Source organism: Nitrospiraceae bacterium, assembly GCA_019637075.1.
Taxonomy (GTDB): Bacteria; Nitrospirota; Nitrospiria; order Nitrospirales; family Nitrospiraceae; genus JAHBWI01.
This window is the reverse complement of the sequence record JAHBWI010000002.1, coordinates 1-57,671: the sequence shown is the minus strand read 5'-3', so window position 1 is coordinate 57,671 and position 57,671 is coordinate 1. Positions and strand designations below refer to the sequence as shown.

50 protein-coding genes, 2 tRNA genes and 1 pseudogene (1 of these 53 running past the window's edge) are annotated in these 57,671 nt (G+C 60.4%); 36 read left to right on the top strand and 17 right to left on the bottom strand.

Annotation, left to right across the window (positions count from 1 at the left end):
- Positions 1–719, bottom strand: partial view of a penicillin-binding protein activator gene (locus KF814_04550; GenBank protein MBX3235399.1) — the 5' end (the start) only. It extends 1,288 nt beyond the left edge of the window; only the first 719 of its 2,007 coding nucleotides appear in the window; the start codon lies at positions 717–719; its stop codon lies beyond the left edge, outside the window.
- Between the two features lie 225 nt (positions 720–944).
- Between KF814_04550 and xerD the strand changes: the two genes are divergently transcribed.
- The 17 genes from xerD to KF814_04465 all read left to right on the top strand — a co-directional run bounded on the left by xerD (position 945) and on the right by KF814_04465 (position 16,788).
- A complete protein-coding gene (gene xerD, locus KF814_04545) occupies positions 945–1,937 on the top strand; it encodes a site-specific tyrosine recombinase XerD (protein ID MBX3235398.1) in 993 nt (330 codons plus the stop codon).
- A 109-nt stretch (positions 1,938–2,046) separates the two neighbouring features.
- Positions 2,047–2,122: transfer RNA gene (locus KF814_04540), tRNA-Val, on the top strand.
- A 134-nt stretch (positions 2,123–2,256) separates the two neighbouring features.
- A tRNA-Asp gene (locus tag KF814_04535) sits at positions 2,257–2,335 on the top strand.
- A gap of 72 nt (positions 2,336–2,407) precedes the next feature.
- Positions 2,408–3,127, top strand: coding sequence for a MotA/TolQ/ExbB proton channel family protein (locus KF814_04530; GenBank protein MBX3235397.1), 720 nt, complete (start codon positions 2,408–2,410; stop codon positions 3,125–3,127).
- Positions 3,124–3,576: a biopolymer transporter ExbD gene (locus KF814_04525; protein MBX3235396.1), complete on the top strand. Its 453-nt coding sequence runs from the start codon at positions 3,124–3,126 to the stop codon at positions 3,574–3,576. The genes KF814_04530 and KF814_04525 overlap by 4 nt, the downstream gene beginning before the upstream one ends.
- Before the next feature lie 38 nt (positions 3,577–3,614).
- On the top strand, positions 3,615–4,856 hold the full coding sequence (locus KF814_04520) for a TonB family protein (GenBank protein ID MBX3235395.1): 1,242 nt from the start codon (positions 3,615–3,617) through the stop codon (positions 4,854–4,856).
- Positions 4,853–6,184 (top strand): Tol-Pal system beta propeller repeat protein TolB, encoded by a 1,332-nt coding sequence (gene tolB / locus KF814_04515; protein MBX3235394.1) that lies wholly within the window; start codon positions 4,853–4,855, stop codon positions 6,182–6,184. Before KF814_04520 ends, tolB begins: the two co-directional genes overlap by 4 nt.
- A gap of 67 nt (positions 6,185–6,251) precedes the next feature.
- The gene (gene pal, locus KF814_04510) at positions 6,252–7,004 is read left to right on the top strand and encodes a peptidoglycan-associated lipoprotein Pal (protein ID MBX3235393.1); all 753 of its coding nucleotides are present in this window, start codon (positions 6,252–6,254) and stop codon (positions 7,002–7,004) included.
- Positions 7,005–7,066: 62 nt separating this feature from the next.
- A complete protein-coding gene (ybgF, locus tag KF814_04505) occupies positions 7,067–8,728 on the top strand; it encodes a tol-pal system protein YbgF (GenBank protein ID MBX3235392.1) in 1,662 nt (553 codons plus the stop codon).
- Positions 8,729–8,730: 2 nt separating this feature from the next.
- The gene (ybgF, locus tag KF814_04500; protein MBX3235391.1) at positions 8,731–9,510 is read left to right on the top strand and encodes a tol-pal system protein YbgF; all 780 of its coding nucleotides are present in this window, start codon (positions 8,731–8,733) and stop codon (positions 9,508–9,510) included.
- 72 nt (positions 9,511–9,582) lie between these two features.
- Entirely contained in the window at positions 9,583–11,361 is a 1,779-nt protein-coding gene (gene mutL / locus KF814_04495) for a DNA mismatch repair endonuclease MutL (protein ID MBX3235390.1), read from the top strand.
- A gap of 15 nt (positions 11,362–11,376) precedes the next feature.
- Positions 11,377–12,408: a tRNA (adenosine(37)-N6)-dimethylallyltransferase MiaA gene (miaA, locus tag KF814_04490; GenBank protein MBX3235389.1), complete on the top strand. Its 1,032-nt coding sequence runs from the start codon at positions 11,377–11,379 to the stop codon at positions 12,406–12,408.
- Positions 12,405–13,304: an S-methyl-5'-thioadenosine phosphorylase gene (gene mtnP / locus KF814_04485; protein MBX3235388.1), complete on the top strand. Its 900-nt coding sequence runs from the start codon at positions 12,405–12,407 to the stop codon at positions 13,302–13,304. Before miaA ends, mtnP begins: the two co-directional genes overlap by 4 nt.
- Before the next feature lie 3 nt (positions 13,305–13,307).
- A complete protein-coding gene (locus tag KF814_04480; GenBank protein MBX3235387.1) occupies positions 13,308–14,222 on the top strand; it encodes a sugar kinase in 915 nt (304 codons plus the stop codon).
- 13 nt (positions 14,223–14,235) lie between these two features.
- Complete coding sequence (locus tag KF814_04475) at positions 14,236–14,925, top strand: tetratricopeptide repeat protein (protein ID MBX3235386.1); 690 nt, start codon at positions 14,236–14,238, stop codon at positions 14,923–14,925.
- Positions 14,926–14,935: 10 nt separating this feature from the next.
- Positions 14,936–15,874 (top strand): helix-turn-helix domain-containing protein, encoded by a 939-nt coding sequence (locus tag KF814_04470; GenBank protein MBX3235385.1) that lies wholly within the window; start codon positions 14,936–14,938, stop codon positions 15,872–15,874.
- Positions 15,875–16,335: 461 nt separating this feature from the next.
- Positions 16,336–16,788, top strand: a complete 453-nt coding sequence (locus KF814_04465; GenBank protein MBX3235384.1) for a cytochrome c — start codon at positions 16,336–16,338, stop codon at positions 16,786–16,788.
- 131 nt (positions 16,789–16,919) lie between these two features.
- On the opposite strand, the gene KF814_04460 is transcribed toward KF814_04465, so the two are convergent.
- The gene (locus KF814_04460) at positions 16,920–18,785 is read right to left on the bottom strand and encodes a hypothetical protein (GenBank protein ID MBX3235383.1); all 1,866 of its coding nucleotides are present in this window, start codon (positions 18,783–18,785) and stop codon (positions 16,920–16,922) included.
- 46 nt (positions 18,786–18,831) lie between these two features.
- Between KF814_04460 and KF814_04455 the strand changes: the two genes are divergently transcribed.
- Positions 18,832–20,652, top strand: a complete 1,821-nt coding sequence (locus tag KF814_04455) for a hypothetical protein (GenBank protein ID MBX3235382.1) — start codon at positions 18,832–18,834, stop codon at positions 20,650–20,652.
- Positions 20,653–20,662: 10 nt separating this feature from the next.
- Positions 20,663–22,180, top strand: a complete 1,518-nt coding sequence (locus tag KF814_04450) for a hypothetical protein (GenBank protein ID MBX3235381.1) — start codon at positions 20,663–20,665, stop codon at positions 22,178–22,180.
- Between the two features lie 12 nt (positions 22,181–22,192).
- Here the strand turns inward: KF814_04450 and KF814_04445 are convergent, their stop codons facing one another.
- Entirely contained in the window at positions 22,193–23,032 is an 840-nt protein-coding gene (locus tag KF814_04445; GenBank protein ID MBX3235380.1) for a glycosyltransferase family 2 protein, read from the bottom strand.
- A 167-nt stretch (positions 23,033–23,199) separates the two neighbouring features.
- Between KF814_04445 and KF814_04440 the strand changes: the two genes are divergently transcribed.
- The 12 genes and pseudogenes from KF814_04440 to KF814_04385 all read left to right on the top strand — a co-directional run bounded on the left by KF814_04440 (position 23,200) and on the right by KF814_04385 (position 33,577).
- Positions 23,200–23,967 (top strand): hypothetical protein, encoded by a 768-nt coding sequence (locus KF814_04440; GenBank protein ID MBX3235379.1) that lies wholly within the window; start codon positions 23,200–23,202, stop codon positions 23,965–23,967.
- Positions 23,968–24,223: 256 nt separating this feature from the next.
- Positions 24,224–25,663 (top strand): annotated as a pseudogene (locus KF814_04435) (Do family serine endopeptidase).
- 80 nt (positions 25,664–25,743) lie between these two features.
- Complete coding sequence (gene tatC / locus KF814_04430; GenBank protein MBX3235378.1) at positions 25,744–26,694, top strand: twin-arginine translocase subunit TatC; 951 nt, start codon at positions 25,744–25,746, stop codon at positions 26,692–26,694.
- A 57-nt stretch (positions 26,695–26,751) separates the two neighbouring features.
- Positions 26,752–27,705 carry an Mrp/NBP35 family ATP-binding protein gene (locus KF814_04425; protein ID MBX3235377.1) on the top strand — a complete coding sequence of 318 codons (954 nt, stop codon included), beginning with the start codon at positions 26,752–26,754 and terminating at the stop codon, positions 27,703–27,705.
- Between the two features lie 13 nt (positions 27,706–27,718).
- A complete protein-coding gene (locus KF814_04420) occupies positions 27,719–29,017 on the top strand; it encodes a molybdopterin molybdotransferase MoeA (protein ID MBX3235376.1) in 1,299 nt (432 codons plus the stop codon).
- 18 nt (positions 29,018–29,035) lie between these two features.
- Positions 29,036–29,545 carry a molybdopterin-guanine dinucleotide biosynthesis protein B gene (gene mobB, locus KF814_04415; protein ID MBX3235375.1) on the top strand — a complete coding sequence of 170 codons (510 nt, stop codon included), beginning with the start codon at positions 29,036–29,038 and terminating at the stop codon, positions 29,543–29,545.
- Positions 29,538–30,242, top strand: coding sequence for a NapC/NirT family cytochrome c (locus tag KF814_04410; GenBank protein ID MBX3235374.1), 705 nt, complete (start codon positions 29,538–29,540; stop codon positions 30,240–30,242). Before mobB ends, KF814_04410 begins: the two co-directional genes overlap by 8 nt.
- Before the next feature lie 21 nt (positions 30,243–30,263).
- Positions 30,264–30,992 (top strand): ABC transporter ATP-binding protein, encoded by a 729-nt coding sequence (locus tag KF814_04405; GenBank protein MBX3235373.1) that lies wholly within the window; start codon positions 30,264–30,266, stop codon positions 30,990–30,992.
- Positions 30,993–31,028: 36 nt separating this feature from the next.
- A complete protein-coding gene (locus KF814_04400; GenBank protein MBX3235372.1) occupies positions 31,029–31,430 on the top strand; it encodes a hypothetical protein in 402 nt (133 codons plus the stop codon).
- A gap of 7 nt (positions 31,431–31,437) precedes the next feature.
- On the top strand, positions 31,438–32,229 hold the full coding sequence (locus KF814_04395) for an ABC transporter permease (protein MBX3235371.1): 792 nt from the start codon (positions 31,438–31,440) through the stop codon (positions 32,227–32,229).
- A 34-nt stretch (positions 32,230–32,263) separates the two neighbouring features.
- Positions 32,264–32,938, top strand: coding sequence for a 2OG-Fe(II) oxygenase (locus KF814_04390; protein MBX3235370.1), 675 nt, complete (start codon positions 32,264–32,266; stop codon positions 32,936–32,938).
- Positions 32,939–33,223: 285 nt separating this feature from the next.
- Entirely contained in the window at positions 33,224–33,577 is a 354-nt protein-coding gene (locus tag KF814_04385; protein ID MBX3235369.1) for an RNA-binding protein, read from the top strand.
- 175 nt (positions 33,578–33,752) lie between these two features.
- On the opposite strand, the gene KF814_04380 is transcribed toward KF814_04385, so the two are convergent.
- The 12 genes from KF814_04380 to KF814_04325 form a co-directional block, all read right to left on the bottom strand.
- Entirely contained in the window at positions 33,753–34,172 is a 420-nt protein-coding gene (locus KF814_04380; GenBank protein MBX3235368.1) for a hypothetical protein, read from the bottom strand.
- A 239-nt stretch (positions 34,173–34,411) separates the two neighbouring features.
- Positions 34,412–35,794 (bottom strand): MFS transporter, encoded by a 1,383-nt coding sequence (locus tag KF814_04375; protein ID MBX3235367.1) that lies wholly within the window; start codon positions 35,792–35,794, stop codon positions 34,412–34,414.
- A 5-nt stretch (positions 35,795–35,799) separates the two neighbouring features.
- Positions 35,800–36,537, bottom strand: coding sequence for a hypothetical protein (locus tag KF814_04370; protein MBX3235366.1), 738 nt, complete (start codon positions 36,535–36,537; stop codon positions 35,800–35,802).
- Positions 36,538–36,660: 123 nt separating this feature from the next.
- Positions 36,661–37,554, bottom strand: a complete 894-nt coding sequence (locus KF814_04365) for a tetratricopeptide repeat protein (GenBank protein MBX3235365.1) — start codon at positions 37,552–37,554, stop codon at positions 36,661–36,663.
- Between the two features lie 169 nt (positions 37,555–37,723).
- Entirely contained in the window at positions 37,724–39,229 is a 1,506-nt protein-coding gene (locus tag KF814_04360; protein MBX3235364.1) for an efflux transporter outer membrane subunit, read from the bottom strand.
- Positions 39,229–40,227: an efflux RND transporter periplasmic adaptor subunit gene (locus KF814_04355; GenBank protein ID MBX3235363.1), complete on the bottom strand. Its 999-nt coding sequence runs from the start codon at positions 40,225–40,227 to the stop codon at positions 39,229–39,231. The genes KF814_04360 and KF814_04355 overlap by 1 nt, the downstream gene beginning before the upstream one ends.
- On the bottom strand, positions 40,224–40,976 hold the full coding sequence (locus KF814_04350) for an ABC transporter ATP-binding protein (GenBank protein ID MBX3235362.1): 753 nt from the start codon (positions 40,974–40,976) through the stop codon (positions 40,224–40,226). The genes KF814_04355 and KF814_04350 overlap by 4 nt, the downstream gene beginning before the upstream one ends.
- A 5-nt stretch (positions 40,977–40,981) precedes the next feature.
- Positions 40,982–42,112 carry an FtsX-like permease family protein gene (locus tag KF814_04345; GenBank protein MBX3235361.1) on the bottom strand — a complete coding sequence of 377 codons (1,131 nt, stop codon included), beginning with the start codon at positions 42,110–42,112 and terminating at the stop codon, positions 40,982–40,984.
- Positions 42,109–42,516, bottom strand: coding sequence for a hypothetical protein (locus tag KF814_04340; GenBank protein MBX3235360.1), 408 nt, complete (start codon positions 42,514–42,516; stop codon positions 42,109–42,111). Before KF814_04340 ends, KF814_04345 begins: the two co-directional genes overlap by 4 nt.
- A 188-nt stretch (positions 42,517–42,704) precedes the next feature.
- Positions 42,705–43,460 carry a hypothetical protein gene (locus KF814_04335; GenBank protein MBX3235359.1) on the bottom strand — a complete coding sequence of 252 codons (756 nt, stop codon included), beginning with the start codon at positions 43,458–43,460 and terminating at the stop codon, positions 42,705–42,707.
- Between the two features lie 96 nt (positions 43,461–43,556).
- The gene (locus KF814_04330) at positions 43,557–45,602 is read right to left on the bottom strand and encodes a sigma 54-interacting transcriptional regulator (GenBank protein ID MBX3235358.1); all 2,046 of its coding nucleotides are present in this window, start codon (positions 45,600–45,602) and stop codon (positions 43,557–43,559) included.
- Between the two features lie 59 nt (positions 45,603–45,661).
- Positions 45,662–47,113, bottom strand: a complete 1,452-nt coding sequence (locus KF814_04325; GenBank protein MBX3235357.1) for an NFACT family protein — start codon at positions 47,111–47,113, stop codon at positions 45,662–45,664.
- 305 nt (positions 47,114–47,418) lie between these two features.
- On the opposite strand from KF814_04325, the gene KF814_04320 reads away from it, so the two are divergent.
- The 3 genes from KF814_04320 (at position 47,419) to KF814_04310 (ending at position 50,390) form a co-directional block, all read left to right on the top strand.
- On the top strand, positions 47,419–47,646 hold the full coding sequence (locus KF814_04320) for a hypothetical protein (protein ID MBX3235356.1): 228 nt from the start codon (positions 47,419–47,421) through the stop codon (positions 47,644–47,646).
- A 364-nt stretch (positions 47,647–48,010) separates the two neighbouring features.
- Positions 48,011–48,700 carry a hypothetical protein gene (locus tag KF814_04315; GenBank protein MBX3235355.1) on the top strand — a complete coding sequence of 230 codons (690 nt, stop codon included), beginning with the start codon at positions 48,011–48,013 and terminating at the stop codon, positions 48,698–48,700.
- Positions 48,701–48,818: 118 nt separating this feature from the next.
- Positions 48,819–50,390: a hypothetical protein gene (locus KF814_04310; protein ID MBX3235354.1), complete on the top strand. Its 1,572-nt coding sequence runs from the start codon at positions 48,819–48,821 to the stop codon at positions 50,388–50,390.
- Positions 50,391–50,444: 54 nt separating this feature from the next.
- Here KF814_04310 and KF814_04305 read toward each other — a convergent pair whose 3' ends face one another.
- Positions 50,445–51,563 (bottom strand): hypothetical protein, encoded by a 1,119-nt coding sequence (locus tag KF814_04305; protein MBX3235353.1) that lies wholly within the window; start codon positions 51,561–51,563, stop codon positions 50,445–50,447.
- A gap of 4 nt (positions 51,564–51,567) precedes the next feature.
- Positions 51,568–53,382, bottom strand: coding sequence for an APC family permease (locus tag KF814_04300; protein MBX3235352.1), 1,815 nt, complete (start codon positions 53,380–53,382; stop codon positions 51,568–51,570).
- 153 nt (positions 53,383–53,535) lie between these two features.
- Here KF814_04300 and KF814_04295 point away from each other — a divergent pair, with 153 nt between their 5' ends.
- Both KF814_04295 and KF814_04290 read left to right on the top strand, forming a co-directional pair.
- Positions 53,536–55,641, top strand: coding sequence for a CHASE3 domain-containing protein (locus KF814_04295; protein MBX3235351.1), 2,106 nt, complete (start codon positions 53,536–53,538; stop codon positions 55,639–55,641).
- 18 nt (positions 55,642–55,659) lie between these two features.
- On the top strand, positions 55,660–57,120 hold the full coding sequence (locus KF814_04290; GenBank protein ID MBX3235350.1) for a sigma-54-dependent Fis family transcriptional regulator: 1,461 nt from the start codon (positions 55,660–55,662) through the stop codon (positions 57,118–57,120).
- Positions 57,121–57,671: the final 551 nt, after the last annotated feature.

Sequence of the window (57,671 nt, the reverse complement as noted above, 5' to 3'; positions counted from 1 at the left end):
AGATCTCCCGGAAACGACTTTGGGTAGGCGTCACGCACGCGAAGCAAGGCGGGCTTGTCAAGGGTCTCGTTTACCAGATCGCGAATCCGGGCTTCCGCCTCGCGCGGTTGATCGTCCGGTTCGGCGTTCATTTCTTCGAGCCAGGCCTGGATGGCCCGCGGATAGTCCTTCTTCTGCACCTGGAATTCGCCGGTCAGCCGCAAAGCCTCGCGTTTCGTGTTGGCGTCGGTGGTCAGGCTTTTGACTTCCGCAAGAAGAGGCAGGGCCAAGTCAAGGTTGCCTGCCTTCGCGTGGGTCTTTGCCAACAGCAGCTTCGTGCGATCGATCAACTCTGAGGAGGGGAATTCCCCCATGAGCTGATTGAGGTACCTGGTGCTTTCGGAGTATTCCCGCATGCCGAACATGGCGGCGGCCATCAGGAGATAAGCGTCGTCCAGCAGTTCCGCCGGGGGATTGGATTCGATGAACTGTCGCAGGATCGTTGCTGCGGCTTCCGGCTGTTCCGAGTCGATCAGCCGTTTGGCTTGATCCAGCGTGGCTTGCCCTGCGGCCGTTGGGGACTTGGGTTGGGATGGCTTCGCCGGGGCTGAGGATTTGGAGCCCGACGATTTGGCGGCGACCGCGTGGTCGATCCCTACCGAGGGCATCAGGAAGAGCCCCACGAATACGAGGGTGTACGCACGGGTGGCCTGAACGCGGGATCCGGTCGGGAACAACATGAAGTGGTGTCGAACTCTTGCCCTGCGGACGGTTTCGGTTACGGTGCTTGTGGGAATTGTACCGTCGGATTGTCGCAACCACCTCACTATAGGAAACAGGTGCGGGGGTGTCAAGGTAAGTTGCTGATGGCGCGTTGTGTTGTCGGAACTGCTTGGCTATAGTGCCGGTATGATGGCCTCATCAGATCGGATACGCTTCGATACGCGCCACGTCGAAGGAGCCTGGTGAAACGATCCAAAGGCGGAGCTGCGGGCCAGGGCGACCCGTTGCCGTTGGCGCCGCAGGTTGAGCGGCATTGGGATCATCTTCGCATCGGGTGCGGCCTGTCGCGCAACACGCTGGCTGCTTATCGCCGAGACCTCGAAAAATTTCAACGCTTCCTGTTCGGGCGGGGCATCGCGACGGTTGAGGATTGTTCGCCGCAGGTGCTGGCCGGTTTCCTGGATGAGCTGCATCGGCAGGGGTTGGCGCCGGCGTCGCGTGCTCGCGCGTTGGCCGCAGTGCGGAGTCTATTTCGTTTCCTCAAACAGGACGGCGTCATTGCGACGAATCCTACGGTGAGTGTGCGCAGCGTCTCCCGTGCTCGGCGATTGCCGAAGACCCTGAATCAGGACGAGGTGACGCGCTTGCTCGATCTGCCATCCCGTCCATCGCCGGAAGATCTGCGCGATCAAACGATGGTGGAGGTGCTCTACGCCTCCGGTTTGCGCGTGTCGGAATTGGTCGCGCTGCGGATCGATCAGTGCAATCTCGAGGTGGGCTATTTGGGTATCACCGGAAAAGGCGACAAACAGCGGGTCGTGCCGATCGGCGAAACGGCGCAGCGGCTAGTGCGCCGCTACCTCGCGGAGGCGCGTCCGGCACTGCTGAAGCGACGGATGTCTCCGCATGTGTTTGTGACCAGGCGCGGAACACCGCTTACGCGCCAGGGCTTTTGGAAACTGCTCCGCGCGCGTGCGCAGCGGGCCGGCATTTCGATACTGCCGTCACCGCACATGCTCCGCCATTCATTCGCGACGCATTTGCTGGAACGCGGGGCGGATCTTCGTTCAGTTCAGGCGATGCTGGGGCACAGCAACATCGTGACGACGCAGATCTACACGCATGTGGAACCGGCGCGGTTGAAAAAAGTACACACGGCGTATCATCCGCGTCACAGCGCAAGAGCAGTTTTGCCCACACCACCGCCGGCACCAGCCGTTTCACGCCGGAAGTGAGCGCTACGAAAAAAACTCGAACATTTGCAAGAACAATGCACGATTCTATGTTGACATGGATTTATGGAGTTGGTAGCATCCCAAAGATTTGTGGAGTTTGAAGAAAATCGGGCGGATAGCTCAATTGGGAGAGCGCTGCCCTTACAAGGCAGAGGTCACAGGTTCGATCCCTGTTCCGCCTACCAAGCGAAATACACGGAATTCTCTGTAACCCATTGCCTTATCCATTTGTTGTGATGTACAACAGCAACCTCTACCGTATTTAGTCAGTTGGACTTTTGCGGGTAAGAATCTTCTTCCGCTACTTTTAGACTTGCGTGGGGCCGTCGTTCAGCTTGGTTTAGGACGCCAGATTGTCAATCTGGAGGTCGCGGGTTCAAATCCCGTCGGCCCCGCCATTTCCCCAACGTTTGGTACAATCCATGCTATCGTTTTCCGGCGACGTCATGTGACGGGAAAGGTCTAGGCTGATGTTCCAATCTGGAGTCACGGGACTAGTTGGATCGCTGGGCGCGGTATCGAAAATCGTGCTGGTGCTGCTGTTCGTGGCGTCGGTTATTTCCTGGGGCGTGATCTTTCTGAAGTGGAAAAGTTTCCGGGCCGCCGATCGTGAGGATCAGCGGTTTTTCAGCGCGTTCACGAAGATTCGGGACTTAGACGAATTGTACCGCCAATCGAAGCGGGCGGAAGGCAGCCCCAGCGCACAGGTCTTTCAAGGCATCATGGATCGGGTCGCAGCGCCGATCGCGGGCGACGGTGTCGCCGTGCATCCCGGAGCCCCGGGAAAAGAACCAACTCAGGCGATCGATCGTCAGTACTTGGATAAAACGGTCGGCTACTTGGTACAGAACCAGATCTCGCAGCTCGAGTCCTACCTGCCGGTGCTGGCCACGACGGGAAACATCACCCCGTTCATCGGACTGCTGGGAACGGTACTTGGCATCATCGATTCGTTTCGTGAAATCGGGCTCCAGGGGACGGCCAGTATCGCAGCCGTTGCGCCCGGCGTCTCCGAGGCACTGGTTGCGACCGCAGCCGGCTTATTCACCGCGATTCCGGCGGTCATCGCCTACAACTATTTCTTGACCCGTATCCGCAAAACCGTGTTTCGCATCGAATCCTTCACCGTTGAGGCGATGCGGTCGCTGCAGACCCGTCCCAAAACCACGACGGTCGGTGTGCAAGGATGATGTCGGAAACGCGCCATCGGCGGTTCATGGCGGAGATCAATGTGATCCCGTTGGTGGACGTCGTCCTCGTGCTGTTGGTGATTTTCATGGTCACCGCGCCGATGTTGTATCGCGGCATGGACATCAATCTGCCGAAATCCGCGACCAATACGATTAAGCCTGAAGCACGGGCCGTTTTGTCGATTGAGCGGGATCAGCGATTGTATTTGGATAAGGATCAAGTCAGCCCGATTCAGCTTGAACGGAAGTTGCGCGCGCTGAAGGATCAAAATCCGGAGGTGTCGCTGTTTCTGCGTGCCGACCGCGACGTGCCCTACGGGATCGTCGTCCAGGTTATGGACAGCGTGAAGAAGGCGGGGATAGAGAAGCTCGGCATGGTGACCGAGCCCACGGCTTCGGAACGTGTGACCGAGTCGTTCCCGGCTCCGGCTTCCCCGCGCAAGAAATAACGCCAGCGCGTTCCGTTCTTGCGAACGTTGTAACGTTAATGACATCCCAGACCCTCCCAAGACAGGCCTCCCTCTTTTTGCTGGGTGATCTGGTCGAAGCCGGTACACGCCAGCTGCGGAAGACCGTCGTGATCTCCTTGGTGGTGCATCTCTGCCTGCTGGCGGTGATCATGGGGATGAAGCTCTTTAAGAAGGTTGAGCGACCGCTTTCGGCGATGCAGGTCTCGTTAGTAACCTTGCCGACTTCGGAAGCCAAGGATGAGCCCAAGGTTGAGAAGGCGGTTCCACGTCCGACGCCTCAACCGAAACCGGTGCAGTCGACGCCGATTCCGGTCCCCCCCAAGCCGGTGCAGACGCCGCCTCCGCCGGCCCCGGCCCCTCCGCGTCCGGCTCCCGTGCAGGCCAAACCGGCTCCCCCGGCTCCGCAGCCGGTTCCGGTCGCTCCGCCGGCTCCGGTAGCACCTCCGCCTCCGACATTGGCGGCGCCACAGTCGATTCAAAGTCCGGTTAAGGCGCCGGCGGCTGCGCCTGTGGCCCATCGCTCCGAAGCGTTGCGGGACCTGATGAAAGATGTGGAACTGCCTCCGAATGCGCCTCAATATGGCGATTTGGCCCCCATGAAGGCCGCGGACGCGAAAAAGGCCGCTCAGCCGAAACTGGAGCGGTCTCCGGAGCGGAACGAATTCGATGATGTCATTAAGAAGCTGAAGGTGCCGGAGATGCCGGCCGAAGCGCCGCGCGAGCCGCCGAAAATCAGTCCGGCTCCGCCGAAGCCGCAGCAAAAGTCGTTGTCCGAAGAAATGAATCGGGATCTGGATCGCGAGTTGGAGGATCTAAAGAAGTTTCAGCCGCCTCCCATGAAACCGGCCGAGCCGGTACGCGAGGTGAAGCCGATGTTCTCGGAGCCTCGACCGGTCGCTCCTCCGCCTATGACGGCGAGTGCGGCGCGTACGAAGCCCGATACGAAGATGCGGGTTCCGGGCGTGGCAGGGTCTAATCAATACTTGGCGCGTGTGCAGGCACGGATCAGTAGCCTGTGGACGGCGCCTCCCGTTGATTTGTCCGGGAAAGCACTCACCGTGGTGGTGCGGTTCCGGCTCGAGCGGGACGGCCGAGTGAGCAGCGTGGTGATCGAACAATCGTCGGGGAATGAGTACTATGATCTCTCGGCCCATCGAGCGATTCAGAGTGCGGTGCCGCTGCCGCCGTTTCCACCGGATTTGACGGATTCTTATTTTGACGCCCATTTTACTTTTGCCGTAGGCGAGGCTGCAGGATGAATCGACTGATCGGGGGACTGTGCATTGCACTCTGTCTGTTTGCCGGGGCGGGGGTCTTTGGCATTCTCGACTCCAGGGCAACGGATGTGTTTCTGGAAGCGACACGCCCGGATTTCCAGAAGATACCGATCGGTGTCTTCGGATTTCAAAACGGCGGCGGCCCGGAATGGTTGGGCGGCCGGATCGAAGAAGTTCTGAAGGCCGATCTTAAGCGGTCCCTTGTATTTTCGTTGGTCGATTTGCCTTCCATCGGGGTGAAGACCCGCGAAGTGACGGCGGCGGACAAGGCCGTCTTCAAACAGGCGGCCGACGGCGGGGTGTCTGTGCTGGTGTGGGGCAAGTCCGGTCCGAAGAACGGCGACAAGGATAACGACCTGCTCATGGACGGCTACGTCTATGACAGCGGGAGCGCTGAGATCGTCGGCGGAAAGCGGTACGTGGGTTCAACCAACGTGGTGCGGCTGATGGCCCACCGGTTTGCGGATGAATTGGTGTTTCGGTACACCGGTGAGCCGGGGATTGCACGGACCAAGATCGTCTATGTCGCCGAGCACGGCAATGCCCGCGAATTGTACGTGATGGATTACGACGGCTATGAACCGAAGCAAATTACCGCCGACGGTTTTCTGAATCTGATGCCGCGCTGGTCACCCGATCGCCGGTTCATCGTGTTTACGGCTTATCGGAGCCGCAACACACAGGACATCGACATCTTGGAATTGGCGACCGGCAAGCGCTGGACCCTGGTCTCGCTCAGCGGGTTGAATATCACGCCGGCGTTGTCTCCGGATGGAAATTTCTTGGCCTTCGCGACCAGCCAGGACGGCAATTCGGAAATTTACAAGCTCGATACGCGTAGCAAAGACATGCAGCGGCTCACGGTCAATCCCGGCGGCGATCTCTCGCCGACCTGGTCGCCGACCGGGCGGGAGTTGGCCTTTACCTCCGATCGTGGCGGAGGGCCGCAGGTGTTTGTGATGAGCTCCGACGGATCCAACGTTCGGCGCTTAACCTATGAAGGAGATTACAACGCGGCGCCGGCTTGGTCTCCGCGGGGCAACTGGATCGCGTATGTCTGCCGCACTGCACAACGCACCTACAAGTTGTGTATGGTGACGCCCGACGGGCAGAAGCGGGTGCAGATAACAACGGGCAACGGGATCGATGATTCCCCCTCCTGGTCTCCCGACGGTCGTCACCTTACCTTCAGTTCGACCGTGGACGGCAAGAGCCACATCTATATGGTCAATACCGATGGCACCGATTTGGAACGAATTACGTTCGGGGGCACCCATAACAGCGCGCCATCGTGGTCCCCGGCGTTGTGAGGCATAGCAACGGCATTCGGGTTTTGTCGACAGATCATCAACCTTTCACCTAGCGAGGAGACGAGATATGAGGATACGGGTAGGGACCATAGGCCTGACAGCCGTCGCAGCGATGCTGTTGATCAGCCAGTCGGGTTGCTCGAAGAAGTCGATCCAGTCCGGCGGCGACGCGCAATCGTCGGAGCGTGGAATGGCCAAGTCCGGCACCACCATGCCGCCGACCATGCCGACTCAGCCGAGCACGCCGAGCCAGCCCAGCACGGGCGGGACATTCCCGGACTTGTCGTTGGCGAGCAAGGCGGAAGAACCCGAGACCGGTGGCCTCCGCGGCTTTGATTCGGTTGCGGGCGGAAAGTCTCCGGCCGAGGAGCGGTTGGGTGGCGGTGGAACGATGTTGGCGAAGGTCGAGCCGTCCGAGAGCACGGCCCGCCAGATCGAGGAGATTCGTCGAGAGCAGGCGAAGGAACAGGCCGCGTCGGCGGATGCCGGACTGCAGGATGTCTTTTTCGGCTACGACAGCTGGACCATTACCGAAGACGCCAAGCAAGCCTTAGTCAGGGATGCCCAGTGGATTAAGGGCAATCCCAGTGCCCTGGTGAAGATTGAAGGGCACTGCGACGAGCGTGGGACGCTGGCCTACAACCTTGTGTTGGGAGAGAAGCGCGCCAAGGCTGTGCGGAACTACCTGGTGGAACTCGGTATCGGCGCCAACCGGTTGGCCGTGGTGTCCTATGGAAAGGAACGGCCGTTCTGCAACGACCACAACGAGAGCTGTTACCAGCAGAATCGTCGTGGACACGTGGTGGTCCGGTCGAAATAATTTTGCCGTGGCGCATACTTGTGACATGATTCTCCGGTACCACGATGTCTAAAGGAGAGCGCATGTATGAGAGAAGTCGAGTCGAAGCCGACGGGGAGACCATGCCGGTGAACCAGATCGCGAGCCAGAACGGGCGACGGCCCGGTTGGTATCCCTTGATTTGCGGGTTGGGACTTTCCCTTCTCTCAGGTTGCGTTGCGCAGCAGGCGGATCTCAAGCAGACGGAACGGGAACTCCAGCGGAAGATCAAGCAATCGACCGAGGAGCTTGCCCAGACCAGGGCCCGACAGAGTCAGGAAATCGTGTCGTTGCGCGAGCAGGATATTCCGGCGTTGCGCGGCGATCTCGATAAAGCCGTCCACAAGGCGCAGACACTCGAGGTGCGGCAGGACGATCTGGTTGCCAAACTGGCCGCGCAGGACTCCAAGGTGGACCGGCGCCTCAGCGAGGGCGAGAAGCGGTCGGCGGAGGACAACAAGCGTCTCGGCTGGGTCGAGAAGCAGTTGGTCGACCAGGATGCGTTGTTGAAGAATGATCGGGAGCGTCACAAGGCCGAGATGGCCGCCGTGACGGCTCGATTGGACCAACTGACGTCGCACCTGGATGCCACACAAAAGAATATTCTCGACGCCGTCCAGAAGACGACCGGCGCCCTCGCGCAGAAAGTCGATGGGCGGTTCGAGGAACAACAGAAGGCCATCCACGCCGCCGAGGTCAAACAGCAGAACCTGGCGCAGATCGAATCACAGAATCGGTCCATTACGGACCAGGTGTCGAAGTTCAGCCAGGCATTGATCGATTTCAAGCAGGCGCTGGGAGGCCTCAGTGAACGTCTGGCGCAGCAGGATCAGGCGGTCAAGCACCTTGCCGCCACGGTGGAGCAGGAAAACAACGGCCTTGTGAAACGGACGGATGCCCTGGCCGCAAAGATCGAAGCTGACAACAAGGTGACGGCCGAACACTTGTCGGGCATGAATCGCAGTGTGACTTCCGTGGTGAAGGCACTGGAAGATGCCGGTGGCCGGCTTACCAGCCGCGGGGACGAACAGGAGCGGCGCTTTGAAGAGATGGGGCGGAATTTTGCCCATGTGCAGTCGCAAATTCTGACGCTGGACAAGAATCTGGAAAACCAGCATTCGTTTCTGAAGCAGGTCGAACAGCATTTGGCGGCGCAACGGGCCAGCGTGGCGCAACGGACCGAATCGGCCCCGGTGGTGGCCGAGGTCGCTCCGCTTCCGCCCACGCCGCCCGCGCCGGTCCCAGCCCCTGTCGCGGAACCAACGCCTCCCCCGGTACCCTCGAATAATTTGGTCGCCCGCAGCGAGCCTCGCATGTCTGCGTTGCCGGACCGTGAGGCGTACGAGCGTACCCTGACTCGCTTCAAGGAAGGGGATCTCGATGCGGCTCGCCAGGGTTTCGCCGAATTCATCACGCAGCATCCGAATTCCGAATTGGCGCCGAACGCGCGGTTTTGGCTTGGTGAGACCTATTATGGGAAGAAAGACTATACCCGTGCGATTGATGCGTACGATCAGGTTCAGCTGAACCATCCGGCCAGCGAAAAGGTCCCGGCAGCGTTGCTCAAGAAGGGCTACGCCTATCTGGCGTTGAAAGATCGCAAAAAGGCCGCCTCGGCCCTGAAGCAGGTCATTGATTTGTACCCGAAGACGCCGGAAGCCAATAAGGCGGTCGACAAGCTGAATCAATTAAAGGAGCTACATTAGCCATGAGTGCCCGAACATTCGTCCAGCTGTCGGCGGCGGGCTTGACCTGCAGTCTCCTGATCACCGGTTGTGCCAAGCACGCCGATTTTCTCGAGGTGCGTGATCAGGTTGCCACCATCGCGAAGACGCAGGATCAAGAGCAGAAGCGGTTCGAAGCGATCCAGCGGCGGGTGGAATCCCTGGAGCGGGTCCGTGAACCCGAAGGGGGCAAGATTCGGCTGGATGAAGCGATGACGCGGCTCCAGAAATTGGAAGCGCGACTCGGAAAGATCGAGGAAACCCAGATCGCCCAGGCAGCCCAGTTGAGGTCCGATCAGGTCCTCGCTGAATCGGCCCGCCAGGCACGCGTAGCCAAGCCGTCCGGACCTGCGCCGGAGGTGCCGACCATCGTCCCGGGCGTTCCCTCGATTACGCCGACCTCGGCCTTCAACTTGGCCTACAACGACTATCTCAACGGCAAGTATGATTTGGCCGTGAGCGGGTTCCAGCGCTTCATCAAAGATTTCCCGTCCACCTCTTTGACGCCGAACGCCCACTATTGGCTGGGCGAATCGTATTATGCCCAGAAAGATTACATTCGGGCGATTCAGTCCTTTGACCATGTGGTGAACGAATACCCCGGCAATGAGAAGGTTCCCGCTGCGCTGTTCAAACTGGGATTGTCGGCGGCCGAAACGGGCGACACGACCAAGTCGCGCAAGTATTTGAAGCGGGTTATCGAGGAATACTCGACCTCCGACGAAGCCAAGCTGGCAAAGGCGAAGATGGCCGAGATCCGATGATTTCGGTTCACTCGCCTGTCCCGTTCTCCCATCGTCCCGCCTCGGTCGACTCTGCAGGGAGCGTCTCCTCGTATGGGTGTGGTCAGTAGCTCCGGAAAGATTCAGGTTTTACCCGACGACGTCATCGGCCGTATCGCCGCCGGAGAGGTCGTTGAGCGCCCCGCCGCCGTCGTCAAAGAATTGATCGAGAACAGTCTGGACGCCGGCAGCAGCACGATCACGGTCGAGATCAAAGACGGCGGGCTCGGCTTGATTCGTGTGACGGATGACGGCGAGGGGATGAGCCGGTCCGATGCGATGTTGGCGTTTCAACGCCACGCCACGAGCAAGCTTCGGTCTGATGCAGAGTTGACCGCCGTCCGGACCATGGGTTTTCGCGGGGAAGCGCTGCCGAGCATTGCCGCCGTCTCGAAGGTACGAGTGCTGACGCTGGCGCAGGGCGCGTCGATTGGCACGCAATTGTGGCTGGCCGACGGCGAAACCGTCCGGGTTGAAGATGCCGCCGCGATTCCTGGTACCAGCATCGAAGTCGCCGAACTGTTCTTTAATACGCCGGCCCGCCGCAAGTTCCTCAAATCCACCACGACGGAATTTTCCCATATCAGCCATGCCATCCAATTGGCGGCGTTGGCCTGGCCGCAGGTGCACTTCCGCCTGCTGCATAACGGCTATGAAGTGTTCAACCTGCCCGGCGTATCGTCGTCGCGCGACCGAGTGCTGCAGGTCTACCGTGGGGCTTTCGGAGAGGGTGCTTTAGGGATCGAGGCCGAGCGGAACGGCGTGACCGTCCGGGGGTTCATCATTGATCCGGTGCGGGCCCGTGCGTCACGCACGCCGCAGGACCTCTTCGTGAATCGCCGACCGATCAAGAACAGCACGGTGTCCCACGCGGTCAGCGACGGGTACAGCTCCTTTCTTGCCAAGGGGCAGAATCCGCTGTTCGTGCTCTTCTTGGACCTCGATCCGTCCCGTGTCGATGTCAATGTCCATCCCACGAAGCGGGAAGTGCGGTTTGCGGACCCCGAGCTGATTCACCAAGCCGTTCGATCTGCCGTCCGACAGGTACTCGGACGCGTCCAGATTGCCTCGTCGCTTGCCGGCGCAGTGACCCAAGAGGAGCGGCCATCGTCGTCGCATGCCTTGTGGAGCGGCGCGTTGCCCTCTTCGTTCCGGCCGGCTGAAGCCGATCCCGACTCGGGGGCCGCACCAGCTCCTCCTGAGGTGCAGACCTCTTTTGTGCAGGAAGCCGGAGCTGCGTACAGACCCGGTGACACCCCGGACGTCGTGCCCTTGGGACAAATGGGACGTACCTATCTCATCGCGCAGGTGGGAAATGAGTTGGCCGTCGTCGATCAGCATACGGCCCATGAGCGTGTGCTCTTCGAACGGCTGTGGCGCGCATGGCAGGGGAAAACGCTTCCCTCCCAACCGCTGTTATTGCCTGAGCCTCTCGAACTACCCGTGCAGAAGGCGCTCCTGTTGCAGCAACATTTGGGCGAGTTGGAACGGTTGGGGCTGGGTATCGAGCCCTTCGGGACCTCGTCCTTTCTGATCCGCAGTTTGCCGATCCTGCTGGGACATGCCGATACGGCCTCGCTCGTGCAGGATTTGATCGAAGATCTCGAGCGATGGGAGACGGTTTCCTCGCTGGAGGAAAAGGTTCGCCCGGTGCTCGCCTCCTTGGCTTGCCACGGCGCGGTGCGGGCGGGGCGCTCCATGGCCTTGCCGGAGATCAAGCAATTGGTGCAAGACTGGGGTGCCGAAGGCTGGATCATGACCTGCCCCCACGGCCGCCGCGTGGCCTTCCGGCTTTCGGCCGAAGAGATGGGCCGTCTCTTCGATCGGCCGTAACCGAGCAGGTGCGGCATGGTACCGTGCTCCGATTCCCTCCTCTCGATGCGGCCCTTGATCGTCGTGGTCGGGCCGACCGCCGTCGGCAAGAGTGAAATCGCCCTGAGCCTGGCTGCAGCGCTGGACACGGAAATTTTGACCGCGGATTCCCGCCAAGTCTACCGCGGGATGGATATTGCCACGGACAAACCGCCTCTGGCCCTGCGACGCGGTATCGCTCATCGACTGATTGATCTGGTAGAGCCTGATGAACCATTCAACGCGGGTGACTACCGGGCGCAGGCTCAGCAAGAGATCGTGCGTCTCTATGCGGCTGGGCGAGTGCCTCTTGTCGTCGGGGGGACCGGCCTCTACGTGAGGACGTTGGTTCGAGGTTTGTGTGACGCGCCGCGGGCCAACCCTGCCTATCGGGACGAGTTAGTACGGGCTGCGCGCGAGGCCGACAAGGGGTTTCTTCACCGGCGACTGAGTCAGATCGATCCCGAGTCGGCGGCACGGCTGCATCCGAACGATGAAGTCAAAATCATTCGCGCGCTGGAAGTTCATCACGTCGCGGGACGGCGGTTGTCCGACCTGCATCGGGAGCATGCATTCGCCGATCACTCGTTTTCCGTCCTGATGCTTGGCCTCATGCGTGACCGTGAGGAACTGTATCGTCGAATCGACGAGCGGGTGGACGGCATGTTCGCGCGGGGGCTGATTGCGGAAACGGAATCGCTTCTTGCCAAAGGCTACGGGCGGGCGTTGGGTTCGATGAAGGGGTTGGGCTATCGGCAAGTCTGCGGGTATCTGGCCGGGGAGTATGACCGCGCCGAGGCGCTGCGTCTGCTGAAGCGCGATACCCGGCATTTCGCCAAGCGTCAGCTCACTTGGTTTCGGAGCGAGCCGGCCTTGCGCTGGTATCAGATCGGCGACCACGAGGATCCCGAGACGGTGGCAGCGCGGGTGCTGCGCGACATTCGAGCATTTCTTGCGGGATTAGAATCGCAATCGGAGGCGGCTCGCCCCGGTGCGTCGGCCCAGGAAGGAGTGAAGGACGGGGCATGATACGAACAAGCAAACAGGCACGCGCCGCGATCGGCATCATCGGCGGCAGCGGGCTCTATGACATTGAAGGGCTTCAGCATGTGCGGGAGGTAAAAGTGCGGACCCCGTTTGGGAATCCCTCGGACGCACTGATACTCGGGACGCTGGCCGGGGCACGGGTCGCGTTTCTCTCCCGACACGGACGAGGGCATCGAATCAATCCGAGCGGCATCAACTATCGAGCGAATATCTACGCGCTCAAGTCGTTGGGCGTGACCAAAGTGATTTCCATCAGCGCCGTCGGGAGCATGAAAGAATCGATCAGACCGGGCGACATCGTGCTGCCGGATCAGTTCATCGATCTCACGAAACGACGCCTGTCCACGTTTTTCGACGAAGGAATTGTGGCGCATGTGGGCTTCGGCGACCCGGTCTGTGCCCCGTTGGCGTCGGCGCTGGAGACCGCCGTAGGGAAGCTCGACGCGCGGTTCCACGTGGGCGGCACGTATGTGTGCATGGAAGGGCCGCAGTTCTCGACGAAGGCGGAGTCGCGCCTGTATCGGCAATGGGGAGTCGACGTGATCGGGATGACCAACATGCCTGAAGCCAAACTGGCCCGCGAAGCCGAACTCTGTTATGCCACGGTGGCATTGGCGACGGATTATGACTGTTGGCACGAAACCGAAGAAGCCGTGACGGTTGAAGCAATCTTGGCTACACTGCATAAGAATGTGGCGCTGGCCAAGCAGGTGTTGAGAACGGTCGTCCCTACCTTGGTGCCGGATCAGCCTTGCGCATGCAACCAGGCTCTGCGCGACGCCATCGTGACCGCGCCGGATCGGATGTCGGCTGAGGCGAAGCGTCGGTTGGGCTTGTTGATCGCGCCATACGTGTCTGCGCGGAAAGGAAAACGGTGAGTCATGGGAAAGCTGTTGGTTGTGGGTTCGGTGGCATTGGATACGGTGAAGACGCCGTTCGGCGAAGCGGAAGAAGTGTTGGGCGGATCGGCGACGTACTTTTCGACCGCAGCGAGCTACTTCACCAACGTGGATTTGATTGCGGTCGTCGGTGACGATTTTCCGGAAAAGCATATCACCTTTCTGAAGAGCCGAAAGATCGATCTGGCCGGATTGGAGCGGCGTCCGGGTGCGACCTTTCGATGGAAGGGCGCCTATTCGCATCAACTGAACGAGGCACAGACGCTGGATACGAAACTGAATGTCTTCGAAACGTTCCGGCCGAAAATTCCGGCCCAGTATCGTTCACCGGAAGTTCTGTTTCTCGGGAACATCGATCCGGAACTGCAACTCGATGTGCTTCAGCAGGTCAACCGCCCGGCCGTCGTGGCCTGCGATACGATGAACTTTTGGATCAACGGCAAGCGGGATGCTTTGTGGAAGGTGTTGGAGCACATCGACATCCTCATCATTAACGACGGAGAGGCCCGCGCGCTGGGCGATGATCCGAATTTGGTGAAGGTGGCGAAGAAGATCTTGGCCCGCGGTCCGAAACACCTGATCGTGAAGCGGGGCGAATACGGCGTGCTGATGTTCAATGAGAAGCAGGTGTTCGGCGCACCGGCGTTTCCGCTCGAGGAGGTACGGGATCCCACCGGTGCGGGCGATACGTTCGCGGGCGGGTTCCTCGGCTACCTCGCGGCGACCGGGAATCGTTCATCGGAGGCGATTCGACAGGCCATCATCTTCGGCAGCGTCATGGCCTCATTTACAGTAGAAGCCTTTAGCCTTGACCGATTGAAGATCCTGGATTACAAAGAGATTGAGGCGCGATACAAGGCCTTCAAGCAACTCACGCACTTCGAGGATGTGGGCTGAGATGAGGGAGTCGATGGCCTCCGTGCAGGCCGTGACGGAGAGACAGTCCTGGAGTCGGCAATGGATGCCGGCGTTGTTGTTGCCGCTCGCATTGGCGGTCGGTTGCGCGGCGAGCGAGGATAACCTTCGGAAGTCGAAAGGCTTCTACCAGGAAGGCATCGCGCGGATGAGCACGGATCAACAGCAGGCCTATGTCTCGTTTCAAAAGGCCGTCAAGCTGAATCCGGACAACAAGGAGGCGCACTACGGCCTCGGCCACATCTATGCGACCCAAGGCCGTCTCAAGCAAGCTGAAGAGTCCTTCCGCGAGGCGATTCGCGTCGACGGCGACTATTCCGAAGCGCAGACCTATCTGGGGCAGGTGCTGGCGAATCAGGACCACTGGAAAGAAGCGATCGCCGCCTATCGCCAAGCGTTGAGCAATCCGCTCTATTCGACGCCGGACCTGGCCCGGTTTCACCTGGGGCGGGCCTTGATCCATGAAGGCGAGTTTCAGGCGGCGATGGAATCACTGGAGGATGCGACGACGGTCACGCCTCCGAACGTGCCGCCGGCGATGCTGCAACTCGAGTTGGGGCGCGTGTATTACAAGTTGGGATTCGACGTGCGGGCGCGCGAAGCGCTGACGAAGGTCGCCACGCTCGATAAGACCGGCGAGCATGCTGCGGCGGCAAAAGAATTGCTGAGCAAGCTCAAACCATAGGCGGACAACCATGGAATCAGTTGGAGAATTCTTTCGGCAGGTTCGGGAGACGAAGGGCCTCACCGTCGAGGAGGTCGCTTCGAAGACCCGAATCCGGTCGGATTTCGTCAAGGCATTGGAAGAGGGGAATTTCGCCAAGTTGCCCGACCAGGTCTTTGCACGGGGCTTCGTCCGTTCCTATGCCCGCTCGCTCGGGTTGGACGAAGAGGATGCGATTCATCGATTCGTCCAGTCCGCCGGAGCCTTTTACGAAAAGCAGGGCGAACGGGAACGGCTCAGACAGCGTCAGGTTGAGGAAGAACGTCGCCGTAAGGCCAACCGGAAAGCCGTCGGAATCGCGATCGCGATCGCCATCATCACCTTAGTGTTTCTGTTGAGCCGCGAACAGTCGGCAACGCTTGTGCGCCGCGCTAGTTCGGATGTGCCGCCGCCTTCGAAAAAGACGATGCCGTTTTCTAAGGAAGGGCGTGACGCGGCACCCAAGCAGGATGCGGATCTTCCTCCGCCCATCACGGCGGCAGCCAAACCGGTCGATGTGCCGGCTCCGCCGGCCAAGGCCATTCTGGAAAAGACGACTCCGGCGCCGGCTCCTCAGATGGTGGCCAAGGCCCCTGTGCCGGCCGAACCGGCCGTCGCTCCGGCAGCGGCCCAGGGTGGTTCTGACGGCCCCCTAGCCGGACTCTCAGTCGACGGTCCCGTCGGTTCGGACGGTCCCCTCGTACTTGATTTGGAAGCGACGGAACTCAGTTGGGTGGTCGTGCAGGTGGATGCCGGCAGTCCGCAGGAAGCGCTTCTCCGTCCAGGAGAAAAAGCTCAGTGGAAAGCGCAGGACCAGTTTTCCGTGACCCTCGGCAACGCTGGAGGGGTCAAGGCGGAACTCAACGGCAAGCCCCAGAAGCCTTTCGGTCCGAGCGGAAAGGTTGTTCGCGACGTCGTCCTAAAACGTTGACCTGATCAGCCTCCTTCTCCTCGGTCATTCAATCCCGTTCATCCGTTTCTCCTCCTTCCCCGCCGGCCGAGTGTGCGGCCGGCGGGAACCTGTGTATCCTCCGGTTTCGCCATTTCTTCTCACAGCATTGCGCGACATGCATGAGGCGTCCCTGAGCGGATGGGGCGCAAAGGTGTCACGAACCACGTGCGACCGCAGCAGGCGCAGCGGGTAGAGGCTCGTAAACCATTGGAATTCAACAAGACGAAGATGTGCGAGGGTGGCACGCCATTTGAGTTATCTTGCGAGTACGTAGATGGTTGCGGCGGTGAGCGTCCCTCACCGGTTCGCTTGACAAGACCGAAAACGCGTTGCTATAGTCCGAGCGTTTTGTCGACTGTTAGCCGAGCTACTTTCCATAGCGGTCTCGTACAAGAGAGTCGTTGTTCACGCAGTGGGTCCAACACAAAGGAGGAGTAGTGATGGGGTATCTTTCTAAGTTCGTGGGTCTGTGTGCAGCCGTCACCCTGTTGTCCGTGACGGTGGTGGGCGCTGAAGAGAAGGATCCGACCAAGCCGCGCGTCCCGGCGGATCAGATGGCCGATGCCAAGGCTCTGAAGAACCCGGTTGCCTCGACCCCTGAGAGCATTGCCAAGGGCAAGGCTCTGTACGAGGGCAAGGGCACCTGCTTCAACTGCCACGGGAAGGAAGGGAAGGGCGACGGTCCTGCCGGCGCGATCCTGAACCCGAGCCCGCGCAACTTCACCAACTGCAAGTTCCACAAGAAGCGGAAAGACGGCGAGCTCTTCTGGGTCATCAAGAACGGCAGCCCGGGCACCGGCATGGTTTCGCTGGTTCCTGCTGCGATCACCGAAGAAGAAGCTTGGACGATCATCAACTACGAGCGGAGCTTCTGCAAGGGCGGCGACGAATAGTCGACCAGCCGAATCCGCGGTTGAATGGGGGCGAAGGGGATATCCTCTTCGCCCCCTTTTTTTGCCTGGAGCGGGCGGAACAGGAGAGCTCGGGAGGCTGGTGTGTGCCGCGTGCCGCCGCCATCCGATGATTACGGGTGGTCGACTGCGGAGGGTTTCGTGAGAATAAGGTCGTTGAGTTTCTCGGACCCTCGCGCGGGAGCAAGCACCTGTGGGCGTTGCTCTTGGTTGAACCCGCTTTTCGCAGCGGCTGGGACTTTCTGATTGACGTAGGCCGTGAGCTCGCCGACCGTCACCTCTCCGTTCCGGTTGGCATCAGCCTCTCCCCGCAGGGCGCGAAGGAGATAATAGGTGTACAGCCCGTGGCGTAGCTTGTCGGACTCCAGGTTCTTGGCGTAGCCGGTGGTGCCGATCAATCGAGCTACTGAGCCGGCCGAAGCGCCCCAGGCCACTGTGCCCTGCTTGACTGTGCCCGTTGAGCCCGCCTTGAGCACCGTGCCGTCGAAAATGAACAACACCGACTTGGTCTTCAGCCTGGCCAGCGCCGCATCCAAATCCTTGAGCGGATATAGGCGTGAGGTGGAACCAAGGTTGCCGTCGTACGGAATGAGGAAGGTCTCGCCGGCTGGTGACACCACCGCTTGCCCGGCAAAATAGATCACCACCAACGACTGTTCCGTGACCTTCCCGGGTAGCCAATCCAGCAACAATTCCTCGATGTCGGGACGGAGCGCCTTCCAATCTTGGAGCATGCGAACATTGGAAGCAGGGAGCCCGCCGAGCGACTGGAAGTAGGCGGCAATCATCTCGGCATCCAGACCGGCAAACTTGCGGGCCGGGATGTTGGTTTCACGATAACTGCCGAGTCCGATCGAGACCAGAAAATGCTGTGGTTGTTGGAATCCCGGCGTTGCCGTGGGGACGCGATCGACATCCTCCGCGCTGGTGCCGACGGATTGTGCGGAAGCCAAGAGCGTCTGCCCCTTGGAAAGGGTTGCGCCGGTCGCGGTTTGTAGGCTGACCTGGAACTCGGCCTGTTGCGACGGGAGTGATTGCGGGAGTGTCGCGACGAACTCCACCGACTTCGTTCCGCCGGGGTCCATTTGACCTAACGCCAACTGGCTGGCGGGAAATTGAGCCAAAAGCGCAGGAGGCGCTGTGAGAGCAACTACGGCCCCTTGCATGGATTGCTGTCCCGTATTGGCCACATCCACCCGGATGCGGATTCGTTCTCCCGCCTCCAACACGGAGTTCCCGTTCTCATCCAACAGTGTGGCTTTGAAGGACAGGGGTGAGCTGCCCGAGAGGGATGGCACTGGAGTAGTAGCTTCGGCGGTTTTGGGTGAGGGTTGACCGACAGGCGCGGCACCCTGGGTTGAAGGCTGCTCCCCTGCTGGTTTGTTCTTGTCGAACAGCACGCGGGCCTCTTGCATGAATTGGGTCGCCAGGAGGACGGAAGCATCTTGCACAAGGGGGTCGAGGATGTAGTCGCACCGTCGTTGTTCCAAAGACAATTGCACCCGCTCTTTTCGTATGGCCTGCAGCGGCCGTTCGGCGATCACATTGCCGGCTGAATCGACGAATACGGCGAATGCGTCCAAGCTGAAATTGGTCGGTACCCGGTCGTAGAGGGCGTCGGGGTTCATTTTCAATCGAGGTTCGAGCAACCGGAGCCGCACGGTTACATCAGGTTTGCTGGAAACAGTATGCCCTCCCTGGATATTCACCGCCGAGAATGTCTGATGGGCTGCCTGAACGAGAGTATCCTCCAGAACCGGGCCCACGGAGAGCACCCGGAACATGCCGCAGCCATCCAGGTATTCGGCTTCCGCTTTCGTAAGGGAGGGGTCGAATTCAAGCGCGGCGGTGAGCGGCACCGGCGCGCCGAGGTCCGGCAGGGCTTGGCGCGCGAAGCGCGACTTGATCGATTCGCAGGCCGATGAGCCCACGAGTCCCACCAGCAACAATGCCGTGACCACAAAGCGAGAGCTGTTCAATGCGCGGCCTCCTTCGAAGCAAATTCGTGGCTCGAACGGTACAGGAATGGCTAGACCATTGCAACCGCAGGCGCGGCTTGCGACGGAGTCGGCCGTCGTTTATTCTAGCCGACCGACACGCACAACGATCGTCGGCTCGCCGGGGTATCACATGATCGTGCTGGGCCTTGCCAATATGCGGGATGCAGCTGCCGCGGTCGTCCACGACGGGCACATCGTCGCGGCGGCCGAAGAGGAACGCTTCGTTCGCATCAAGCATGTCACGGCCTTGCCGGTCCAGGCGATACGCGCTTGCCTGCGGGAGGCTGGTGTGACTCTGCGCGAACTGGACGCGGTCGCGGTGCCCTGGAAGTACTGGATGATCGGACGCAGGGCCCGGCTGGCGGTTACCGCCATGCTCCAATCTCCGGGATTGTTTCGAGCGAAGGGGCGGCGCTCTGCGGAGCGTCTGTCGCACGAATGGTGGGAACTGTTCCGCCTGAAGTCCGAGTTGGAGCACCGGGTGGAGCCTGGGGCACCAACCCCGTCGTTTCTCGACCATCACCTCTGCCATGCGGCCAGCTCGTTTCTGCCATCCGCTTTCACCCGTGCTGCGATTCTAGTGGTCGACGGAGCTTCGGAAGCCGACACGGCCTTACTTGCGGTCGGTGAGGGGGAAAAGATCACCGTGTTGGATCGGATTCCGCTCCCTCATTCCTTGGGACAATTCTACGCCGCCATCACCGCGTTTCTGGGATTTCAGCCCGATCAGGATGAATACATCGTCATGGGGCTGGCCGCCTATGGAGAGCCGCGCTATGCGGAGCAGCTGCGCCGGCACGTGCTGCGCCTCTTGTCCGAGGGACGATTCGAATTGAATGTTCGACTGTTAGATTTTCACCTCGCCCGCCTCGGGTTATTCACGGCGGCGTTCATCGAGATTTTCGGGAAGCCGCGTCGTGCGGACGAAGACGTGGGGCAGCGGCATCGCGATCTCGCTGCCAGCGCGCAACTTGTCTTGGAAGAGACGCTGCTACATATGGGGCGCCATCTCCGGTCGATCACCAAAGCCGACTCGCTCTGCGTGGCGGGCGGGGTCGCCTATAACTGCGTGGCAAACGCGCGTCTCGCGAAAGAACTCGGGTTTCGTAACGTGTATGTGCCGCCTGCGGCTGGAGACTCAGGTGCTGCGCTCGGGGCCGCCCTCTGGTGGACAGCCAGACGCGGGACCGGCTTGTCCCGCTGCGAGATGACGTCCGCTGCGCTCGGGCCGCAATTCGATGACCAGGACCTGGCCGCCGCCATCCAGCGGGCTGGTCTACGCAGCGAACGCCTCTCGGACGATCGGCTGAGCGAACGGGTGGCGGCGGAACTGGCCAAGGGACGTCTCGTCTTTTGGTTTCAAGGCCGCATGGAGTGGGGCCCCCGCGCCCTAGGCAATCGAAGCCTCCTCGCGGATCCCAGGCGGGAGGATATGCGCGCGCTCATCAACAGCAAAGTGAAACTGCGTGAACCCTTTCGCCCATTCGCACCCTCCGTGTTGGCTGAGCGGGCGAATGAGTTTTTCGACTGTCCTCGCCCGGCTTTGTTCATGCAATTTGCTGTTCCCGTTCGGGCGTCGGCCAAAGGGCTCATTCCGGCCGTCACCCATGTCGACGGCACGGCGCGAATTCAAACCGTCACGCACGAGAGCAATGCCCGATACCATGAGTTGCTCGCGGCGTTCGATCGGCTGACGGGGGTGCCGGTGCTGCTCAATACATCGTTCAACGTCCAAGAGCCTATCGTCTGCACGCCGGACGACGCGATCCGTTGCTTTCTCAGGACCGAGGTCGACTGGCTGGTTCTCGGTCACTACTTGGTCCCGCGTGCGGCCGACGGCGGGTGAGTGCACGACCGTGAAGGATGCCGCCTCGCCAACTGCCGCTCTCGATTTCCTCCTCCTGTTGTTCATCGCCAATCTCGTGCTGCAACCGCTGGTGGAGCCGGATTTCGGCTGGCACCTGCGCGCCGGCCTCGACTTGATCAGCCAGGGCTGGTTTCTGCCGGTGACGGATCCCTATTCGCATACGATGTCCGAGTGGCATTGGGTGGAACATGCCTGGTTGACGGACGGCATTCTGGGCCTGCTCCATCGGGCATTGGGCGCCTACGGTCCCATGGCGATGATCCTGTTATTCGGCTCGGCTGGTGCCGGTGCATTGTGGATCGGTGCCAAGACCGGCTCGGCCCATCGAACTGCGCGAATGGTCGCTATGGTGTGCGGTCTCTGGGTGGCGCTTCCTTATCTCGGGGCGCGAACGCAGCTGGTCAGCCTGGTGGGCGTGGCACTCGTGCTATGGGTCTGGACGCGCATGCTGCGAGGATCGCCCCGGCTACGGTGGTGGCTTCCTCCGATCTTTCTCGTGTGGAGCAATCTGCACGGGGGATTTACGGCCGGGATCTTTCTCCTTGGGCTGGCGCTGGCGGTGTCCGTTGGTTGTCGGTTGCTGGTCGAGTGGAGGATTTTACAAGAAGGCGCCGTCGGCGAGGCGATCCTCACGCGGCAGGAGATCAGCCGTGTCATCGTCGTCTTGGCTGCGTCCTGCGCCGTGACGCTGGTGAATCCCTACGGCTGGCATCTGCACGGGGAAATTTACGATTCGCTGATGGACCGGTACATGCTGGAAAATCTGCGAGAGTGGCAGCCGGTTTCGTTTCAAGGCTGGGCAGGGCGGGCCTATCTTCTGTACCTCGTCGGGTTGTTACTCTTGGCCGGTGGATTCTACCGACGCATAGAGCCGGTCCGGTGGGTGCTGCTGGCAGTGTTTTTCCTTCTGTCGCTGCTGCATTGGCGGAACGTCACGTTGTTTCTCGTTGTCAGTGTCCCGCTGCTGGCTGAATTGCTGGAAGCGGCTGGCGGCCGGTTCGTGCGTGCGTGGTCGAATCGGCGCATGGCGCTGCAGGGAGGGCTGGCGGCCCTCACGGTGGTCGCCGGCGTCGCGCTCTATCAGCTGGGCGCAGACCACCTTCTCCACGTGTGGCGATGCGGCACGGAGACGGACCGATACTTCGAGCAGACCGAATATCCCATTGAGGCTGTGCGATGGATTCGGGACCATCGGGACCAGGTTGGGTCTCATCTCTACAACGAGTATGGACACGGAGGGTTCCTATTATGGTGGTTGCCGGACCAGCGGATTTTCATCGACGGTCGCATGCCGGCCTGGCGGCTGGGGGACCGACGGATCTTCCCGGATTACATTCGGCTGAATCAGGCGGATCGAGCCGGCTTGGAGATCTTGGCCAAGTACCACGTAGACTGGGCATTGGTCGGCAAGGGCACGCCCTTGGCCGAGGCGCTTTCCGGGCGAGCGGGCTGGACCGTGCTCTATGCGGATCCCAAGGTTCTCGTGATTAAAAAAGAGATGTCTTGAGGATGAAGCGGGTTACGGTTGGCTGGGCTCAGCGGCGGAGAGTGACGGATTGAGTAGGTCAGCGGGCGCCTGGTAACGCGCACCATAGTGCCCTTGTGCGTCCCGACGCCGGACGTGAACGAATTCACGGAGCATGAGCATCCCGTCACGCCAGGGCCGGACTTTCGATCCGGGTTGGTCGGCCCAGTTGACCGGGATTTCCGCGATTCGGTAACGGCGCTGTTGCGCAATATAGAGCAGCTCCAGGTCGAACGCGTAGCCGTCGACGCAGGAGACGGAGAAGAGATCCTGTGCAATCGCCCGGCGGAACAGTTTGAAGCCGCACTGGGTGTCTGACAGGCCGGTCACACCGAGCCGTTGGACTACCAGGTTGAAGAGCGAGCCCAGTGTGCTGCGGTAGCGTCCCGCACGGACCGTATAGGCATGATCGCGGGAGGCAAGGGCCCGTGAACCGATCGCGAGATCGGCTCCTGCATTGATCGCCGCTTCCAGTCTGGCAAGTTCTTCGATCGGGGTCGCACCATCGGCATCCGCGAACAAGCGAAAATCGCCTTTTGCTGCATCCATACCCCTGCGAACCGCGGCGCCTTTGCCCATGTTCGAAGCGGAACTGATCAGGCGGATGCGTCGGTTTTCCCGCGTCAGGGCAGCGACCAGTTGCGAAGTTCCGTCCTTGCTGCCGTCGTCGACGACGATGATTTCATAGGAGGTCCTGCGCCGATCGAGATAGTCGACGATCCGTTGCAGGGTAGACGGAAGACGCTCGGCTTCGTTGAAGGCAGGGATGATGACGGAAAGCGACGGGGCGAAATCGGAATGCTGTGTCTCGATGGAACAGCGTTGAGTCGCCATGGAATCTTCCGAGGGTGATGTCCCCTGAAAAACTGTCACACGGTAGCTGAGCATCCGGTGAATTGCAAGCGGAAACCCTCGCGCTTGACAGGGCTCGACTCCGGAGGAGACTGTACTGGAAGTATTCGATTCACCGTGTGAATCACACCTCGATGCGCAGGGGATGCATGACGCAGGTCAACCGGCTGATCGGACTGTTCCTCTGTCTCTGGCTCGTTGGTTGTGCGGCTCCGGCACCGGCAGGGCGGCTGGGGCATTATGTCCTGTATGCGGGAGAGGTGCCCGCCGTGGATCAACCTCTTCCCCTTGACCGGCCGATCCGCGTGGCGTTGGTCCTCATTCCGGACAGCGGGGGCCCGGATGCCGCACCATCCTTGCCCGATGAAGCGCTTCGAAAGGTTGCTGATGAGTTAAAGGCTGCAGTCAGTCGCGGGTATCCGTTGATCATCGATCGGGTCGTCCACGCGAACGAGTTGCCTCCGGTACCCACAGAGCCGTTTCGTTGGAACGATTTGGCCGCTCGCCTGGGGACTTCGTATGTGCTGTTAGCGGTGTTGACGAGCATGGAGCAGGAATATCCGGTTTCCCTGTTTCTGGGCTGGACCACGCATCGCCAGCCGGGGTTTCGCCGAGATAATTGGTCTCTTGCTGAGGCAGCCTTGATCGAGGGGGCGACCGGCCGGGTCATGTTGCATGCTGAGGGGCGTGCCTGGGCTACACTAGACAGTCCGACGGCCCCGGGCATCTCGCAATGGTATCCTGTCATCTATCTCAGACCTCAGGACCCTGAGCGTCGCATCTGGCCTCCGACCTATGAGGGAGCTCCCATCACCTTGAGGCTCGTGGCCATGGAACAAGCAGTGCTGCGTTTAGCCAGTGACATCCAACGGGCTTGGATCAGACAACGGGAATTGGAGATTGAGCGTGCTCATTGAAGATGGAAGGGCGCAGTCTAGTCTTTCCTCGGCAGCACAACGGAGGACGTCGGTTTTTCCTCTTTGAAGGCTATTCAGGGGATAGTGTAGAATGCTACGTTCTACGAGCGAAATGCGGCAGTTAGTTCATTTTCAGGCTTCCGGAGGAGTTGATATGGCGTATCGACATCAGCGCGGTCTAGCGTTCAAGGCGGTCGGCGTGGTTTCGCTGCTCGCGGTCATCCTTTCGGCCGGGGCGTTTCAGATCAGTGCGCCGGCTCAGGCTGCAGGGGTGCCCCCGGCCTTTGCCCAAGGGTTTGCCGAGATTGTGAAGGCGGTGACGCCGGCGGTGGTGAATATTGCCGTGACCGGCAGTGGCGAAGGGCGTCGTGAAGGTCGGCGGCAGTTGCCTCCCGGACCTTTCGGAGGTCCTCCGGGCGGCGGACCTCCGGGTGGTGCCCCTCCCGGTGACGAACCCCCTGGCATGGAGCCTCCTGGTGGTGGCCCTCCGGGCGGCGGTCCCCATCGTCCCGAGCAGAGCGCCGGGTCCGGCGTCATTTTGGATCCCAACGGCTATATCGTGACCAATAACCACGTGGTCGAGGGAGCCTCGCAGATCACCGTGACCCTGTCGGATCGCCGGGAGTTCGCCGCGAAGATCGTGGGTACGGACCCGAAGACCGACTTGGCGATCATCAAGATCGAGGCCAAGGATCTCACCTCGCTACAGTGGGCCGATTACGACCAATTGCAGGTTGGGGATATCGTCTTGGCCGTCGGCAGCCCGTTCGGGCTCAGTTCCACCGTGACCCTCGGGATCATCAGCGCCCTGGGCCGCGGCAATGTGGGCATCGCCGACTATGAAGACTTCATTCAAACCGATGCCGCGATCAATCCGGGCAATTCCGGCGGCGCCCTGGTGAACATGCAGGGCAAGCTGATTGGTATCAATACCGCAATTTTCTCCCGCACCGGCGGCTCGGAAGGAATCGGGTTCGCGATTCCAAGCAGCATTGCCATGGACATCGTGGACAGCCTCACGAAGACCGGCAAGGTCGTCCGCGGCTGGATGGGTGTGGCGATTCAAGAGATCACCCCGGCGCTCGCCAAGTCCTTCAAGTTACCGGAGCAGCGCAAGGGTGTGTTGATCAGCGACGTGAATGAGAATGGTCCTTCGCACGCGGCCGGCATGCGGCGCGGCGATGTGGTCGTGGCATTCAACGGCAAGGAAGTGCAGAGCGTGAGCCAGCTTCGCAACCTGGTGGCCCGCACTACGGTCGGGAAGGATGCCGACGTGAAAATCCTTCGCGAGGGCAAGGAACAGATGCTCAAGGTCAAGGTGGCTGAGCGTCCGTCCGACGAAATCCTGGCGAAGCGCGAGCCGTCTCCGGGAGGGAGTGCGCCCGCCGACACCGTCAAGCCGCCGGACAACGTCTTGGCAGCCTTACGCGTGCAGACGCTTGACGCGGCCATGCAGAGCCAGCTGAACATTCCCGCCAAGACCACCGGTGTCGTCGTCAGCTCAGTGGAGACCGGAAGCGCGGCGGAGGCGGCTGGTCTCCAGCGGGGCGATGTGATCCAAGAGGTCAACCACGAAGTGGTGAAGACCATCGAGGACTATCATAAGGCGTCGGCCAAGGTGAAGAAGGACGAGATGGTGGTGCTGCTGCTCAGTCGGCAGGGTAACAACCTGTTCGTCGCCGTCAATCCGAAGTAAGCGGCAATAAGCGGACAGCCTTCAGCTATCAGCCAAAATTCAGGCTGGTGGCTGAAGGCCGACGGTTGAGGGTTATGTGAATGGCTGACGGGTTTAAGTTCCAAGAGTGGCTGCAGGATTCGGTCTTCAAGCCGCTCGAAGATAAAAAGATGCCGGTCATGGAGCACCTGGTCGAGCTCCAGGTCCGGTTGACCCGCGCTGTCATCGTGACGGCGATCATCTTCGTCGGCACGTTCTTCTATGCCGACACCCTCGTCAAATGGATTCGCGTCCCACTTCAAAACATGTTCGTGCCCGGCGCCCTCTCATGGGTGCCGACAGATTTGCCTACGGTTCCCTTCGTCTTTCTCGCTCCCGCTGAAGCGCTCTGGCAGAACGTGAAGGTCGCTGGGCTCTTTGCCCTCGTGCTGGCGACTCCCTACATCTTGTATGAAGTGTGGCAGTTCGTCGTTCCGGGACTGCACTCCCAAGAACGCCGGTTCGTCGGGCCGTTTGTGATTTTGAGCACGTTGGCCTTTTATCTTGGCCTACTCTTTTCCTTCTTTTTCGTGCTGCCTTTTGCCCTCAACTTTTTGATTTCCTATGGCGTCAACGCGGGATTCATTCCCCAGCTCTCCATTGCCCAGTACGTGGGATTTGCCCTGTGGTTCCTCCTGGTGTTCGGCTTGATATTTGAGGTGCCGCTTGCGATTACGTTACTGGCCAAGCTCGGCTGGGTCGATGCGCCTCTGTTGAAACAATATCGGAAATGGGCCTTTTTGACCGCCTTCATTTTTGCCGCGATTCTGACGCCGACGCCCGATCCCTTCAATCAGTGCCTGATGGCGCTGCCGATGTACATTTTCTATGAGGTCGGGATCATCAGCGCCGGCATCTTCAACAAGAAGAAGGCGGAGGCGCCTTCAGCCGATCTGGTACCTGTGATGGGGGCCGCCGGGGCAGGAACGGGAGCCAAGGTAGTCGCACCGGTCGCCGGGGGATCGGGAGACAGCGAGTATGTCGGCGTGCCGTCCGGCGGACGTCGAGGATAGCAAAGGGTCAGTCGGGTTGCGTGCCAAGTTGTCCCAGCTGCATTGAGAGAGGAACAGATGGCTAAAGAACTCAAAATGGTTACTCCGGTCACCACGGGCGGCGGAGATACCTGTACCTATATGTGGGCCTGTGCCATATGCGACGAGAACGAGACCTGCCAAAAGGACAAAGAAGGGCACAGTCGATGGCTCGTGGCGAAACGAATGGAGCGCATCGAGTACAAAGTTTTGATCATGAGCAACAAGGGCGGGGTGGGGAAGAGTACCTGCACCACGAACTTGGCCGTGAGCCTGGCGTTGAAAGGCTGGCATGTCGGCATTTGCGACATGGATATCCATGGGCCGAACATTCCCAAAATGGTCGGCGCCGAAGGTCAGAAGCTCAAGATCAGCACGTCGGGCGGAATCATTCCCTTTCAGGCCTACAATCTGAAGATCGCCTCGATGTCGTTTCTGCTCCAGAATCCAGACGACCCGATCATTTGGCGCGACGCCTACAAGTATGAGTTCATCAATCAGCTCCTGGGCGGCGTCGAGTGGCAGGATCTCAATTTTCTGCTGATCGACCTTCCGCCGGGAACGGGCAACGAATCGGTGACGACGATCGACCTTTTGGGGCAGGTGAGCGGCGCGGTCATCATCACGACGCCGCAAGAGGTCGCACTGCTCGATTCCCGCAAGTCCGTGACGTTCTGCAAAGACAGCGAAGTGCCGATCATCGGCATCGTCGAGAACATGAGCGGACTGGAATGTCCCCATTGCCACCAGCACGTCGACGTGTTTCGGAAGGGCGGGGGCGAAGCGTCGGCGGCGGATATGGGCGTGCCGTTCCTTGGACGGATCCCGCTGGATCCTGAGGTTGTTACGCAGAGCGATGCGGGTGAACCGTTTGCCCTGTTCAATTCCGATACGGCGACGGCGCAGGCCTACCACGACATTGCGAATCAAGTCGAAGCCTTCTGCAAGAAAAGTGGGTCGTTGCTCAAGGTAGCGCCCCGTCATCAACATTGATCGGAGAGCGACTGTGAAAGCTCCGGATGCTCATCTTGGATTGACTCCGCTGGTCGAGGCCCAACGGATTGTGTTGGATGCCGCACCTACGTTGGGCGTCGAAAAGGTTTCCATTTTGGAGGCCTTGGGACGCGTGTTGGGTGAGGACATTGTTGCCCAGCGCGACAACCCCCCATGGGATAATTCGGCCATGGACGGTTTTGCGGTTCGTGCCGAGGACATCGCACAGGAACATGCGATCGGCAAGCCGGTGACCTTGAAAGTGATTGAGGATGTGCCGGCCGGAAAAATGCCGTCGTTGACCGTCGGGCAGGGCCAGGCGATCCGCATCATGACCGGCGCGCCCATCCCTCGTGGCGCGGATACGGTCGTCAAGGTGGAGGATACGGAACATACCCCCGAGTCCGTTCGGGTGTTCAAGCCCGAAGTCCGCGGCGCCAATATTCGGCCCCAGGGCGAGGACGTGAAGAAGGGCGATTGCATCATAGCGAAGGGGACCCCAATACGCCCTGGAGAAGCGGGAATGCTGGCCATTCTCGCCAAGTCGTTCGTCCTCGTGTATCAGCGTCCGCGCGTCGCCATTCTCTCGACGGGCGACGAACTAGCCGATCTCGACGAACGGTTCAGCGAGGAAAAAATCATCAACTCCAACAGCTATGGCATTGCCGCCGCGGTTCAGGACGCGGGGGGCATTCCCTTGTTGTTGGGGATTGCGCGGGACAATCCCGCCGAATTGAAAGAGAAGATCTCCCACGGGTTGAACGCCGACATCCTCGTGTTGTCAGGGGGCGTGTCGATGGGCGACTACGATTTCACGAAAGCGGTGTTTCGAGACCTCGGTGCGGAGATGAATTTCTGGAAGCTGGCGATCCGTCCCGGTCAACCCTTGGCCTTCGGCAAGATTCAAGGAAAGCTGGCGTTCGGATTACCTGGTAACCCTGTATCCTCGATGGTGACCTTTGAACAGCTGGTTAGGCCGGCAATGTTGAAGATGGCCGGCATGTGTGGCTATGGGCGTCCGCTCGTCGAAGCCTTCTTCCAGGAGAAGTTTTCCAAGCGCACGGATCGCCGTCACTTTCTTCGGGGCATCATCTGGCGAGAGGACGGAGTCTTCAAGGTTCGCACGACCGGTGATCAGGGATCGGGCATTTTGACCTCCATGGTGAAGGCGAACTGTTTGATCGATATTCCGGTCGAGGTGGAGCGGGTCAACCCCGGCGATCGGGTGACCGTCCAATTGTTGAACGGGTCTGCCTGGGGCGGACAGGTCGATGCGGCACCGTCGAGCGGCCATCGGCATTCTTGTTGTTGAACATCGAAAGGATGCGCCATGGCTGTCCCGATTCTGTGTTTTGTCGGTCGGTCCAACAGCGGGAAGACGACCTTGATCGAGCGCGTGATTCCCGAACTGGTGCGCTCTGGGTACAAAGTCGCGACCGTCAAGCATGCAGGCCACGGATTCGACCTGGATACCGAAGGCAAGGACAGTTGGAGGCATAAGCAGGCCGGCGCCAGCAGCGTCGTCATTATCTCCAAGAGCAGCTTGGCCATGTTCGCCGATGTCTCCGACCAGATGAAAGTGGAAGACGTGCGGGAACAGTATCTGGATTCGTCGTACGATCTGATCATTGCCGAGGGGTGGCGAAGCGAGGACTATCCCAAGATTGTGGTTATTCGTGATCAAATCGGCGAAGCGCCCGTTTCTGAGGACGGCCTCCTGGCGCTCGTATCGAATAAGCCGATCGAGACGAAGGTTCCGCTGCTGGATCCCGACGACGTGTCGGGCGTCGCCGCGCTGATCATGCGGCATTTCCCCAAGACTCAGCGAGTCGATGCGTAGCGCTCCCGCCATTGTGATCGGTGCGATCGTGGCCGGTGCAGTGGCTGTGGGGGGAATCGCGATTCCGCTGACCAACCGTCCGACGTTCTGCGCCAGCTGCCACACCATCGCGCCTTCCTACGAGAGCTGGGCCAAGTCGTCGCACAAAGAAGTGGAATGCGTCGCGTGCCACGTTCGCCCCGGCCTGTCGGGATGGATCCATGACAAGGCGTGGAACGGGACCAAAGACCTCGCAATCACGCTGTTCGGCACACCGACCGATCCGCACAATTTGCAGGCCAAGGTGGATTCGAACGTCTGTCTGGGGTGCCACCGGAACATCCTGCGGGTGTCGGAGGTCGCCGTTCGGGATCTGCCGCCTCCGGTGAAGGAGGTCGGGTTGGTGATGAGTCACCGAGCGCACATGGAGGCGTTCGACAAGCGCGCTCAAGGAGAAGGCTGCACGACCTGTCATGCCGCCGTTGTGCATGAGCGGCCGATCAAGGGCTATCCCATTGTCATTCCCCGAGGACATGTGTCCGCCGACAGCAAGCCGTGGAAGCCGGAGCATCCCGAGGGGACGGTGTTGCACAAACGTGCGCTTGCGGACTGCTTTCGCTGTCACGATAACAAAACCGAGCATGAGGGAAAGGTCGTGAGCCGCAAGTGTGAGACCTGCCATCTGCCTGATCGGTTGAAAGAGCTCTTGTCACTGTAGTGTCACAGGATCCCCGTCGTCATGTCTTCCGCTGTCCTCGAAGTTTCCGGCCTGCGCAAACGATTCGGTGACTTTACCGCCGTTGACGGAATTTCGTTCGAGATCCGCCAGGGGGAGATTCTGGGGCTGCTGGGGCCGAATGGAGCGGGCAAGACCACGACCATTCAGATGTTGCTCGGGCTGGTGACACCGTCGGCCGGGAGCATCCGGATGTTCGGGCTGGATCTTCGGACTCACCGCGAAGAGATTTTGCAGCAAGTGAATTTTTCCTCCACCTATATTTCTCTGCCGTATTCCTTGACGGTGGAGGAAAATCTGGCCGTCGTGGGCCGGTTGTACGGGTTGTCGGATATTCCTCGGCGCATCGACGAGATCGTCAAGAAGTTGGAGATGGAGGAGTTCCGCCGCAAGCTGACCCGCAAGCTGTCGTCCGGCCAAATGACGAGGCTTGCGTTGGCCAAGGCGTTTCTCACCGAGCCGAAGATTCTGTTCTTGGACGAACCCACCGCAAGCCTGGACCCGGACATCGCTCACAAGGTCAGGTCGGTACTGCTGGAGGAACGTCGAGCCAGTGGGCTCAGCGTCCTATACACGTCCCACAATATGCGGGAGATGGAGGAAATGTCGGATCGAATCATTTTTCTGCAGCGGGGACGGATTGTGGCCGAGGGAACCGCGAAAGAAATCGTCACGAGGTTCGGTCAGGCGGATCTGGAGGAAGTGTTTCTCAAACTGGCCCGCGAACGATAGGCGGGCGAGAACGGACGCCGGGGAGACGAACGGAACATGCTCGATATAGGGGTGTCGACAGGGATCGGTTTCTTGGTCGGTGGATTCGGCCTCATGATGATGTGGGGCTTGGTCTGGCTCGTAATCGGGGCCGTCGGCGCGATCCGGGGGACCTGCGGATGGATGATCGTGCTCAGCAGTTTAAGCGCCACCGTCATCGCCTCGCTCTGTGCAGGGGGGATGCTCTGGTTTGCGGCGCCTGACCGAGTGGGGAGCGGAGGCTTTGTGGCAGGCTTGGCGGCCACTGCGGCTGTCTTGGGCATGATCGCCTTGTGGCGGCTCGAAGACGGCCGTCGCATCGGACCGGCCTTTCTGGAAGGCAGCCGCCTATTACTCCATCATCTGTGGGGAGTGCACGAGGAACAGGGCGGGTGCGGACACTGCCACGAACAGCACTAGGCCACCGATGAAGCTGCACCGAATTGCCGCCCTGGTCGTGCGGCATCTGTATCTATATAAGCGCAGTTTGCCGCGGGTGATGGAGATCATCTACTGGCCCTTCCTCGATCTCGTCATCTGGGGTTTCATTACCGTCTACCTCACAAAGTTTCAGGGGCAGGTTCCTTCCGTCGCGACCTTTTTCCTCGGCGCGCTGATTCTGTGGGATGTGCTTTTCCGGTCGCAGCAGGGCATCACGATTTCGTTTCTCGAGGAGCTGTGGGCCAGGAACCTCATGAATCTCTTCGCCAGCCCGCTCAAGCCCAGCGAGTTCCTGGCCGCGACGATGGCGATGAGTCTGTTCAAGGTTACGGCCGTGTCCGTCGTGATGTCCGTCTGCGCCTGGCTGTTCTATTCCTACAACGTGTTCGTGATCGGTCTGTGGCTGATTCCGTTCATCATGAACCTCATATTGACCGGCTGGATCATCGGGGTGTTCACCACGTCATTGATCATGCGGTTTGGGCAGGAGGCTGAGGTGCTTGCCTGGAGTATGGTCTTTCTGTTTCAACCGATTTCCTGCGTGTTCTATCCGATGGACGTGCTGCCGCTGTGGTTGCGAGGGGTCGCCTGGGTTAATCCTGCGGCCCACGTGTTCGAAGGCATGCGCAATCTCCTGACCGCTCAGGTGCTGCCTGTGGGGGAACTTGGCTGGGCCTGGGGCCTGAATTTATTCTACTTGGGTGTCGTCGTAGCCTGGTTCCATCACACCTTCAATGTGTGCAAGAATCGAGGTCTGTTGGTGCGAGTGGGTGAATAGGCAAGGCCGGACTTTCTCAACGGGAGGCGATGAGGTGAAGGTTCAATCTGGGCAGGTGCAGGGAGCAAAGAGTTCGGCCGAGCTCGACAACTTTTCCTTTCACAAGACACCGGTGCTGGTGGTGGAGAACTTTTGGTCCGCTGATGAGCGCCGGGCTTTTCGCGAGGCGATGGACCGGGCCAATTGGAACGAGTTGAGTCAGCTTCCCCACGTGCGTGAGGATTTTCCGAATTCAGGGAACTGGTCTAAGGCGGAGATTTCCCAGCCGCAGGCCCAAATACTCTTGCGACGGCTTCCGATGAAGCCCATTCAGGAGTATGTCGAGTCGTTTTCCGGTATCAAGGGACGGCACCTTGGGTTCAGTTACTATTCCTATGGAGTGGGGGACTGCCTCCTGACCCATGACGATACGGCCCAGGGCTATCAGACCGGGGGCCATGCCGCACCTCTCCGCCGGCTGGCAATGGTGACCTACTTTCATGAAGAATGGGAATCGGACTGGGGTGGTGAGTTGATGGTCTACGCGCCGGAGGGTGAATCCTCGGGCAAGAAGTCCAAACTGCGGATTACACATTGTATTGCGCCGCTTCCGGGGTCCTTGGTCATGTTTACCGTCCCAAGATTCCACCGTGTGTGCCGAGTGGATGAGACGGCCGGGACGCACCGCCGCTTGTCCATTGCTGGTTGGTTCATGACGGAACATTTTTGAGCAGGGCGGAGGGGGCTGGGAGGGGCTGCCGATTTTTGGCGCAAGGAGTCTCTCCTGCCGGTCCGCCGCCTTGTATGGCTCAAGTGCTCGTGGTACAGTGTGCCGTTGGCTATGGGGGCCTGGTAGCCAGCGTGCTGAAATAGTTCAGGCCTATATCGATGTTGCCTTGCCCGGGAATCCAATCGAAAGCCAGACCTAAGTCGCCCATCGATCGCGTCTTCGGCCAGACCTTTCCCTTTGTTTCCTTCGTTCAAGACAATGTCACTACCCAAGAGGAGGACCCACATGGGTTCTAAAATTTACGTCGGCGGGTTGCCGTACGCGGCGACCGAACAACAATTGAGCGACCTGTTCGCTGCGCATGGTGCGGTTGAATCCGCCCGCGTCATCACGGACAAATTCACCGGTCAGTCGCGTGGATTCGGGTTCGTGGAGATGGCCAGCGCAGAGGATGCTCAAAAGGCGATTTCCGCTCTTAATGGGTCGGAAATGGGTGGCCGCACGTTAACGGTCAATGAAGCTCGTCCACAGGAACCGCGGTTCGGCGGTGGCGGTGGTGGTGGCGGGCAGGGTCGTGGCGGGGATCGGTTCGGCAATCGTGGCGGTGGGGGCGGCGGCTCCAGGCGCGATCGCTGGTAACGTTTCTTGTCCTGCGGGACGTCGGGGCGGTCACCATACGGTGGCCGCCCTTTTTTTTGCCTATTGGCCGGGCTCGAAGGGCGAACGGGTGGTCGGGGAGCCGGACGCTAAGAGGCCAGCGCAGAGCCGGAAGTATCGGTCGTCGAGGATGCGGGGGCCGCCAGGATTCCGCGTATCAGATCAATGAGAGGGTGATGTCGAACGGTTTCTGGACGAACGGGTAGCTGCCTCTGGCGATCCGATGTCGGGTGAGTTCTTCGTCGGGATTGCCGGACATGAGCAGGATTCGTGTAACTGGTCTGCTGGCGGTGACGCGAGCAGCCAATTCGTGTCCATGGATATTAGGGTATTGATTCGCCTCCGAGGCGAGCTGCAGCGTCGGAGGGAGTAGGAGCAGGTCTGTGAGCAACAAGTCAATGCGCCTGGGATACTCGGCACAATGCTTGAGCGTCTGTGCGCTATCTCCCGCTTCCAACACATGGTAGCCGGCATACTTGAGCAGGGGACTGCACAGCATGAGCACTTTGGGGTCGTCATCTACCACCAAAATGGTCTCGGCTGTATGTATGGGTTCGATGCGAGGCGTTCCGGCCATGGCAGCACTCCTGGCAACGGATCATGCAAGTGAAACGAGTCTGCTCTGGGTTGGTGTAACCGAGGTGTCGATCGATTCCCGCAAAAGATGGGGCTTCGATCCAATTGGAGGTAGAGGGGGTTTTCCTGGTGACAGGCGCACCGTATGCGGAAGCACGGCACCGAGACAAACACGAGGCAGGCAAAGACAACAATCCGTCGTCCCGCACAAATTTTTATTGCAGCCGCGATGCTGACTTCCTACTCAGGGAGGGGACGACCGTGAGTTTCGATCGCGAACGGCAGGATCGCCAGCGCCACAAGATAGATGGCGGCAATAGTCGAGGCGGCCATGCCGAAGCTGCCGAATGTGGATACCAACGTACCGGTCATGAAGGGACTGATCGAGGCCACGATGCGCCCCGCGTTATAACAAAATCCCGCCCCAGTCGACCGCAGCCTGGTGGGAAAGAGCTCCGGGAAGTACAGCGGAAACCCACCGAAGATCCCTTTCGTGAAGAAACCCAAGATCGGAAGCAGGCACAAGGCGACAGTGTAGGAATGCGGGAAGAGAAAGGTGACGGGAACCAGGATGAGACTTCCGCCTGACATCAACGCGAAGACCGGCTTTCGGCCGAGGCGGCTGGCCAGGAATCCGAAACCGAAATACCCCAGCAGTGCGCCGACGTTGAGGGACATCACCGCGTACGACACGTACGAAGCTGTCGTCGAGGGATCGAGGCCCGCGAGGTCCGGGAGTGCTTGGATGAGACTCGGGGTCCAGTTGGTCGCCCCCCAGAGCCCGAATACCGCGACAAACGCCAGCGTGGTGCCGGACCAGGTCGCACGGCGATAGTCCGGCCTGAATAGCGGACGAAGGCGCGACGGATGGAGTTGGCCTGGTTGCTCCTCCGCCGCATGGGAGGATTGCCACCGCGATGAGTCATGGGTGCGACGTGTGAGGAGCCAGGCGGCCACGATCGTGAGAAAGCCAAGAGCGAAGAACCCCCGCCAGCCATATCCCTTGACGAGCAAATGGAGGGCGGCCGCCAGAAAAAATCCAAACCCCCACGCGGATTGGAGGAAGCCGGCTGCTTGGGGTCTGTTGTGCTCAGGCCATACCTCGGCGATGAGTGCTGCGCCGGCTGCCCAGAGCCCCCCGATGCCGACGCCGGTAAAAAACCTCGTGCCGGCGAGATGCCACCAAGCCTGGGCAAATGTGGCAAGGCCGGTCGAGACGGCAATTACCACCATACAGAGCACCATCACTCGCGTTCGTCCCAGGCGGTCAGCCAGACTTCCGAGTCCCACACCGCCGACCGCCCATCCCACGAGGAAGGTCGAAAGGATCACTCCCCCGTACCAACCGACGGTTCCGGTGGAGACAGGCGAGCCGGAATCGGCTGATGCCAGCAACTCGGTCAGGGCGGGGGTGAGGACCAGTGAGTAGATCATCGTGTCCATCGCACCCAGGGTCCAACTAAACCATGTGACGAGGAGGATGAGCCGTTGGTCACGGTCTACTTGGTCAAGCGCAAGGCCGAAGAGCCGCGTGCGATTCGGACCGGATAAGGTCGGTGTTGCCTGCTCAAGCAGTGAGCCCCTCTCGGCGGGGCGACTGTGGGGTGGGGGGGAGTCGCGCATCGAGTCTAGTGCAATCGGCGTAGGCGGAGATCATCAAAGTACGTGACGGCATCGGCGTTGGTCCAGAGCCCGATGCGACCGGTCGTCAAGCCTGAATCGCAGAGTCGAAACATCGATTCACCGTCGAAAAATGCCTGAATCTCGCAGCCCTTTTGCACCACGCGGATGGTGTGCCAGCCTCCGGCCTGAATGTTTCGATCGATGCCCTTGATGGGTTGGGGAACTCCCTTGACCATCCGATAGAGGCGAACCTTGTGGTCGATCGCGCCGGCTCGGAGCAGATAGTAATTCTTATCGTCTGAGGCACGCCAGACCAGCCCACCGCCATCAGCGGCCTTTCCCGAGACGGCAAGATAGGACACCTCGACATCGATGTCTCCACTGTTGCTGCCTTCGAAGAGGAGCAGTTTGTGCGTTTGATCCGATCCCTTCGCTTGGACCTGGGCGAGTACTTGTCCCTGGCTCTTCGCTCGGTCGGTAATGATGATTTTCCATTCCCCGGCCGGCCTGCCGTCGTAGAACGTGCCGACTTGGAACGCGTTGGGTATTGGGCCTGGCGGCAGCGTATCGAAATCCCATGTTTGGCCTGGTTCAGCCGAGGGCTCGGGCCCGCTCAGGACCGCGGTAGGCCATAGCGATAAACAGACGGCCAGCAGCAGCCAACCGATTCCCTTCCCACTGACGGGGCGGGAGACGGTAGGCTGATGGGCCTTGGAAGCGCCGCGGTCGAATCTGTCGGTCATAGTATCAAAGGTCCTTCAGGCTAGGGCACGAGTGAGGTGCGAGCGCTCATCCGTACTGATCTTCGGGGTGCCGAACCAGGCAGGCACACACGAGGAGGAGTTGGAGGAGGGGCGACCGGAGGCTCACCGATTGGATTCGGGCATCTCGAGTTCGCGAATTTTCGCCTCGGCCTGCTCGATCCAACGGTGGTTGGCTGGCGTGTCAAGTTCAAGTCGCAGGTACTGCCGCAATTCCTGCGCGGCTTCCGTTCGCCGGCCGATGCTGGCCAGCGCCTGACCCAGGTTGTAGCGAATCTTGCCGTCGTTCGGTCGCAGATGGAGGGCGGTGCGGAATTCATTGATGGCGCCCTCAACGTTTTTCTTTTCGAGAAATGCCAACCCGAGATTGAAGTGCGTGTTCACGTCGGTCGGTTGCAGGTCCGACGCGGTCCGGTATTCGGCGATGGCCCCTTCAAGGTCGCCCATGGCTTTCAGCGCCACACCGAGGTTGTTGTGCGCATGGACGTCGTCCGGCCGCTGTTGCAGAACCGCCTTGAATTCCGTTACGGCCCCGCCGAGGTCCCCGGTGGTTTTCAGTGCCACGCCGAAATCATTGCGAGCCTTCAGGTCGTCGGGTTTGAGTTTGAGCGCCTGTTTGAATTCCGCCAGCGCGTCCTCATATCGACCGAGATCAAGCAGGGTGTTGGCCAAGTTCAAATGCGCCGCGAAATAGTTCGGTTGCAAGCGAAGCGCATGCTTGAATTCGTCCACGGCTTGTTCGACGTCGCCCTTGAAGACAAAAGCCACGCCCAAATCGTTGTGTCGCATCGCTTCGGCATCCGTATCGACGGGCTTGGTGATCTTCTCGACGATCGAATGAATTTGTTCTTCCTGGAGCGGTTGAGGTTCAAGCGAGGCGGTGGTGCGGGTTGGCGGCAGCGGCTGACTTGCGGCTGTGGCAGGAGTCGCCAAGGGGGACGAGAGCCCCAGGCACAGCACGCTCAGGCAAACGTGACGAAGGGTTCGAGTACTGGCCACGGTGTTGAACCTCACTGGTGTCGTCGGGTGGAGTCGGAGGGTCACGCAGGCGACGCGGTGGTGACGCTTCCTCACGGTATGGCCCTCAGATAGCCTTAACCGGAGGAGAAATTCAAGATCAAAGTCGCCGGCGCGACGAATAAGCCATCGCGGGGAATCGACGACGTGGTTACGGCTGTTTTCGTCCGGCTGAAGCCGCCTCCTGAGGGACCCATCCTCCACCGAGTGCCTTGTAGAGGGTCACCATATCGATCAATCGGGCTCGCTCGGTCTGGACGAGTTGGGTTTCGGCGGCCAGGGTCGTACGTTGCGCGTCCAGGACATCGAGGTAATTGACCAGGCCCTTGCGGTAGCGGACGTCGGCCAAGGACCAGGCTGCCTTTGCTGCGGCAACCTGTTCGCGTTGGCGGGCGAGTTGGTCGCCCCGGAGATGGATCGACACCAACAAATCCGCCACTTCACGAAACGCGAGCAAGATGGTCTGCTGATAGGACTCCAGCATCTGTTGATAGTGCGATTCGGCAGCATCCAATCGAGCCACGTTCGTCCCGCCGAGGAAAATCGGCAGGGTGACGGATGGGCCGATGCTGTAGTTGGCGCTGTGGCCGGTAAACCAGTTGGCGAATTCCGCGCTCTGCAGCCCCCCCTGCCCTGTGATGGACAATGACGGAAAAAAGTACGCGCGGGCCTGACCGATTCTGGCATTGGCGGCGATGAGCGTAGCCTCCGCCTGCAGGATATCGGGCCGGCGTTCCAGCAACTGGGACGGCAGGCCGATGGGGATGATCGGCTGCACGATCAACTGCCGCAGGGGTTTCGGCTCCAACGTAAGCGCCCCGGGGGCTGAGCCCGTCAGGACTTCCAGCCGATGAAGCTCGATCGTGCGGAGACGCGTCAGTTCCGGAACCTGGCCGGCACTTTCGGCGACCAACACTTCGGTGCGTTTGACATCCAGATCGGAGGCCAGCCCGACCGAGGCCCGTTTCGTGATGATGTCCAGCGATTCGCGTCTGAGCGTCAGCGTGCGTTGGGCAATGTCGAGTTGCTCGTCCAACTCCCGGACGCGGAAGTAGGCCTGCCCTACGTCGCCGATGAGCGTCAACGCGATTGCACGGGCGTCCTGCTCAATCGCATGGGCATCGGCCTCCGCCGCTTCCATTCCGCGTCTGATCCGTCCCCAGACATCCAGCTCCCACCTCAAGTCTGCCGCTCCGTTCCAGAGGTCGAAACCGGAACCAGGCGCGGCGAACGTTTGCGGCCCCGGTTGTTTCCCTGTAGCCAACCCGAGGCCGGCCAAGGTGTTTTTCGAGATGGAGATGTTGGTGTAGCTTCCCTGGACGTTGATCTGAGGATAGAGCCCGGCTCCGGCCGTGGTCACCGAGGCCCGTCCTTCGACCAACCGCGAGACGGCTCGCCGCACGTCATGATTGCTCGCCAGCGCCTGTTCGATGAACCCGGTCAGTTCCTCGTTGCGGAAGGCCCGCCACCATTGGGCTTCCGGCTCCAGACTTCCGTCGGAGGCCATGGGCGAGCCTTGCGCCATCCGGCTCCAGTCGGCCGGTGTGTCGACCGCCGGGCGACGATACTCGGACCCCTGCAGACAGCCTGTCGTGAGGGATCCGACTGCGCACAGGAACAAGACCAACAACGATTCCCACGCTTGGTGCAGCCGCATCAGCGCTTCCCAGCCTCCTTCGACGAGTCCGCCCCAGGGGCTAGGGTGTGGGGTTGGCCGGGCGAATCGCTGCGGTTGAGGAAGACATCCACCTGCTGGCCCGCATAGACAGGGAACGGGGGGTGCTGAAATTTGTAGATCACCTGTAACACGCGCGTGTCGACCCGCTCGCTGTTGTCGCCGGTCAGTGACTTCTTCGGCACGATATAAGGCTCGATGCGGACGAACTCGAGCGCGATCGGCTGGGTGGTGTTGCCTTTGAGGTATGCGACCCCCGGAGCACGAGGGGAAACCAACGGTGCGTTCACTTCATCGACATCGGCGCGAACTTGGAGCTGATCGGTCTCCCCGAGCAGCATGAGCGGTTCGGTCGCTCCGGTCGTCAAGGCGTACTCACCGGCACGGATATTGACCTGTAGCACCGTGCCAGCGCGTGGTGCCCGGATGGTCAGCCGTTCGACCAGCAGTTGGGTTTCATCCCGTTGCGCCGTGACCTGCTTCAACGTGGCGTCGAGTCGCACGGCGGCCCGCTTGGCCATTTCCAACGCATACCATGTGCGCTTCACATCGTCGTCGCTCACTGCGCGGTTGTCATGAATGGCCCTGAGTCGTTTAAGTTGCGTTTCCAGGTCGCCGATGCGGTAGTGTTGCTCCTCGACTTGGGCCTGCGCCGGTGGAATGGCCGCCTCGCGTGAGACCAACTGCGCCCGCAAGTCGCGGTCGTCCAGCTGCAAGAGCGGTGCACCCTCGCGCACGCGGTCGCCGACTGCGACGAAGACCTTGGCGACGAGGCCGGGGAGCGGCGGCCCGATGCGGACATTTTCGTTGACCGCCTCGATGATGCCGGTCGCTGCGACCGTCGTGGCATAGGGCGATTTGGGGGGTTCCACGAGCGGAGTCGGCATCGGCTCCTTTTTCCCCGCGTTCAGCAGGGTCCATCCGGCAAGCACCAAGCCGGCGACTGCCACCCAGACGCTGACTCGTTTGAGCACAATCATGTCGACGCCTCCTTCGAGATCGGATGGACACCCACGATGCGGCCGTCAGTCAGCTCGGCCATGCGGTCACCGAAATGAAACACGCGACTGTCATGGGTGACGACGATGACGCAACGATCCGGCGCCCGGCCGACTTCGCGGATGATCTCCATGATCTTTTGCCCGTTGGGGCCGTCGAGCGCCGCCGTCGGCTCGTCGCAGACGAGGAGCTTGGGTTCCGTGACCAGCGCGCGGGCGATGGCGACTCGCTGTTGTTGGCCGCCCGAGAGGTTTCGAGGGAGAAACTCGGTGCGATCCCCCAGACCCACTCGCTCGAGCATCGTGCGGGCGCGGGCAATCGCCTGACGTTGCGCGAGTCCTTGAATGAGCAGCGGCACCGCCACATTCTCCGCCGCCGTGAGGGCCGGTAGCAGGTTGAACTGCTGAAAGATGAACCCCATTGTCTGGCTGCGAAAGCGGGTCCGCCGACCGGCGGACATCGAGGCGAGCGGGGTTCCCAGGACGGTCAGTTCACCTGCGTCGAAGTCCAAAATGCCGGCGATGGCCGACAGCAGCGTGGTTTTTCCGCCGCCCGATTCTCCCACCAGGAGGAGCAACTCGCCGAAATACACATCGAGATCGATGCCTTTGAGTACCGTCACCGCCGTGTCGCCTGTGCCGAACGACTTGACCATACCGCGTACTCGAACCGCCATGGTCTCGGACGGCGGCGGTAGCTCGACGGCCGCTGGTTGGGTGTGTAGTGCCATGCCGATCACCGAAAGACGATGGCCGGTTCCAGCCGGGCCAATTTGATAATGCTGATCAAAGCTGAAAACATACAGATGGCCAACAGCGCCACGAACACCAGGGCGAGCAGAGGCCAGGTTTCATTGAAGGGGAGTTGGCCCTCTCGTGCGGCGAACAGACCGAAAGCCGTGGCGAGTCCTACCCCCAGGCCATAGCCGGTAATGCCGACCGTCAAGGCTTGCAGGAGAATCATGCGGGCCAGCGTGGCCGTCGAGGTCCCCATGGCCTTGAGCGCGCCGAACTGCCGAAGATTTTCCACTGTGAAGAGGTAAAACGTTTGCCCGGCGATCGCCATGCCGACGATGAATCCGAGCACGATGGTCGTCCCGAAGTTGATGCCGATCCCGGTATTGTTCAGGACCCACCCGATGGTTTTCCAGCCGAACTCCTCCCCGGTGTAGGCGCCTAATCCTGTGCTGTCGCGGATGCGCGCGATGACTCCCTCCACCGGTTCTCCCTCCCGCGCCTTGGCCAGTACATAGGATAGGGTTCTCCGTTCACGCGGCACATAACGAAGAGCGCGTTCATAGGTCGTGTAGACGACGGGAATGTTGGTGAAGCTCTTTTGGGTCTTGGCGATGGCCACCACGCGTGCGAGCTTGTCGTTTAATTCGAACAGGCTGCCGACCTTGATGACGTCAGGGCCCCCCATGCGTTCCACGGTCCACTGATCGACGACCACGGCATCCGGTTGCCTTACGTCCTCGAATCGTCCGTCCAGCACCTGCGAGGGGCGGCCGATCAACGTGGCCGATTCCAGGCCGACGAGAGTGATTTGATGGTAGGCCCCGCTTGCCAACCGTGCGCGAAGGAGGCCCCGATAGTGCGGCACGGCCCACTCGACCCCCGGCACGCTCCGGACACGATCCACCGCTGTGTCGGCGATGGGTTTGACTTCGTCGACCTGAGCGATGCCAGGGTCCGTTACCCAGATCGGCACATTGGTGTTGGTCACGCTGGATTGGGACCAGATCATCAGTCCCCAAAAAATGGACCCCTGCTGCACGATGAGCATGACTGCGAACGTGAGCCCGCAGAGGAGCATCAGATATTTGGCGCGGTCGCCAAACAGCATCTTGAGGGCGACGTAGTTCACTCGATCTCCAAGAGTCGGCTGTCCGCCGGGTAGGCAACGACTTGGGGACGGCGAGGCAGTCTCACCTGATCGTGCCGATGGAAAAAGTACGTGCACAGACGCGCGATCGGACAGCCTTGGTGCAGGGCAGTCGTCCAGAAACGGCGAATGTGCTGGCCGTTCGGTTGCTGGTCCTCGTCGAGCAAACGGAAGGGGCCGGGAAAGGCGGCCGCAAATGTGATGTTGTGTCCTGCCAGCCGTTCAGCCAGTCCTTCGCACAGAAAGTCGAATACGTCGCCGCACCAACCGAATCGCCGGCCGTCCTTGGTGCCTTCACCCGAAGGCAACAGTTCGTTCTCACGCGCCGTCAGGTACGAACGAATTTCATGGCTGATCCAATCCGGCGTTGGGTTGCTGCGGTTCATGGGGAAGCGAGAAGCAGGGAGGATGCCAGGAGGAGTATGGCCCGGGCTTCGAGCATAAGTAGTTGACGCGTGGCAGGAAATGACAGGGGGCGACGTGAGCGAGTCGAAAGAGTCGTTTGGGCGCTGCCCGTCGGCCGGCAGAATCGCGTGGGCGCTGCCCATATATGGGCAGGTGTGGAGCCCTCAAGTTACGGCACGATACAAGGAACGGTACCGACGATCCGCGGATCATTCCAGCTGATGTTCCTCAACGTGGCTTTCGCCAAGCATTTCCACTTGTCATTCTTGTCCTTTCGGCCTTCCAGACGAATACGATATTCCTCGCCTTGCTTCAGCTTGGGGATGAGATAGAAGGCGTTTTCGAAGGTGCGGATCTTTTCGTTGTCATCGCAGGCGTTCTCGAACAGGGTGCCGTGTTCCTTCCAGCAGATTTTCCACTTGTCGTATCGATCAGGCTGGACCGTCCAGTAGACCATAATGTCGCAGGTTCCGTTATCGTGGCAGACATGTGCGCCGCCTTCTGTATAGGGAGGACCGGTGCTGAACCAGACAGACGTTCCCATGCCTCCTTCGTTATGTTCCGGCCCGCCGCTCGAAGGATCATTCGTCGCTGCGTCCGGCATTCCGGCGGGGCAGTCAGGGTCGTTGGCGCAGACAGCTAGATTGCAGATATTGTCCTTGCTGCAGGGAGGCGGCCCTTCCAAGCCATCCACCGCTGCAAGCAGCACAGCACCATCGGGCGCGCTTGGTGCCGTGTGCATCGCCGCCGGTGGTGAGCTGCGCGGCACATGCGTACGCTGTCCCCTCTCCGCTGATCCTGAGACGCCGCTCTCGAAGTCGGCCGCCGGCTGCGGAGAAGCGACAAGCTCTGCGAGGGCGTACTCGGGACCCATCCAGAGGAGTAATCCCATGAAGGCCAGAATTTGTGGGAGAAGGTTGCTCATGCCTTGTGCTCCGTGTTTTTTGCGATCGGTGCCAATCATCCCGCTGTCGCGCCAGGCGTTCCCTGCAACAACGGGCCGAACGTGTTCACTATTCGGCTAGGAGGCTGTCCGCGGAGGGCGATGGATGCCCAGCCGTTTTATCCGGTGCTGCAGGGTGGACCGTTTCATACCGAGCCGAGCCGCTGCGCCTCCTGTCCCGGACAGCACCCAGTTGGTCTGTTCCAGCGTATTCAGAATATGGGTGCGCTCGACATCCGTCATCGTGACGAGGCGAGGAGCGTCAGCCGGTTCCTCTTGCGTGCCCAAGCCGTCGAGTTCGGCGGGAGTCAGGATGGGCCCTTGGCTTAGGATCACAGCCCGTTCGATGACGTGCTCCAATTCCCGCACGTTGCCGGGCCAGTCGTAGGCGATCAGCCGCTGCATCATGGTCCTGTCGATCCGCGTGACCGTTTTGCGGTGTTGCGTGGCGTATTTCGTGACGAAGTGCCGGGCCAGGAGAGGAATGTCCTCTCGCCGTTCGCGCAAGGGGGGCAGCCGCAATGGAAATACATTCAGGCGGTAGAAAAGGTCCGCGCGAAATGTGCCCTGCTTGACGGCCTGGTCGAGGTTGGCGTTTGTCGCGGCCAACACGCGAGCGTCGACGCGGACGGTTCGTCCCCCCACTCGATCGAACTCCTGTGTTTCCAACACCCGCAGCAACTTGGCTTGCAGGTCCAATGGGAGGTCCCCCACTTCATCCAAGAAAATCGTGCCGGTATGGGCCAATTCGAACCGGCCGAGCTTGCGGGTGGTTGCTCCAGTGAAGGCGCCACGCTCATGTCCGAACAGTTCCGATTCGATGAGTGTCGGCGGAAGGGCCGCGCAATTGACCGCTACGATCGGCTTGTGACGGCGTCCGGACAGGCGGTGAATCGCCTGGGCCACCAACTCCTTTCCCGTCCCGGTCTCGCCGGTGATGAGTACGGTGGAGTCAGTCGGGGCCACCTTTTCGATGGCCTTGAGTGATCGCTGAAACGTCGGGCTATCACCGATCAGGGTCTTGAGGTCCAATACCGCGCCCATTTCTTCACGCAGGTAGACGTTTTCTTCCTCCAACCGCTCCTTGAGTCGGCGGATCTCGTCGTAGGCCGTTAAATTCGAGAGGGCGTGTGAGAGATGAAAGGCGATCTGCTCGGCTAGACCGAGATCCCGTTCGGAAAAGGCGTTTCGTCTCTTGCTGCCGAGGGCGAGAAATCCATAGGGCTTGCCGCTCACGAGCAGGGGACAGAGCATGGCAGACAGCACTCCGATGGACTCGAAGTACCCGTGCTCTGCGAATCGATCTTGATTGTATCCAGTCAGCAGCACCGGTTTCCCGGTCGCCAGCAGCTCGGCCGGTGCCATGTGGTGGAAGGGAAATCGCCGCAAGGCCTCCAGATCAACCGAGACGCCGTCGCAGGAGACGATGTCGAACCATGGGTTGTCGGGCGAGCCGACGAACCGCACGAGTCCGGTCATGTCGTGGTGGATGACCTGACGGAGGATCGGCTGAACGGCCGGCAGCAGGTTGTCGATCGTCATCGTGCCGAGTACGACCTGGCTGTTGATGGCGACTAGTGCGTCGCGCTCCTCGGCGGCCAGCACCGCCTCGAGGACGGGAGCAAGGTGCAGGCCGAACTGCTCGAACATGATGCGGTCGTCCTCGGAAAAGAAGCCCGGCTTTCCGATGGCGACAGCGGCTAAGACGGCCAAGGTCCTACTTTCTCCGCCCCTGTCGCGAGACGGAACGGCAGTGACTGGTGTGACCATCACCGAAGTCGCCCGGCCCAGGTTTGGCGCGAGGGCCCCTGCTTCGGTCCAGGGCGATTGGGCCACGTCGTCCACCAGCAGCGCCCGGTGTCCACGGACGGCCGCCTCCTTGAGCGTACCTTCCGAGGGCAGTTGGGCCATGACATAGGCGGGAGATTCCGGTCTGCGCAGGGATTCAGAGATCGGAGTGAAGACTCCGGTTGTGCGGCTATAGAGGTAGAAGCCGATCAGGTCGCAGCCCAAGGCTGGGGCCAGGTCGTGCTGGAGACGCTGGTCGAACTCCCGCAACGTTCTTGCCCGTAGCAAGGCACTGAGGAGGTTCGAGTGGTCCCTGGGAACGGAAAGCGTGCCCATATACGGGCACTGTAGCATTCATCGGGTAGGCGTTGGAAGGACGGAGTCCGGTGAGCGGATTAGGCCTCTGTATTGGCCGACCGTTCTTTGATCGCGTCCAGTCGCTTCTTGTCGAGTGCCACGTGAAGAGCTTTTTCTTGGGTGACCGTGACTGCTCCGGGGGCTTGACCTTTCGCTTTCTTCACCCACTTGCGGCGGGTATAGATGACGTCGCCCTTGCCGCTTTTCTTGAGGTCGCTGTAGAGAAGAGCCAGGGTTGCGGCATCGCGCAGCGTATCGGGCGGAGGGTCGGTGCCCTTTTCTAACCGGATCACGACATGTGACCCCGGCGTGCCCTGGGCGTGCAACCACACATCGTCGCTCTTGGCGAGACCAAAGGTGAGTTCGTCGTTCTCCCTCGCGTTGCGGCCGACGAAGATCTGGTGTCCGTCCGCCGAGATGAACCGCCGAAACGGCCCCCGTCTTGATTCCTGCGCGAGCCGGCGCCGTCGCTGCGGCATCCCTCGGCCGGTCTGTGGATCTGCCTGCGGGGGAGGAGCCCACGTGCCATTCTTGATGGCGGTCAGTTCACGCTCGAGCTCGCCGATGCGTTGTTCCAAAGCCGATATGCGTGGAACCACTTCTCGTTGCGCCGTGACATATTTCCGATACTTCGAGAAGTATCCGTCCATGTTGGCTTGAGCCGACTTGGCTGGATCGAGCGGAAGCGTCAGTTGCGGCATGCGTTCGTCGTAATAATCTATGACGGCCAGTTCCGTCTGGCCTCTCTGCACGAGGTGAAGATTGCTCTTCAGCAACTCGCCATAGCGCGCATAGTGCTCGTAACGTCCCGCGTTGTCCAAATCGCGGTGCAGCCCGTCGAGCCGGCGTCGTTCCTTCTTGATGGCTTTGCGCAAAGCGGAGTCGCGGGTTCTGAGAGCATGGTCATGGGCCATCGCCCCTTCGCGTTCGCGATACCGGTCTTCCAAATCGGCCGAGACGGGACAGGAATTCTCCGCGGACGGTGCCTGGGCTGTTGCCGGACTTGGATCATCGGTGAGAGGGGGTGCTGGGCTTGGCGGTGGTTCGTAGTGGTGGTCGACCCGGTCTTTCTGATTGGCCAAAGTGGCGACGACTGCTCCCTCCTGATCAAGGAACAAGACGTCCGGCCGCTTTCCGAACAACTCGGCGACGAGGGCGGAGGAGCCTTCCCTTGTCGTCATGGTCAGTTGGACGATGCGATCCCCTGGGACCTGCCGAATGGCATCCAACCTGGCTCCTTGTATGCGCGCGCGCAGTAACTGACAAAATGCCGGAGGGCTGGGTGGATTGGGCAGCTGCCGCCGGATCAAATGCAGTCGGGCCGTGGCAGGATTCACGGAACAGAGCACACGGTGGGTGCGGCCGGGAACCCTGACCTCCAACACGAGCAGGTCAGGCAAGGGCTGGAAGACTTTCTGAATCCAGCCTCCTGCGAGCGCTTCGGCGAGTTCTTGTACGACAGCGGCAATTTCTGTCGCATTGAGCGTCATTTGCCGTCCTTTTGCGCCGGTCCGGGAACAGGAACATCCCTGTAGGTCCATCCATGCAATTTGGTGATGCCCTGGATTTTCGAGCGCTTAGTCGGTGGACCATTTCTGTCGCATGGGACCAAATCGGTCACATAATTTCCAATTTCGGCGGACACGGCGTCAATTGCCTCCGTTACAACACAAGGCCAGGCGCGGGTTCTCAGTTGTGGGGCGGGTGGCACCCACATTGCTCTCTAGACGTCTGGTCGGCGTTGAGAAGGCTGCCAACAGCCAAGGGACGCCGACTCTTGAACCAGGAGGGGCCCATGACTTGCACTCGTTGCGAAGGCTTGATGGTGAGTGACGATTTGATCGACCTCCAGGAAAGCTATCATCCGATGTGGTCGCACGGGTACCGCTGCCTCTGTTGCGGAAACGTCGTCGATACGGTGATCCAAAAAAATCGAATGATTCAACAGTCCTCGCTTCGCCGGATTTTCACGCCCGCTCCCGAGAAGCCTCGTCTCTTCGAATTGGTCAGGCTCTCGGCCTGATCCGACAAGAAGGCAGCGGCCTGGGGCCCGGTGGCCTCCGGGCCGCGGGTTTCGCGCCGCTGCTGGTGCGATGTTAGCGCAGGTTATCCCACTTCATCAAAGCCTCCCCATCAATTGCGCGGTCCTCGCATCCGACACCTGTGTTTCTCTGGCGCAGGATGACTCACTACTGTCCAGGCGAGTGGTCGGTTTGGGCGTGACACAGCGCGATCCCCACTCCAGCGGGAAGACACTGTCTTCTGAGAAGTCGCGCACAATCATGTAGTTGCTCGGACAGCTGAAAAGTTTGGTCGACGGCATCAAGTTTGCTGTGGTAGTTTTCGTAGCCCCGTCTCTGACGAGCGCATCTACCAGGAGACAATAGGTGAAAACGGTGATTCGAAAGCGGCCTCGATTGCTCCGGGCAGCCCTATTGTTGCCCCTGCTGGGGTTGCAAGGTTGCCTGGCCGGCGCGTGGGTGGCTGTGGTGGGATTGGACTCCAGCCGAACCTCCGATGTCACCTTCGCTCCCTTCGAACATTCCTGGGTAGCCGAAGCCTCAGGGGCGCCGATGATGCAGAGCCAAGCGGCGTTTCGCCGCATCGCGGTCATTCCGTTCGAGGGGGACGCGGCTATGTCCTCACGAATGGCCCATGTCCTCGACCGCCATATGCAGGTTCACGTCGTCTCGCCGACTTCGGCAACGCAGGGAGAACTTCTGGCCTTGGCGGAACAAGGAGCCGACTGCCAAGATGCAGCGGGGCGCGAGCGAATCGCACAGGCGGTGGGACGGGATCTCCAGGTCGATAGTGTGTTGGTCGGGCATGTGCAGGCAGCGCCTGCGGAGCCTGGCGCGTGGGGCTGGAAGGATCGCGAGGAGCGCCGTCTCTACCTCTATCTTCTCAGCCATCGCGGAGAGGTGTTGTGGAAGGACGAATTGCCGTTCACCGTCGTCAAGGGCTCGAAGCCGCCGCTGGAAGAGGCCGTGGTCGGAAGCCTTGCTGAACACGTGCTTTCCCATGCCTCAACGGTTGGGCTGACCAATTTGGGTTTGTTCCCGCGACGGACTTCCTAACCTGCTGTTCGGTTACCGCCAGAATCCCTGCTCAAGCATCCCCTTCACTCTGCGTTGACGGCTTGCACCTCGAACCACGGTCGCGTAGAGTGCGCCGATTCTTTTCGAGGATACGATCATGCCGATGCGGCCGCTCGACCAGCCTGTGCTCGAACAACTGATGCAGCAGCTGCGCGGCTCGATGCGCAGTCTCCTGTTCGATCTCTGTCGCGATTTCAGTTCCTCCTATCCCGGTGACGCGAAACGGCTGGGACTTCCCATCGATTGGTTTCAAAACCTCGTCCGTGCCCTGCCGCTGAAGGTGTTCAATCACTGGAAAATCGTAGGGTGGATCGAATCGTTGAATGACCTGCTTTATTTCGTGGATGTGCGCGAACAGGTTCGCGCTGAACGGGACCGACACGACGTTGCCAGCCAACTCCATGCGGAGTTCCAGGACAAGTTTTATGAAAACAGTTATGCGGACGAGGTCTTTCCCAAGGGGCGGCCGGAGCCACAACGGCTTCTGCCGCGTCTTGATACCCTGTGCCGGCGCCTGGCGAGAGAGTGCATTCAGGAGTCCTTGTGGTTGGTGCCGGAAGCGGCCTGTCGTTGGATTGCCGGGCGGCCGGGGCGGACGTGGCAGGTGCCCTGTGATTTCGGAGCCGATATGGAGCGGGTGGAGCTCGCCTGCAGCCTCGCCGCGGGTCTCGAAGGACAGACGCACGGCTTTTCGAAGTCGCTGCAGCACGCGCTGAAACGGGCTAGCCTGAAGGGGCGCGTCACGGTGCGACCGTCGGGAATTGATCTGACGGTCCGGGGAAGTCGAGTCTCGTTGTTTGAAGCAGGCGCAGCACCTCGCTGGTCCGCCACGTTGCGTGCGCCGGTGATCTTGCGGCGGACTCGGTATGGGGACCTCACCCTTGGTCCGACGCTGGTCTACGACCGTCAGCGCATTCCGACTGCAGTGCGGCCCTCGCCGTCGAGCGCCGCGCCGCGTATTCGTCTTGCCCTGCAGGCCATCGAAGCAGCCTGGCCGGAAGGAAACGATTGGTTGGCACTTTTCACGTCCCGCATCTGTCCCCTTCGGGCCAAGGGCGTGGTGAGTTTCAGCTACCGTCATCGACCGGGGTTGTCGGTGATCAACTGCTTCGACCGGGACAATCTGGACTTGATCGACGATCTCATCCATGAAAACAGCCACCACCATCTGAATTTGCTTCTGCGGAAATACGCGATGTACGGCGGTGACCACAACCAGGAGATCTTCTACTCTCCCTGGCGCCGCAGCCTGCGGCCCATCCGCGGCATCCTGCACGCGACCTTTACCTTCACGATGGGCGCATTACTCTTTGAGCGGCTCTCGTCTTGGGCGGAATCGCCTGCCGGCAGGAGGGGATGGAAAGCGACTGGTCTGACAGCGCGGGATCTTCGTCGTGCCAGATTTCGTTGTTTCGAGGAGATCGAGTCGGTTCGCTACTCTCTGCAGGATCTTGCCTATGCCGGAGACAAGTTGAAGTGGCTGACGGCTTCGGGACGCCACTTGACTCAGCAACTCTGTGCGGCATTGGACGCGGCGGAAAAGAGGATCGAACCTTACCGCCGAGCGGTGCTGAAATCCGAATTCGGCCCTGCTCTTCGAGGGCACATCAAAGAATTGGGTCAGGCGCGCGGAGACTACGGTCCCATGGGGAAAGGAAGGGGGGAGTAGGCTCTGCTGAGGGCTTTTCCCGTAGACGGCACATGCGTCGGGGAAAGGTTGGACTCAGGGTTCCACCGTCACGTCGACATAAGCCGGCACACTGTCCGCACCCTTCTTATCGGTGACACGTAACTTGAAGCGAAACGTACGGGGTTCTGAAACCTGCGGGGCTTGAAACGAGGCTTCCGAGTTGTTCACGTCGAGTAGTGCGACCTTGTTGCCGCGTACCTGACTCCATGCGTAGTACAGCGCTTCCCCCTCCGGGTCCCTGCTGCTCAATCCGCTGAGTTTGACTTTGCTCCCGCCGCGCACTGTCCGCGAGGAGCCGGCGTCGGCGACCGGCGGTTCGTTCGGCTCGTCGTTGACCGCTACGTCGACATCCAACAACGCCTGCTTTCCGCGATTGCCGACCAGCAAGGTTGCCTTGCCGTTGCCGGTAATTTGGAGCATGCCGTCCGACAGTACCTTGATTACTTTCTCGTTGGAGGACTGATAGCTCGTGCCGCTGGCCGGGGAGCCGATCGACCGTGTGATGCCATCGGCAAATTCGCCGACCACCGGCAGTTCGAAGACCTTTCCCATCGAGTCGACATGGCCAAAGGCAGAAGACTGCCCCGCTCTCCCAAGTTGGAGGGGCTTTTCCGTTTCAAATTCGATGGTACGGAGCTCAGCCGCCGGAGCAACCTGAACCAGGATTTCGTCGAACACCGTCCGGGCTTCCAACCGTCCGCGCGAGATGTCCGCTACGGCCAGGAGCCGCATCGGTCCGACGGCCTCTTTGGGCACCACGAGCGAGCCACCGAAGGGAGGCTGGGCCGCGCTTGTCGCGGTCAGCGCGGGGATAGCCACGACCGCGCCGCCCGTCACGCTGTCGTTTTGAAAGAACCGATCGTCCCCCATTTTCTCCTGGCGGGGAGTCGGGAAGACCTCGGCCTCCTCTTGCTGAACCAACCGCTCGGCGCCTTCGCGATACCAATAGTAACGGACCTTCACGATGCCGTTATCCGAGCCCGGATTGACCTGGGCCATGACCGTCTCACCGGACTTGAGCGTGGCACCTTCGGCGGGAGAGACGAGTTTGAAGGCCAAGGCTTGCCTCGCCGGCAAGCCAAGTAACAAGGCAAACGTAAGAAGGCAAACAAGGACTCCTGCAGGTTGCCGTTTGGCCTTTGCGCTCGGCATGGCGTTACCTCGTGAGGTGGAACGGGACGTCGGTCAGAATCACCCGGTCCTTGAATAGTAACGCGCCTTTGAGCATGAGTGCACGTTGGTTGTGGAGGATGGTCTGCCACCAGCGGGCGGGGAGGATCTCGGGGATGACGACCGTGACCCAACACTCCTGATCCTTCTGTAGCAATTGTTCGACGTACTCGAGCAAGGAGCTCAGGACGGAACGGTACGGCGAGGGAAGGACCGTAAGCGGCACTCCGCAGCCCCACTGGGCCCATTGAATTTCCGCCCGCGCCGTATCCTCGGGATCGACGTCGACCAGCACGGCCCGGACGTCGCCCGATCGACTGCGGGCATAGTCGACGGCCCGAATCACCGCCCGATTCACTCCACTGATCGGGATGATGACGATGTTGCGGCGGGGGAGCGGAGGGCGATGGTCCCGCGCCAGCGAGACCTGCTCGGATACGGCTTTGTAGTGGGATCGGATGGCGCGAAACATCGCAATCAACAACGGAATGAGGACGATCACGATCCAGGCGCCGTGCGTAAACTTCGTGCTTGCGATGATGAGTGTGGCAATCCCCGTCGTGATGGCTCCCACGCCGTTAACGATGAGTTTCTTCTCCCAATGGGGGCCCCGCTTGACCAGCCACCGTTTCACCATGCCGGCCTGGGAAATCGTGAAGGACAAAAAGACACCGACGGCATACAGAGGAATCAAGGCGTGGGTGTCGCCCTCGAAGAGCACGATCAAGAGACAGGAAAAGACCCCAAGAATGATCACGCCGTTGGAGAAGACCAGGCGGTCACCCATCATGGCCATTTGGTGCGGCATGTAACTGTCACGGGCCAGAATCGAGGCGAGGCGGGGAAATCCGTTGAAGCTGCTGTTGGCCGCCAAGATCAAGATCAGCATCGTGGAGGCCTGAACCAGGTAATACAGCGTGCCGGTTCCGAAGGTCGCGCGGGCGACCTGCGAAACCACGGTCTCATCCTCTTTCGGTATCACCCCGAAATAGTACGCCAGCGAACTGATGCCGATGAACATCGCGCCGAGGATTACCGCCATGCCGATCATCGTGTGGGCGGCGTTTTTCGGTTCGGGCTTCTTGAACGCGGAAACTCCGTTTGAAATCACCTCGACACCCGTCAAGGCGGTACAGCCTGAAGAGAAGGCTCGCAACAATAGGAAGAGCGTCAAGGGTTCCGTCGCGGCAGCGATCTGGGTGGGTTCTATGCGGGTCGCCCGTCCTATCAGAATTTGCAGCGTGCCCACGCCCAACATAAATGCGATGGTACCGATGAACAGGTAGGTCGGAATGGCGAATATCTGGCCGGATTCTCGAACACCTCGCAGGTTCACGACCAGCACCAATAAAATGGCCGTCAGGCAGAGGGCTTCGCGGTGGTCCAGCAGACTGGGAAATGCGGACGTCACGGCGGCGATGCCGGCTGCGACGCTGACCGCCACCGTCAGTACATAGTCAATCATCAAGGCTGCCGCGGCGACCAAACCGGCCCATTCTCCCAGATTGGTCCGTCCGACGATGTAGGCGCCGCCGCCTTCCGGATACTCGAAGATGATCTGCCGGTACGACATGGTCAGAATGGCGAGGAGCCCGATGATCGTGAGGCTCAGAGGGATGGAATAGCCGACAACCGCCGTGCCGGCCAGAGTCAGCACCAGCAGGATTTCTTCCGTGGCGTAGGCGACGGAAGACAAGGCATCAGATGAGAATACCGCCAGCGCGAGTCGCTTGGAGAGTCGCTCATGGGCGGCTTGCTTGGTCTTGAGTGGCAGGCCGACCAACCACCGTTTCAGCAGCATGCGGCCATTATCGCACAAATCAACTCAGAACCAAGCGAGAGTTTCGCCTCGTCGTAAGGCCACCAGCGCGGGGCGTGCCTTGACACCGGGTCTGGTGGTGTCTACCATTCACCGTCCAGCTTGCATAGCCCCCGCATCGTGACCCCGAGGTACGTGCCTATGATTCATCAGGGCCGGACATGGTGGGAACGGCTTCGTGTGCAGCACAAGGTATGGGTTGTGCTCGCGCTCCTGGTGGGTCCGCTCGTCTCCACGCTCGTCTTCCTTGTCTACCTCATCGGCCAGATCCTAAGCATTCAACAACACCGGCAGGATCTCGTGTCGGTGCACCAGGAAATCCGTGAACTCCGTCGGCTGTCCGTCAACGTCGAAGATGCCTTTCGAGGTTTTCTCCTGACGGAGCAGGACAAGTATCTGACTGCCATTCGCGAGGCGGAAGCGCATCTGCCGGTGGTGATCGCGCGGGCGAACGATCTCCTTCGCGCACAGGCGGGGTTCGCCGCAGAGATCAATGAAGTCGAGCGCCGCATCGTGGACTCGCTATCGGCTAAAAAGGCCGTCATTGCCCAGCTCGAAGGCCCCGTCCGGCCTCAGGTACAGCGGGACGTGCGGGAGGGGAAGGGGTTGGAACAGTCGGATGACTTGAGAATGGCGCTCCGGCAACTTGAGGACCGACTGGATGGGGAAATCAAATCATCCAATGTTTTGGCGGCCGCAATCTCGGAGCGAGCCTATTGGAGCGTCCTTGTGGCTGTGCTGGGCGCCTTGATCCTGGGATGGACCGGCAGCAGGCTTTTGGCCCGGTCGATGACCGAACCCCTGACCATTTTACAGCGGGCGGCCCGAGCGCTTGGTCGAGAATCTCCCGAGCACGAATCCATCTTGAGTTCCGTGGCCGAAATTCACTCCAGCGACGAGATCGGCCAACTGGCCCGCTCGTTCGAAGAGATGAACCGGCGCATTGCCCAGCACCTTGTAGAGATGGAAACCATTCAGACCATCGGACAAGAAATCAATTCCATCGCGCCGGACGGAATCGACGGCGTACTCCGCCGCATTACCGATCGCGCCACCGAGTTAATCCATGCCGACGTCTGTCTGGTCCTGCTGCGCGACGACCGGATGGGGTGTTGGGTCATCGAAGCGGCATCACGGGACTGGCACAATTCGCTCCACAAAACCGTCCTGCTGTGGGAGGAGTTTCCCATCTCCGTCCGAGCATTCGAGACGGGGCTGCCGGCATCCGGCACCAACCTCCGAGCCGACCGGCGCCCGGAGTTGGCTCGGCGCAATTTGATCGGAGACAGCATGTTGTCTGTGCCGTTGCTGGCGCAGGGGCGCGCCTTCGGGGTGTTGGTGCTGCTGAGCGAGGGGCGGGTCGAGCCGGAGGCTTGGAATCAGCGGCTCGCGTTGGGGCTTGCGCAGGAAGCAGCGGTTGCAATCTCCAACGCGCGGCTTTATGAAGCTGTCCGCGAAAAGCGGAAGGGATTGCGTGCGCGTCTGCAGCAACTTGAGTTCATGGCGGAGATGCTGGCGCACGATCTGAAGGGGCCGGGTCAGCGGATGGGGCAACTCGCAGCCACCTTGCGTCGGCAGTATGCGGGGAAACTGGATGAGCGTGCCGAAAAATGGTTGGCGCTGCTCGAGCAGAACGGACAGGATCTCACGGATCGGGTAGAGGGAATTTTGACGTTGGCCCGAGTCGGGGCCCGGCAGGAAAGTCTGCAGGCGGTCGATCCCAATGCGGTCATTCAGGATGTATTGAAGTCTCGGGCTGGTGAGGTGGAGGCGGCGGGGGCGACCGTGTCCGTGCAGCCGGATCTTCCCTTGATTGCCTGTCAAAGCGCCTACCTCAGGCAGATCTTCGACAACCTGCTGTCCAACGCGCTGAAATTCGCTCGGACAGGCGTTACGCTGGCGATTCGCATCGAAGCTGTGCGACGGGCGCAGATGGCGCTTTGGACATTTCGCGACAACGGCATCGGGGTTCCGATGGAGCTGCGGGAGCGGGTGTTTCTGCCGTTCGTGCGGCTGGACCCTTCGCGAAGCGCAGGCAGCGGGATCGGCTTAACGATTGTGCAGCGGATCGTGGAGCTCTACCATGGAAAGATTTGGTTGGAAGAACCCGCAGGACCGGGCACCCTGTTCCGCTTTACGCTGCCGATTTTGGAAGACTGGAACTCGCCCGGCTCGGCGGCGGATCAGAGCCACTGTCCCGATCAGACATCCGGACTGGCGGCCGGGTCAACCGGCCGATAGCACAAGGGGAGCACCGTGATGGGAAATGTGGCTGTCGCGCGGACCGATCCAAGAAAGGCAAAGGCACCCTTTACGATCCTGATCGTCGAGGACAATCCGACCGACGCGGAGTTGATTCTCCATGCCCTCGAGGCCGCAGACCTCAAGCCGCTCGACGGGGAATGGGATATGGAGGTACGTGCGACCGCCGAGGGGGCGCTCGAACTGCTGAGCGAGCGGGCCATGGACTTGGTCCTGACCGACATGATGCTCCCGGGAATGAGCGGGCTGGAGCTGGTGGGGCGGATTCAATCCATCGATCGCAACCTGCCGGTGCTCCTGGTAACCAGAATGAATACGGTGCAGTTGGCCGTGGAGGCCATGCGGCGGGGTGCATTTGATTACGTGCTGAAGCCGGTGAATCCCGAAGATCTGGGGGTGCGACTGCATCGGGCCATCAGAATCTCAGAAATCTTACGCCGGCACGCGGTCTACGAACAGCGAGCAAGGGCGGAATTTCAGGCTGGCAGTTTCATCGGGGTAGGGCCGTCCTATCAGCGGATCATGCGAGGGGTCCGGGAGGCGGCCCAGGTCCGCTCCAGTGTCTTGATCACCGGAGAAACGGGGACGGGGAAGGGGCTGATTGCGCGCGCAATTCACGAGCAGAGTGCCGAGCACAAGAAGCTATTTCAGGTGATCGACTGTGCCACGATTCCGGAAGGGGTGATGGAAAGCGAACTCTTCGGCCATGTTCGGGGGGCCTTCACCGGGGCCATCGCCGACAAGCCGGGGCTGATTGAATTGGCGAACGGCGGCACGGTCTTTCTGGACGAAATCGGTGAACTGCCATTGCCGTTGCAGGCAAAGCTCCTTCGTGTGCTCGAGGAAAACGAAGTGCGTCCGGTTGGCAGCACCAGGGCTCGGCGTGTGGACATGCGGTTCATTGCCGCCACCAACCGGAACCTGGAAGAGCAGGTCCGGTTGGGGCACTTCAGAAAGGACCTTTATTATCGGCTCGCGGTGATTTCGATTCCGGTGTCGCCCCTTCGGGACCGTATCGAGGATATCCCGGTCATTGCACGCCAGTTGATGCAACAGTTCGGGCGTGAAATGGGCAAGCCCCATGCGTCGTTGAGCGAGGCGGCGGTGCAGGAGTTGGTGAAGTATCCGTTTCCCGGCAACGTGCGTGAGTTGCGCAATGTCATAGAGCGCAGCGTTATGCTGGCCCTGGGCGACGAAATCAACGCGAAGGAAATCCGTGGGCTTCTCGCTCCGATCGGTGACGAGGTTCCCAGGGCAGCCGATGCCTTGTACGACGACCTTCCCTATGCGGAAGCGAAAGAGCGGGCCAACGCGGAGTTTTCGCGTCGCTACCTCCGAGCAAAACTCGCGCGGCACGGCGGGGTGATCACCAAGGCTGCTGAGAGCAGCCAGATTCCCCGGCAACACTTTTCCCTGCTGATGAAGAAGTACCTCGATGGCGAACCTCAAACCGAGTAGTCGCCGGTCTTGTCGCCTTCTTGATTCTTTTCCACCCACCAATGTCAGTGTTTGAATTGCGAAGATGTTTCCATCCGGTGACGCCGCTGATTGATTTTGGCTGAGGTAAGGGGTGGGCTTGTGCTGGTGAGTTCTGATCTCTCCGTGCGCATATATAAGTATGCATATTGTAAATTATTGAAATTGAAAGAAATAATTCGATGTATCACTCTCGGTGCATAATCGAATATGCCTTATGGATGCGTTTGAATTTCCTGATATTGTCCGTTTATTCTGACAGTAATCGGGAAAGTCCTATATTGTCATAGTCTTAGCTGGTACCTCCTCTCCGAACCATCGCAGCGCTCCAATTGGCAAGCCCCTTGCTGATCCTCACCCCTCCGTGGTGCACCCGCGTCGCTTCCTGTGTCGTTTGCTTCCCATATTGCATCGCGCGGGGCAGGGAAAGGAGGTGAGGGGATCGTTCTCTCGGAGTGATGTTTAGGAGTAAGGGCTTCTGAAGCCCGTAACTTGAGGAGGTGTTCACGATGTTTCTTTCACGTCGGCAGTTT

Excerpts from the sequence above, each read along its gene's own strand:
- KF814_04480 (MBX3235387.1), top strand. The coding sequence starts at position 13,308 with ATGGGAAAGCTGTTGGTTGTGGGTTCGGTGGCATTGGATACGGTGAAG.
- ybgF (MBX3235391.1), top strand. The coding sequence starts at position 8,731 with ATGAGTGCCCGAACATTCGTCCAGCTGTCGGCGGCGGGCTTGACCTGC.
- KF814_04310 (MBX3235354.1), top strand. The coding sequence starts at position 48,819 with ATGCCGATGCGGCCGCTCGACCAGCCTGTGCTCGAACAACTGATGCAG.
- KF814_04355 (MBX3235363.1), bottom strand. The coding sequence starts at position 40,227 with ATGATTGTGCTCAAACGAGTCAGCGTCTGGGTGGCAGTCGCCGGCTTG.
- KF814_04425 (MBX3235377.1), top strand. The coding sequence starts at position 26,752 with ATGGCTAAAGAACTCAAAATGGTTACTCCGGTCACCACGGGCGGCGGA.
- KF814_04440 (MBX3235379.1), top strand. The coding sequence starts at position 23,200 with ATGACGCAGGTCAACCGGCTGATCGGACTGTTCCTCTGTCTCTGGCTC.
- KF814_04520 (MBX3235395.1), top strand. The coding sequence starts at position 3,615 with ATGACATCCCAGACCCTCCCAAGACAGGCCTCCCTCTTTTTGCTGGGT.
- mobB (MBX3235375.1), top strand. The coding sequence starts at position 29,036 with ATGGCTGTCCCGATTCTGTGTTTTGTCGGTCGGTCCAACAGCGGGAAG.
- KF814_04525 (MBX3235396.1), top strand. The coding sequence starts at position 3,124 with ATGATGTCGGAAACGCGCCATCGGCGGTTCATGGCGGAGATCAATGTG.
- KF814_04530 (MBX3235397.1), top strand. The coding sequence starts at position 2,408 with ATGTTCCAATCTGGAGTCACGGGACTAGTTGGATCGCTGGGCGCGGTA.
- KF814_04405 (MBX3235373.1), top strand. The coding sequence starts at position 30,264 with ATGTCTTCCGCTGTCCTCGAAGTTTCCGGCCTGCGCAAACGATTCGGT.
- KF814_04340 (MBX3235360.1), bottom strand. The coding sequence starts at position 42,516 with ATGAACCGCAGCAACCCAACGCCGGATTGGATCAGCCATGAAATTCGT.
- KF814_04475 (MBX3235386.1), top strand. The coding sequence starts at position 14,236 with ATGGCCTCCGTGCAGGCCGTGACGGAGAGACAGTCCTGGAGTCGGCAA.
- KF814_04455 (MBX3235382.1), top strand. The coding sequence starts at position 18,832 with ATGGCTAGACCATTGCAACCGCAGGCGCGGCTTGCGACGGAGTCGGCC.
- KF814_04320 (MBX3235356.1), top strand. The coding sequence starts at position 47,419 with ATGACTTGCACTCGTTGCGAAGGCTTGATGGTGAGTGACGATTTGATC.
- KF814_04375 (MBX3235367.1), bottom strand. The coding sequence starts at position 35,794 with ATGCGCGACTCCCCCCCACCCCACAGTCGCCCCGCCGAGAGGGGCTCA.
- KF814_04470 (MBX3235385.1), top strand. The coding sequence starts at position 14,936 with ATGGAATCAGTTGGAGAATTCTTTCGGCAGGTTCGGGAGACGAAGGGC.
- KF814_04290 (MBX3235350.1), top strand. The coding sequence starts at position 55,660 with ATGGGAAATGTGGCTGTCGCGCGGACCGATCCAAGAAAGGCAAAGGCA.
- mtnP (MBX3235388.1), top strand. The coding sequence starts at position 12,405 with ATGATACGAACAAGCAAACAGGCACGCGCCGCGATCGGCATCATCGGC.
- KF814_04330 (MBX3235358.1), bottom strand. The coding sequence starts at position 45,602 with ATGGGCACGCTTTCCGTTCCCAGGGACCACTCGAACCTCCTCAGTGCC.
- KF814_04335 (MBX3235359.1), bottom strand. The coding sequence starts at position 43,460 with ATGAGCAACCTTCTCCCACAAATTCTGGCCTTCATGGGATTACTCCTC.
- ybgF (MBX3235392.1), top strand. The coding sequence starts at position 7,067 with ATGTATGAGAGAAGTCGAGTCGAAGCCGACGGGGAGACCATGCCGGTG.
- mutL (MBX3235390.1), top strand. The coding sequence starts at position 9,583 with ATGGGTGTGGTCAGTAGCTCCGGAAAGATTCAGGTTTTACCCGACGAC.
- pal (MBX3235393.1), top strand. The coding sequence starts at position 6,252 with ATGAGGATACGGGTAGGGACCATAGGCCTGACAGCCGTCGCAGCGATG.
- tolB (MBX3235394.1), top strand. The coding sequence starts at position 4,853 with ATGAATCGACTGATCGGGGGACTGTGCATTGCACTCTGTCTGTTTGCC.
- KF814_04300 (MBX3235352.1), bottom strand. The coding sequence starts at position 53,382 with ATGCTGCTGAAACGGTGGTTGGTCGGCCTGCCACTCAAGACCAAGCAA.
- KF814_04465 (MBX3235384.1), top strand. The coding sequence starts at position 16,336 with ATGGGGTATCTTTCTAAGTTCGTGGGTCTGTGTGCAGCCGTCACCCTG.
- KF814_04360 (MBX3235364.1), bottom strand. The coding sequence starts at position 39,229 with ATGCGGCTGCACCAAGCGTGGGAATCGTTGTTGGTCTTGTTCCTGTGC.
- KF814_04380 (MBX3235368.1), bottom strand. The coding sequence starts at position 34,172 with ATGGCCGGAACGCCTCGCATCGAACCCATACATACAGCCGAGACCATT.
- KF814_04350 (MBX3235362.1), bottom strand. The coding sequence starts at position 40,976 with ATGGCACTACACACCCAACCAGCGGCCGTCGAGCTACCGCCGCCGTCC.
- KF814_04385 (MBX3235369.1), top strand. The coding sequence starts at position 33,224 with ATGGGTTCTAAAATTTACGTCGGCGGGTTGCCGTACGCGGCGACCGAA.
- KF814_04410 (MBX3235374.1), top strand. The coding sequence starts at position 29,538 with ATGCGTAGCGCTCCCGCCATTGTGATCGGTGCGATCGTGGCCGGTGCA.
- KF814_04305 (MBX3235353.1), bottom strand. The coding sequence starts at position 51,563 with ATGCCGAGCGCAAAGGCCAAACGGCAACCTGCAGGAGTCCTTGTTTGC.
- KF814_04400 (MBX3235372.1), top strand. The coding sequence starts at position 31,029 with ATGCTCGATATAGGGGTGTCGACAGGGATCGGTTTCTTGGTCGGTGGA.
- miaA (MBX3235389.1), top strand. The coding sequence starts at position 11,377 with ATGGTACCGTGCTCCGATTCCCTCCTCTCGATGCGGCCCTTGATCGTC.
- KF814_04370 (MBX3235366.1), bottom strand. The coding sequence starts at position 36,537 with ATGACCGACAGATTCGACCGCGGCGCTTCCAAGGCCCATCAGCCTACC.
- KF814_04395 (MBX3235371.1), top strand. The coding sequence starts at position 31,438 with ATGAAGCTGCACCGAATTGCCGCCCTGGTCGTGCGGCATCTGTATCTA.
- KF814_04445 (MBX3235380.1), bottom strand. The coding sequence starts at position 23,032 with ATGGCGACTCAACGCTGTTCCATCGAGACACAGCATTCCGATTTCGCC.
- tatC (MBX3235378.1), top strand. The coding sequence starts at position 25,744 with ATGGCTGACGGGTTTAAGTTCCAAGAGTGGCTGCAGGATTCGGTCTTC.
- KF814_04325 (MBX3235357.1), bottom strand. The coding sequence starts at position 47,113 with ATGACGCTCAATGCGACAGAAATTGCCGCTGTCGTACAAGAACTCGCC.